The sequence below is a fragment of the Candidatus Accumulibacter cognatus genome (genome assembly GCF_000584975.1).
Classification (GTDB): Bacteria; Pseudomonadota; Gammaproteobacteria; order Burkholderiales; family Rhodocyclaceae; genus Accumulibacter; species Accumulibacter cognatus.
This window is the reverse complement of sequence record NZ_JDST02000016.1, coordinates 1-45,397: the sequence shown is the minus strand read 5'-3', so window position 1 is coordinate 45,397 and position 45,397 is coordinate 1. Positions and strand designations below refer to the sequence as shown.

General features: G+C 63.0%; 30 protein-coding genes and 1 riboswitch. Of the genes, 16 read left to right on the top strand and 14 right to left on the bottom strand.

What is annotated here, in order from left to right; all coding sequences use genetic code 11:
• Window positions 1-133: 133 nt before the first annotated feature.
• Entirely contained in the window at window positions 134-3,031 is a 2,898-nt protein-coding gene (locus AW06_RS19860) for an SUMF1/EgtB/PvdO family nonheme iron enzyme (RefSeq protein WP_273704361.1), read from the top strand.
• A gap of 648 nt (window positions 3,032-3,679) precedes the next feature.
• On the opposite strand, the gene AW06_RS04025 is transcribed toward AW06_RS19860, so the two are convergent.
• From AW06_RS04025 to AW06_RS04005, 5 genes are read right to left on the bottom strand one after another with little or no spacing between them, the layout of a single operon-like run.
• Entirely contained in the window at window positions 3,680-4,942 is a 1,263-nt protein-coding gene (locus AW06_RS04025) for a serine hydrolase (protein ID WP_034945949.1), read from the bottom strand.
• Window positions 4,939-6,093: a YbdK family carboxylate-amine ligase gene (locus AW06_RS04020; RefSeq protein ID WP_034945946.1), complete on the bottom strand. Its 1,155-nt coding sequence runs from the start codon at window positions 6,091-6,093 to the stop codon at window positions 4,939-4,941. Before AW06_RS04020 ends, AW06_RS04025 begins: the two co-directional genes overlap by 4 nt.
• Window positions 6,090-7,364, bottom strand: coding sequence for a cation:proton antiporter (locus tag AW06_RS04015; RefSeq protein WP_034945943.1), 1,275 nt, complete (start codon window positions 7,362-7,364; stop codon window positions 6,090-6,092). The genes AW06_RS04020 and AW06_RS04015 overlap by 4 nt, the downstream gene beginning before the upstream one ends.
• A 13-nt stretch (window positions 7,365-7,377) precedes the next feature.
• Window positions 7,378-8,160 carry a type 1 glutamine amidotransferase gene (locus AW06_RS04010; RefSeq protein ID WP_034945940.1) on the bottom strand — a complete coding sequence of 261 codons (783 nt, stop codon included), beginning with the start codon at window positions 8,158-8,160 and terminating at the stop codon, window positions 7,378-7,380.
• Window positions 8,157-9,386 (bottom strand): cation:proton antiporter, encoded by a 1,230-nt coding sequence (locus AW06_RS04005; protein ID WP_034945937.1) that lies wholly within the window; start codon window positions 9,384-9,386, stop codon window positions 8,157-8,159. The genes AW06_RS04010 and AW06_RS04005 overlap by 4 nt, the downstream gene beginning before the upstream one ends.
• 165 nt (window positions 9,387-9,551) lie before the next feature.
• On the opposite strand from AW06_RS04005, the gene AW06_RS04000 reads away from it, so the two are divergent.
• Entirely contained in the window at window positions 9,552-10,055 is a 504-nt protein-coding gene (locus tag AW06_RS04000; RefSeq protein WP_046536081.1) for a MarR family winged helix-turn-helix transcriptional regulator, read from the top strand.
• 77 nt (window positions 10,056-10,132) lie between these two features.
• On the top strand, window positions 10,133-10,588 hold the full coding sequence (locus AW06_RS19855; protein WP_171047424.1) for an OmpA family protein: 456 nt from the start codon (window positions 10,133-10,135) through the stop codon (window positions 10,586-10,588).
• A 268-nt stretch (window positions 10,589-10,856) separates the two neighbouring features.
• Here the strand turns inward: AW06_RS19855 and AW06_RS19850 are convergent, their stop codons facing one another.
• The gene (locus AW06_RS19850) at window positions 10,857-11,000 is read right to left on the bottom strand and encodes a hypothetical protein (protein ID WP_171047423.1); all 144 of its coding nucleotides are present in this window, start codon (window positions 10,998-11,000) and stop codon (window positions 10,857-10,859) included.
• 302 nt (window positions 11,001-11,302) lie between these two features.
• Here AW06_RS19850 and AW06_RS03990 point away from each other — a divergent pair, with 302 nt between their 5' ends.
• Together AW06_RS03990 and AW06_RS03985 are read left to right on the top strand one after the other, a co-directional pair.
• Complete coding sequence (locus tag AW06_RS03990; RefSeq protein ID WP_034945933.1) at window positions 11,303-11,530, top strand: AbrB/MazE/SpoVT family DNA-binding domain-containing protein; 228 nt, start codon at window positions 11,303-11,305, stop codon at window positions 11,528-11,530.
• Window positions 11,530-11,946, top strand: a complete 417-nt coding sequence (locus AW06_RS03985; protein ID WP_034945931.1) for a type II toxin-antitoxin system VapC family toxin — start codon at window positions 11,530-11,532, stop codon at window positions 11,944-11,946. Before AW06_RS03990 ends, AW06_RS03985 begins: the two co-directional genes overlap by 1 nt.
• 360 nt (window positions 11,947-12,306) lie before the next feature.
• Here the strand turns inward: AW06_RS03985 and AW06_RS03980 are convergent, their stop codons facing one another.
• The 5 genes from AW06_RS03980 to AW06_RS03960 form a co-directional block, all read right to left on the bottom strand.
• Entirely contained in the window at window positions 12,307-13,161 is an 855-nt protein-coding gene (locus tag AW06_RS03980; protein ID WP_034945928.1) for a transposase, read from the bottom strand.
• Window positions 13,162-13,557: 396 nt separating this feature from the next.
• A complete protein-coding gene (locus AW06_RS03975) occupies window positions 13,558-14,136 on the bottom strand; it encodes a Uma2 family endonuclease (protein WP_273704360.1) in 579 nt (192 codons plus the stop codon).
• A gap of 217 nt (window positions 14,137-14,353) precedes the next feature.
• Complete coding sequence (locus AW06_RS03970; protein ID WP_034945925.1) at window positions 14,354-17,485, bottom strand: CusA/CzcA family heavy metal efflux RND transporter; 3,132 nt, start codon at window positions 17,483-17,485, stop codon at window positions 14,354-14,356.
• A gap of 24 nt (window positions 17,486-17,509) precedes the next feature.
• Complete coding sequence (locus AW06_RS03965) at window positions 17,510-19,165, bottom strand: efflux RND transporter periplasmic adaptor subunit (RefSeq protein WP_034945922.1); 1,656 nt, start codon at window positions 19,163-19,165, stop codon at window positions 17,510-17,512.
• The gene (locus AW06_RS03960; RefSeq protein ID WP_273704359.1) at window positions 19,162-20,415 is read right to left on the bottom strand and encodes a TolC family protein; all 1,254 of its coding nucleotides are present in this window, start codon (window positions 20,413-20,415) and stop codon (window positions 19,162-19,164) included. The genes AW06_RS03965 and AW06_RS03960 overlap by 4 nt, the downstream gene beginning before the upstream one ends.
• Window positions 20,416-20,692: 277 nt before the next feature.
• Here AW06_RS03960 and AW06_RS03955 point away from each other — a divergent pair, with 277 nt between their 5' ends.
• The 11 genes from AW06_RS03955 (at window position 20,693) to AW06_RS03900 (ending at window position 42,077) form a co-directional block, all read left to right on the top strand.
• Window positions 20,693-21,370 carry a heavy metal response regulator transcription factor gene (locus AW06_RS03955; RefSeq protein WP_034945917.1) on the top strand — a complete coding sequence of 226 codons (678 nt, stop codon included), beginning with the start codon at window positions 20,693-20,695 and terminating at the stop codon, window positions 21,368-21,370.
• The gene (locus tag AW06_RS03950) at window positions 21,367-22,761 is read left to right on the top strand and encodes a heavy metal sensor histidine kinase (RefSeq protein WP_034945914.1); all 1,395 of its coding nucleotides are present in this window, start codon (window positions 21,367-21,369) and stop codon (window positions 22,759-22,761) included. The genes AW06_RS03955 and AW06_RS03950 overlap by 4 nt, the downstream gene beginning before the upstream one ends.
• A gap of 103 nt (window positions 22,762-22,864) precedes the next feature.
• On the top strand, window positions 22,865-26,446 hold the full coding sequence (locus AW06_RS03945; protein ID WP_034945911.1) for a helicase-related protein: 3,582 nt from the start codon (window positions 22,865-22,867) through the stop codon (window positions 26,444-26,446).
• Window positions 26,447-26,651: 205 nt separating this feature from the next.
• The gene (locus tag AW06_RS03935) at window positions 26,652-27,269 is read left to right on the top strand and encodes an NYN domain-containing protein (RefSeq protein WP_034945906.1); all 618 of its coding nucleotides are present in this window, start codon (window positions 26,652-26,654) and stop codon (window positions 27,267-27,269) included.
• Window positions 27,270-27,289: 20 nt separating this feature from the next.
• A complete protein-coding gene (locus AW06_RS03930) occupies window positions 27,290-30,562 on the top strand; it encodes a DUF1156 domain-containing protein (protein WP_273704358.1) in 3,273 nt (1,090 codons plus the stop codon).
• A 127-nt stretch (window positions 30,563-30,689) separates the two neighbouring features.
• Window positions 30,690-31,958 carry an ATP-binding protein gene (locus AW06_RS03925; RefSeq protein ID WP_034945900.1) on the top strand — a complete coding sequence of 423 codons (1,269 nt, stop codon included), beginning with the start codon at window positions 30,690-30,692 and terminating at the stop codon, window positions 31,956-31,958.
• A 5-nt stretch (window positions 31,959-31,963) separates the two neighbouring features.
• On the top strand, window positions 31,964-35,245 hold the full coding sequence (locus tag AW06_RS03920) for a DUF499 domain-containing protein (RefSeq protein ID WP_034945897.1): 3,282 nt from the start codon (window positions 31,964-31,966) through the stop codon (window positions 35,243-35,245).
• Between the two features lie 95 nt (window positions 35,246-35,340).
• Window positions 35,341-36,789: a DUF3375 domain-containing protein gene (locus AW06_RS03915; RefSeq protein WP_034945952.1), complete on the top strand. Its 1,449-nt coding sequence runs from the start codon at window positions 35,341-35,343 to the stop codon at window positions 36,787-36,789.
• 23 nt (window positions 36,790-36,812) lie between these two features.
• Entirely contained in the window at window positions 36,813-37,490 is a 678-nt protein-coding gene (locus tag AW06_RS03910; protein WP_138677628.1) for a DUF4194 domain-containing protein, read from the top strand.
• Window positions 37,483-40,875, top strand: coding sequence for an SbcC/MukB-like Walker B domain-containing protein (locus AW06_RS03905; protein WP_034945891.1), 3,393 nt, complete (start codon window positions 37,483-37,485; stop codon window positions 40,873-40,875). Before AW06_RS03910 ends, AW06_RS03905 begins: the two co-directional genes overlap by 8 nt.
• Window positions 40,872-42,077: a DUF3322 domain-containing protein gene (locus AW06_RS03900; protein ID WP_034945888.1), complete on the top strand. Its 1,206-nt coding sequence runs from the start codon at window positions 40,872-40,874 to the stop codon at window positions 42,075-42,077. The genes AW06_RS03905 and AW06_RS03900 overlap by 4 nt, the downstream gene beginning before the upstream one ends.
• An 18-nt stretch (window positions 42,078-42,095) precedes the next feature.
• Here AW06_RS03900 and AW06_RS03895 read toward each other — a convergent pair whose 3' ends face one another.
• The 3 genes from AW06_RS03895 to bluB are packed head-to-tail and all read right to left on the bottom strand — an operon-like array spanning window position 42,096 to window position 44,779.
• Window positions 42,096-43,394 (bottom strand): cobyrinate a,c-diamide synthase, encoded by a 1,299-nt coding sequence (locus AW06_RS03895; RefSeq protein ID WP_034945886.1) that lies wholly within the window; start codon window positions 43,392-43,394, stop codon window positions 42,096-42,098.
• Complete coding sequence (cobO, locus tag AW06_RS03890) at window positions 43,388-43,975, bottom strand: cob(I)yrinic acid a,c-diamide adenosyltransferase (protein WP_034945865.1); 588 nt, start codon at window positions 43,973-43,975, stop codon at window positions 43,388-43,390. The genes AW06_RS03895 and cobO overlap by 7 nt, the downstream gene beginning before the upstream one ends.
• 42 nt (window positions 43,976-44,017) lie before the next feature.
• On the bottom strand, window positions 44,018-44,779 hold the full coding sequence (bluB, locus tag AW06_RS03885) for a 5,6-dimethylbenzimidazole synthase (RefSeq protein ID WP_034945863.1): 762 nt from the start codon (window positions 44,777-44,779) through the stop codon (window positions 44,018-44,020).
• Between the two features lie 40 nt (window positions 44,780-44,819).
• A riboswitch (cobalamin riboswitch) is annotated at window positions 44,820-45,015 on the bottom strand.
• Window positions 45,016-45,397 lie beyond the last annotated feature (382 nt).

Here is a 45,397-nt window from a genome sequence, read left to right as displayed (position 1 = left end):
AAATGAGGAAATCACCTTAAAACCGAAGCGCCCCGCCCAATACTTTCGTTCGCACCCGCTGCCTTACGCGTCGTCTCTTGCGGTCGCTCGATTGCGTTACACTGCGCGGACCATACCGACCGCCGTCTTTTCCATGCCCCCGCCTGCAACGCTTCCGACCGGAGAGATCTTTCTCAGCTATAGCCGCAGCGACCGGGTGGCGTGCATCGCGCTGCGATCGGCGCTGGAGCAGGCGGGTTTTCCGGTCTTTCGCGATGAGGACTCGATCCGCTGCGGCGATCGCTGGCTCACCAGCCTGCAAAAAGCGCTGCTCGGCTGCTCGGCTTTCGTGTTGCTGGTCGGCCGCGATGGCGTGCAGCGCTGGGTAGGCGCCGAAGTCGAGGTCGCCTTGTCGCGGCACCTGTCGCCGGCTGATGGCGCGCAACGGTTGCCGATTTTTCCGCTATTCCTCGAAGGCGCCGAGCACGGCGACCTGCCGCCTTTTCTCGCCCTGTTCCAGGCCGCTCGCTGGTCGGCGGACGAGCCCTTGCCGGAAGCCTTGCTGGCAGCGATCACGAGCGGTGCCACGCTGCCCGATTACCGCGAGACGTTCGATGGCTGCCCCTTCCTGGGACTCCGTGCCTTCGCGCGAGTCGATGCCCGCTTGTTCTTCGGGCGGCGGATGGAGACGCTGGAGGCACTTGCCTGCCTCGGCGACCAGCGCGAAGCTAATCCGGAACGACTGCAGGGCAGCGCCGGCGCCGGCTACCAGCGCTGGCTGCAGATTGAAGGCAACAGCGGCGCCGGCAAGTCGTCCTTGGTCAATGCCGGCATGCTGCCCATGATCGAGCGCGGTGCGCTGTGGGCTCGCACCGGCTTCGAACACTGGCGGCTCCTCGGCCCGATGATGCCTGGCCTCGACCCGCTGGCGAAGCTCGCCGAGGTGCTCGAACACGCGCTGATCGCCGAGCCGGCGCAACGAGATGTTCTTCGCCTGCAGCAGCGCTTCGAGCGGAACGAACGCGCGCTCGCCAGCCGGCTGCGCGATCTCAAGCAGGAACGGACGGCCTTTCTGTTGATCGTCGACCAGTTCGAGGAACTGTTCACTTTTGCCGGCGACGCGCCGCGCAAGCAGTTCGATGCCTTGCTGGCGCAGGCGCTGCACGACCCCGAGTGTCCGCTGTTTCTGATCAGTACCGTTCGCGCCGACTTTCTCGACCGCTTTGAACAGTTGCCGCGCCTGCGGGCGATCTACAACAGCCACTGCAGGCGCTACTTTCTGCCGACGATCTCGGAGAACGGCCTGCGCGAAGTCATCGAGCAGCCGGCCGCTCTCGCCGGCCTCGATGTGCGCGAAGTCGCCACCGCGATCCTCGACGACGCGCGCGACGAAATGGGCGCCTTGCCGCTGGTCGAGAACGCTTTATTCACGCTATGGCAGCGGCGCGACGGAAATCGCCTCAGCGGCCAAGGTTTCCGCGACCAAAACGGCATCGTCGGCATGTTGAGCACGCAGGCCGACGAGTTGCTGGCACGGATCGAGGCGGACGTTGCGCAGGGCCGGCAGGCAGCGCTCGAACTGCTGCTGCGCCTGACCCGGATCAACGACGAAGGCCGCCACACGCGCCAGCGAATCACGCGTGAAGAGGCCATCCTGGTTGCCGGCAATGGCCGTGACGAGATCGGCGAGCGCGTGCTGCAACTGCTCTCGGGCGAGCGGCAGCCCGGCGTCCCGAGCGCTGGCGGGCAAGGCGCCTTGCGGCTGATCACCACCAGCCTGGTCGGAAAGCAGCGCTATGTCGACCTGATTCACGAAACGCTGATCCGCGCCCGTGGCAAGGACGCGACGAGCGGCAAGCGCATCGGCTACTGGCCAACGCTCTACGACTACATCGAGGCCAACCGCGACCGCGACATTCACCGTCAGCAGCTCGGGTTCCAGACCGAGCAGTGGCTCAAGAGCGGCGGTATCTTCGCTCGCTGGCGCAATCTCGCCGGCTGGCGGGACCTCGGCCTGTATCGGCGCTTGCGCGTCGTCAGCGGTAGTGACGAAGGGCGCTTTCTCGCGGCGAGTCGCTGGAATGCGCGCGTGCAAGTCGCTTTGCTGGCTTTGCTGCTCAGCTTCGTCGGTGAATCGTACCTCTGGACGCGCCGCAACGACCTGCCGCTCGACTCGATGCTGATGCAGCAACGCTATCGCCTGGGATACGCCCCGCTTCCCGAGCTGGTGGACATCCCTGCGGGTAGCGTGGACATCGGAGAGCAGGACGAGGAATTTGTGAAGGGGATTCCGGAAACGACCATGATGTACCTCGGAGTTCCCGGAAGACGCGTCGAGATCGCCAGCGGTTTCAGCCTGGGCAAGTACGAAGTGACCTATGAGCAGTTCGACTACTACGTCTGGGAGCAGCCGCGGGCCGCAGATCGCCGGCTGGAGCTCTATCCGACTACTGCCAAGGGCGGGCGCGGCAAGCGGCCGGTGGTGAACGTGGACTGGAACGCGGCCTCGGACTACACCCGTTGGCTCGGCGAGCGGATCGGGCGCAAGTGCCGCCTGCCGACCGAGGCCGAATGGGAACATGCCGCCCGCGCGAAGACCCACACTGCCTATCCCTGGGGCGACGAGGTGCGCCGCATGAGCAGCGGCAGGGAAGAGGTGATGGCCAATTGCCACGGCTGTGGCAGCTCCTGGGACAATGACCAGTCGGCGCCGGTGGGCAGTTTTGCTGCCAATGCGTTTGGCGTCCACGACACCTCGGGCAACGTCTGGGAATGGACCTGCTCGGTCTGGCGCGAGCGCTTTGACGGCAGTAAACAGACGTGTGCTGCCGGCGCTCGAGAGAATACGAAGGCCCGGGCGGCGCGCGTGGTTCCTGGAACGATGTGGTTGCCTTTGCGCGCTCCGCCGCTCGTTTCCGCGTCCCTCCGGACCTCCGTTTCGACTTTCTCGGTTTTCGGGTGTGGTGTTCGTCCCAATCGTGATCTGCTTCGCAAGGCGCTGCTGGCGCTGCCGGAAATGCCGGTCGACCAAGGTTTGCCGGCCGAGGCCTGAGCTGGATCGATGGCGCAGGTGAATCCCGTCCGCACGTGGCTGCATCGCGTCGGGCGCATATCAAATACGGGCGCCGCCTGGGCTTCTGCCCCGTGGCGCCCGGCCTCCACCTGGCACGACCCGTCGTAGACAATGTGGCAAAGCAGAATTACTCAAGCTCGTGCCGCAGCCGCCCCTCCTGGAGCAGCGCATAGATCGCCGAATCACCGCCAGCGTGAGGACGGTCGACGAAATCATCCCCCGACCATCGGCGCCGCGATGCGGCTCATCACCTGTTGAGTCTGGCCCGTTTCACTCTCCCCAATCTGTCGTGGCGTCTAGCCAGCACGCGAGGAGGAATTCGTCAAGATCCAGCGCTGCCCGCTGCCCGCTGCCCGTGGCCCCTTACCATCGGTGAATGTCTGTTCCTTGGCTGAGGCGCCTGATGATCCAGAAGACCGTTCGCCGAGTGTCGCCTCACCTCCAGCTCTAACGGTCATGACTTTGCAAGATTCCCCTGATCATGAAAGTCATGACCGTTTCCCTCTCCCCCGACCCCTCCCACGGCCCGCGCTGCNNCGGCGGCGCGGAGCAGTGCTCCGCGAAACCCCGCCTTCGCCCCCGCAAGTGGGGAGGGGAGATTCGTGAGTCGCTAACGCGACTTTCACATTAACGTTTGCCGCTGGGCTGTGTTGCCGAACCCAGCATATCCCAGACCTGCTCAAGTGTCGCCCGCATGCCGGCGCTGTGTTTTCTCGGATAGGCGGCAAAAATGGCGATCACCAGTCGGCGATCGAAATCAACGTAAAGGCTGTTGCCGTAGGGACCCAGAATAGCGATGCGGTTCGGTGCTCCACCAAGATGCACAAAACCATAGCGGTACTCGCTTCCCTTTCTGAGGCCAGCAAGATCCGGAGAATTCGCTATGCGCAGCCCGGCGGAGGCTGTCAGCGTTTCGATGAACCAGTTCGGGACCTTGTGGCGTCGATTGCTGTTCCTCGCGTCGATCAGCAGTTGCCCCAGACGGGCAAAATCGCGTAGCGAGAGCGCCAATCCAGCGGACAGTTCCGTTCCCTGCGAGTCGGAGAGCCAGAGGGCTGCACTCTCGGGTCGGAGTTTTTCGAACAGTTCCTGGCAAAAGGTCCGCGTGAGCGGAACCCGGTAGGCTTCCGCGAGTGCCCAGACGAGCAGGTCGCTGTCAGGTCCGACTTCGCCGAGTTGCGGGTTTGGGGAAAAGTCCCTGTCCCAACGACCCGGTTGGTTGAGCCAAGCGCGAATCCCTCCGGCCGTGTTGCCGGTGTTCCATCCACCGGCCGCCAGCCAGTCACTGACGTCGTTCGACGACCAATCGAAGCTGCTCTCTCCTTCAAGCAGGCGCCGAATCGACAACTTTCGCAACCCCGTCTGCCCACTCAGGGCGGGTATGTAGCGAATGATCGACCGGTCCGGCGAGAGCTTGCCCTGGGCGACAGCCATGGCACCCATCAGGGAGAGGATTGGTCGGGTTCCGCCAAGCAGCAGTCGTTGGTCCTGCGCTACCAGCCCATTCCAGTAGCGCTCGCTCGCCACCTTGCCGTCGCGCAGCACCAACAGGCCATCGGCGTACAAGCGCGTGGCCAGCAGGAATCCGACATCGCGCGGTTGCTGATCGAGCGGGTCGCGGGCCTTGAGTTTGTCGAGTTCAAGCTGTCGGGAAGCCGGGCGGAGCATCTGGGCGGTTTCTGTCGCCCTGATCTTCAGCGAAGGCATGAAGCGGCCGAATGACTGCAAGCCGATGCGCAGATTTTCAGGTGCCAACCAGTTGTCCTGGTCGATCCATGCGCCCGGATCCCTGGTGCTCCTGGTGACCGGCTCGATGACACATTCCTCGGCCGCATGCAGTGTCCATGCCCAAGGCACCATCAATGCCAGCAAGGTCAGCCAGTGCCTCATCGTGGAGCCCCGGCAAAGTGCGTGCTCCCTTTATTGCGAAAGCGCATGGTGGCCTCACGGACGACATCGTTCAGGTTTCCATGGGCGGCCTGACGCCGGCGCAACCAGCTGGCATCGGAGATCTCTCCGGCCAGGGAGGCGTCGAGCAGTTGCAGCCATGCGGAACAGCCAAGTTCGCGGGCATCCTCGACCAACATGGCGAGCAGTTCACGGGTGATCTGCCGGAGAGGGACTTGCCGCGGGCCGGTCGGATCCGAGATCTGCCCATCGAAACCATAGCGGCACGCCTGAAACTTGTTGTAGCGGGCAACATACAGATGCCGCCGGGTGTCGAGTGCGGGCCGAGTTCGCAAGAGATGGTGTACCAGGCTTTGCGCCAAGGCCGTCAGGGCTGCGGCGCGCTCGACCGTCAGTGGCGTATCGCAAACGCGGATTTCCACGGTCCCGAATTCGGGTTTGGGACGAATGTCCCAGTAAAGGTCCTTGATGCTGCGGGCGATGCCACAGGCCTGCAGAAAGGAAAAGTGTTCAATGAACTCTGCCCAGTCGCGCAAGGCCGGGCATTGCCCACTCAGGGGGAAGGCCGAGACCGCGTTCAGACGGGCGGACTGGAACAGGGTGTCTTCGCCATCGACGAACGGGGACGATGCCGACAGCGCAATGAAGATCGGCACATAAGGTCCCAGGGCCTGCGTCATCCAGATCGCTTCGTCACCGGATGTACAGCCGACATGAATGTGCTGGCCAAAGACCGTGAACTGCTTGGCCAGGTAGCCATAACGGTGGTAGACCTCATCGAAGCGATCACCCGGACAAATCCGGCGCTCCGTCCAGCGATGGAAGGGGTGCGTGCCGCCGCCGCAGACGGCGATATGGTTACGCGCGCACTGACTGACGAGCGCTTGTCGGAGGCCGACCAGATCGGCGGCAATGCCATCGACGAGTGGACGCGGCAGGGTGCTGACCTCGATCATGCTTTCGGTAATTTCAAGCTTGATATCACCAAAGCGGCCATCGTAGTCCATGCTGCCGAGAAGATCCGTCGCTCCACGCGTCAAGTCAAAATCGCGCACGGAAACCAGCTGCAACTCAAGCTCGACCCCCAGGGTCAGTGGCTGGCTCTGTTTGAATTCGGCGATTGGCTGGCTCATGCCACTCCTTCCTTGCTGTTGTCGGTCGCCGCGGTCTCGCCAGAGCGCACCAAGGCAAAACGGCAGAGGGCAGGGCCGGCGAGATCCATGATGGCGGCCGCAAACAGCGGCAAAGACAGCGACGAACGGCCGATTTCCGGGTAGAGTCCGGCGATTTCATAGGCCATGAAGACGGCAGTGGCCGATAGCGGCTGAATGCCGATGCCAACCAGCACGCGCTTGGCAACGCCCAGGCCACCACCCGCCCACGCCAGGGCAGCCACCTTGGCCACGGCCCGAACGATCAACAGGCCAACCGCCTGCAGTCCGATCAGCCAGGTGAAGTCTTGCCAGGGCAGCGAGGCGCCGACGACGACGAAGAGGATGATCGCCAGAAACCAGTGTCCTTCCGGCAGGTTGGTATAGCTCAACGTTCTTTCCTGATCGCTGAACGACAGGATCACCCCCATCAGGAAGAGCGTCAGAAAAACCGGTACCGCCAGCATGCGGGCGGTGCCAACGGCGAGCAGGGCAGTGGCCACGAGGATGAAGACCTGCGCCAGGGAGCGCTTCCGCAATAGTGCCGCGACCAGACGAGCGAGAAGCGCCATCAGCCAGGCGATCATTACGGAACCGACCACAACCCATGGCGGATGGGCTACGGCATTCAGCCAGTCGTCGCTGTATTGCGCATGCACGATGCCGACGACGACGGCGAACACGACGAATGACGCGGCCGCGCTCAGTGCCGTGTGCAGGATGATCCGTTCGCTGACCTGCCCCTGCGCGTTCGATTCCTCGACGGTCAGCAGGACAACCGCCGGCGCCGAGGCCATGGTTACGGCTGCGGCAGCGGCCGCCCATGCCGCCATCAGACCAACCACCCCCCAGGCGAAGAGGAAAATGGCCGTGAAGGACAGGGTGATCTCGCCAAGCGTGGCTCTCAGCAAATCGCGGTTTTCACCTAGCCAACGCAGATCGAGGCGTCGCCCGATCTCGAGCATCAGGAGTCCGAGCGCTGCATCGGCCATTGGCCGTATCTGGGCCAGTGCCTCAATGCTGATCCAGCCGAGCACGGAGGGGCCGAACAACGTTCCTGCCAGGACGTAGCCGATGACTTTCGGCCAGCCCAGTTTGGCGCGCAACCATTCGCCGAACAGCAAACCGACGACCAGCAGCATGCTGAACAAGGCGAGTGAATCGAGTTCATCCGGGAAGGGTGGCAGGAAGAAGAGGCGCTCCTGCAGGCCTTCCCACGCAGTGCGTGCCGGCGACAGAATGCCGTTCAGCATGGGTTCGTCCCGCTCACCAGAGTCGGCCGCGCGCGGAGGCGAGAAACTCGTCGAGGATTGGCGTGCAGTCCAACAGATCCTCGCTGCCGGGGGGATGGAACTCCGGGTGCCACTGCAGGCCAAGAACATACGGCCTGCCTTGCAGGCGAATGGCTTCGATCAGGCCGTCTCCGGTGCTGCGCGCTTCGACCCGCAGGTCCCGACCCAATGCTCTGATCGCCTGATGATGTATCGACACCACCCGCCCGCCGGTCTTGCCCGGATAAAGCTTTGCCAGGCCGGACTTTGCAGCCCACTCGACCGCGTGGCTGTGCTGGTCGTAGTCGGAATGGACGTGCTCGCCTGCCGCTTCGATCTGTGTCGCGATGTCCTGATAGAGTGTCCCGCCAAGCGCCACATTGATCAGTTGGGCACCGCGACAGATGCCAAGAACCGCCTTGCCGGCTTCCATGAATTCGTGCAGAAGTTCCATTTCGTAGGCGTCGCGCACCCGGTCGCCAGCCCAGTCGGGGTGCGATGGCTCCTCGCCGTAGCTTTGTGGGCTGATGTCGGCACCGCCCTGGAGAATGAGGCCATCGAGATACTCCGGGTAGTCCGAGAGCCGGATGCTGCTGCGATGAACCATGGCGTCGCCACTGACCGCGGGAATCATGAACACCATCACGTCGCGGGACATCACCCAGTGCGCCACCGATTGCTCGAGGTACTGCAAGGACTTCGACTGCAAACCCGTGGCGCCGACCACTGGATGGTAGATGCGCGCGGAGAGACCGATACGTAAAGGGCGTCTGCTCATGATTTGTCTCCACAGGAACCTTGTTGGGAGGCAGGTTTCTCTGCTGCCGGGTCGTCCGATTGCAGATGGGTTGCCTCGCCGAAGCCCTTGATCGCCGTCTGCGTGGCCAAGGGGCCGAACAACTGCATGAGAATAATCGTCGCCAGCAAGGCGCCCGTCAGTCGTGGCTCAAGCCCGGAGTAGAGCGTCTGCATGTTGGCAAGAAGAACCAGAGCAATGCTTGACATTGGCTGTAAGCCAATCGACAGGTAGATTGAAGATGCGGTTCCCAAGCGGAGGCGATTGCGATTCAAGAGAACGCCTGCGAGTTGCCCGGCGAAGCGCGCGATGATCACCAGGACAGCGTCCGGCCAGCTCTCCACGACAACCCCAATGTCGAGCGCGGCACCGGCCAGAACAAACGTGGCGACGAGAAAAATCCGGGCATCACTGGCAATCCGAATGGCAACGACCTGCTTGTTTCGATCCAGGGCGCGCGTCAGGTAGCCGAATAGCAACATGGGCAGAAACGCGGAAATGTCGAGGTGGATCGCGGTTCCAACGCCCAGGACGATGGTTCCCAGAATCAACAGGTGCTGGTGTTCGGAACGCCGTCCCAGGAGTTGAGCGCCGGTCAGGACGAGCGCAGTGCAGGCACCACCAAGCATCACGGCCCCACCGACTTCCTGCGTCGCCCTCCAGGCACCGGCAAGGCTGTAAATCGCCCCACCCTCGACCAGAAGCGGCATTGACCAGGTAGAGACAACCAAGGCAATGCATCCATCGATTGCCACCATGGTGAACAGCAAGCCGGTTTTTTCTCCTCTGGCGCCCACATCGCTGCAGGTCGCAATCGTGATCGCTGGCGAAGTGGCCAGACAAAGGGCTGTCGCAAACACTGCGGAGCTGGCGGAGAAGTCCATTGCCAGAAGCGCTAGTAGTACGGTGGCTCCGGTGGTCAGAGAGATCAATAACCCCGATTTCAGTCGGTTCCATCCTTCGCTGACAGCCACCAGCGGAACTTGATAGCCCAATTCGAACAGAATCAGGCCCAATGCCAGATCGATGAAAAGCTGGTTGGACTCGACGTGATAAGGCACTATCCAAGCCAGTCCGCTCTGGCCGACCAGCAATCCAAATACGACGTAGCCGGTGGTTCGTGGTAAGGCCAGCGCACGACGCGAAAACTCGCCCGCACCCAGGCCGCCAAGAAGCGCCATGCCGAAAATCTGGATCGAATTGAACATCGAGTCGCGGACCCTTATCGGTGCTCTGAGTGGCAACAAAAACGTGACCAGTGGCCTTGGCGCTATGCCGTCGCCAGAGGTGCAGGTACAAAAAATCCATCGAAATTACATTGATGGTGAATATAATAGTCTTTCTATCTCGACGAGAGCAATGCCTCAAGCCCGATGACACCTCTTTTGACGGTCGCCACACCGCCGGTCCACTTGGCGGTTCTACAACAATTCCGTGTAATCTACGGCACGATGCGCCAGTATTTCCGTGAGGTGGAAGATCGTTGTGGGCTTCCCGGTTCACAGATGTGGATTCTGCAGGAAGTGCATCGCTGCCCAGGGCTTGGCGTGACAGATCTCGCTGCGCGCTTGGGGATACACCAGTCTACCTGTAGTCAACTGGTTGAAAAACTGGTCGTCCGAAGATGCCTGATCAAGACGCGCAAGCAGGAAGATCAGCGCCGGGTCGGTCTCCAGCTCGCACCCGACGGTTTGAAGGCCATCGCGGCGCTACCAGGGTCCGCAGAAGGCGTCCTTCCCGAAGCGCTTGCCGCCATGCCGGAAGTCGCCCTGCAAACATTGTATATCAATCTATTTGAGTTGATACGGCATCTGCCCGGTCGAGACGATGCCTTCGCCAGCATACCGCTGGCAGACATGCTGACGGATCCGAAATGAGGCCTGCTCGGATCGTGTCCAGGCTCTCCAGCCTGATACGGCTGTTCTATGGCGTAATGCTCATCGGATGCAGTACCGTGGCCATCTCACCCTCAGAGCCGATGCCGCAACAGTCGCTTGATGCTTCTTCAGCCCCAGATACCCCATTGGATGCGCCCTCAACCAAGGAAACGGATTCTGCAGACCTGGAGGAAGCTAACAGCATTTACTTCGCCAAGGGCGCAACCCGTATCGATACGGCGGGGCAGGACAAACTGCGGCATCATGCAGTGCGCTTGAAGGCTAATCCGGCGCAGGTGGTGACCTTGGCCGGTTACACGGACGACCTGGGCAGTGCCTCCTATAATCTGGCGATAGCGGAGCGGCGTATCGAAGCGGTCGCCAAGCTCCTTCGCACCTACGGCGTTCCCAAGAATCAGATTCATCCTTTGCGTCGCTATAGCGCCGGTCGAGGGGAAGCAATGCCAGCCTGTAGAACAACGGAATGCCGCCAGATCATGCGCCGGGTGGAAGTGATCTATGGTATTCGGTAAAGCGGTTCGAGTCGTGTTCGGCAAGGAAGGGAAATTTAGGGATCTGGATTCCCGGAAACCGCCTTGGTTGTAGAAGAAACCGTACTCCAGCAAACGCAGCTCCCACCTGTTCAACACAATACGGCGGGTGCCTGGAGTCGGTCGGCATGGTTGCCGCGGCATTGCCGTGTCCGTAACCCGAACTACGCAAGCCTGTTCCGCAGCCGCCCCCCCTTGACCAGCGCATCATTCGCCGGAATCACCGCCAGGGTGAGGACGGTCGACGAAATCATCCCCCGACCATCGGCGCGGCGATACGGCTCATCCCCTGCTGACGAAGTTTGGAAGTCGCGCTGAACATGCGCGAAGGTTCAATTTCGAGCTCCGCGCCATCTGCGCCGACATTCAGAAGATCGAAGCGACTTGTGGCCATACGGTTGTCAGTCTCCCGCCGCGGATGTTGGACGTCGCCATTGACCCGTTGGAGCCATCCGATCGAGGGCTACGGCACCCTATTCGAGCCTGGCCCCTTTAACTCAATGAATACCTGCCCGTATCGCATGTCCTCGGAGTAAAGGATTTCGCAGCCTGCGGCCAGCGCCGCCGCGACGATGAGCGAATCCCAGTGGCCGGCGCGATCGGGCTGCGAATGCTCCGGCGGTAGACGTTCCACGACGCTGTCGCCAACGTAATGCCGTGCTATTCTTACTTCTTACAGCAAGAAGGGGGAAAACTATGCGCATCACCAGCAAAGGTCAGGTGACCATTCCTGTTGAAATTCGCAAACAGGCCGGCCTGATGCCGAATACGGAGGTGGAGTTCGAGTTCAAGGACGGTGTTGTCCGGCTCATGCCCAAGGGAGGAACACGCGGCCAGCAACTCGTTGAGCGCCTGCGTGGCGCTTTCAAGGGCTGCGGCATGACCACTGATGAAATCATGCGCGAAACCCGGGGTGAGGACTGATGCGAAGTTATCTCATCGACACCAACGTCATCATCGATGCGGCGGACCCGGACTCCCCATGGTACGCCTGGTCGGCTGCCCAGCTCATCTCCGCCTCGAACGATGGCGCGGTGTTCATCAACCCCATCATCTACGCGGAGTTGGCCGGCTATGCCGATTCGGAGTCGCAGATCGCCTCGATCCTCTCCGATATGCTGCTGGAGCGCGCCGACCTTCCCTGGGAGGCGGCATTCCGCGCTGGGCGAGCTTTTGTCGCCTACCGCCGTGCAGGCGGGACCAAAACCGCCCCGATGCCTGACTTTTACATTGGCGCCCACGCCCAGGTTGCCGGGCTGACCTTGCTCACCCGGGATGCCCGCCGTTATCGCAGCTACTTTCCCGAGCTACGCTTGATCGCCCCCGACTCGATACCGTAGTGGAAATCAAAGGGGCAGGCGTGTTTTGTCTGCTGATCCCCCTGGCGCCGAAAGACAACAAGAGGCCCACTTCTTTACCTGATTTTCGCTGGATAAAGCGAACGTGGCCCCTTATTTCTTGCTACGGCTCACTATTTGAGCCTGGCCCCTTGAACTTCGCGGATTGCTGATCCGGCGCCTTCTGCACGAGACGCCGCTGGCGAGTCCGCCGCAGCGGGATCGATTCGTCGACCTGGCGCTGCGCCTTGGCATATACCTGATCTAAAGCCGGCGTCGGCTGGCGATCGCCTGTGGGCGGTTCGGCGGGACGACGGTTTGACGTTGTCCGTGCGAACACCAACGGAGAAGCTCGGTCGAGCCCTACCCGGTCACTCTTTGTTGCAGTTCGTACTTGCGCACGGCGCGGCTGACGGTCATGTAGTGCACCGCGTAATGTCGGCCGATTTCCGCCATCGTATAGGCACCGGACTGGTAGGCCCGAGCCATGGCGAGATCTCGCTCGGGGTAGCGCATCGCGTACTCATCGAGCGGTAAAGCCACTGCGCGCCTATGAGCCTTCGAGACCTCGCGCAATTGCTCCGGAATGCCTTTCTGGCAATGCCGTTCCACGAAAGCGCGATCGCCCAGCACCCACTGCTGGCGGGCTTCTAGAACGGGACTCGGCAAACCTCTGCCAGCCAGCAGAAACTCCACATAAGCGCGGCGAGCTCCGTCGCGCTCCGGGGCAAACTGCCGTAGCAGCCAGTCCACATCCAGCCATGGTGGCGGAGCTTCCCGGCCGACAACGAACGGAAAGCTGCTCCAGGGCCAATCATCGAGCGAATCGACCATCCGGGCGCGCAGCGGATTCAGGACCACATAACGAGTCAGCTCCAGCAGGTAGACTTCCTTCTGCACCAGGATCGCCTGGTAGCGCCCCTGAAAGAGGTGCCCGACCAGGCCGTGGCGGCGGTTGAAGCGCTGCGTGTAGAGGCCGTTCAAATGCCGCATCCCGAGCGACAAATTGCCATCCGGCGTCTCCAGCAGCAGGTGATAGTGATTGGTCATCTGACAGAAGGCGTGCACGACCCAGTTGAATCGAGCGCAAACAACGCCCAGCACATCCAGCCAGTCGATGCGGTCCGCATCGTTCAGGAAAATCGCTTCCCTTCGATCCCCGCGCGACGTGACATGATAAACGGCCCCAGAGAATTCGAGCCTGAGCGGTCTAGCCATACGCCAAGCGTAGCATCTATTCGTCTTGTGTTGTAATGTTAGACCTGACCCCGGCCTCTGTGGTAGACCTGACCCCGGCCTCTGTGGTAATGTGACCCCGGCCTCTGTGACCCCGGCCTCTGGGCGTTTGACGAGGGCAATGTCCGGCTGCGGCTCGCTCCGTTCGTTATGGACGATGGGGTTCTGCACCCGCACCATAACCGGCGGAGAAAGCTGCGGGGTCATGTCTTGAAATCATGCATCCATGCTCAACCATTCGTTTCAGGCGAGCGGCCGCCAGAAGCCGCGGCCGTCGCCTGAGCGTTGACGTTGAACTAGAGCGCTGCGCGCTGGGGTAGGCACTCCACCGCCCTTGTCTTTTTCGCTGTCGCTCCCCCCAACGCCTCGTCATTTCCTTCACGCCAGAACGTCCGCCACTGCAACTCGGACCACAGGCACCCACAGCGGTGCTACTGTTTCGGAGGTCGTCGGCTTGTGCATCAGGCGGTATTGCCCCTCGATGGGTTCGCGAAAGACCGCCAGTTCGCCGGCCTTGACATCACACAGCCAGACCTCGGGAATGCCGTGGCGCGCATAGAGCGCGAGCTTGACATCGCGGTCGTAATCGAGGGTGGTGTCGGAAACCTCGACGATCAACAGGACGTCAGCGGGTGTCGGGTGTCGGTCGGCATAGTTGGCGCGTTTGACGAGGGCAATGTCCGGCTGAGGTTCGCTCCGTTCGTCAAGGACGATGGGGTTCTGCACCCGCACCATATAACTGGCGGAAGGGCCGCTGCCGAGACACTCGGCAAATCGGTCGACGAGAAATGCATGCCTGCTGCCTATCGGCGCCATATCCACTAATTCTCCATCGATCAACTCAACGCGGTCGGTCTCATCCAGCAAACCGGACTGGGCCATGCGATGGAACTCCTCCACCGACCAGCGGTGATAAGGCACGGCAGCACGTTCGCGGATTTCCAGCAGGATGGGCATGGCAGGTTCCCAGGCTCGATGACAAACGAGATGATAGTCCGGCATTCGCCTGGCGGCAATCGCGTTTCGATCCAGGCGTGTCGGTCGTGGACAGTGGAGAACCAAGGAATAAAATTCGACGCCATGGCAAAGATCGGCGCCAGCCACCGCAGCCCCCGGCATGGCCAGTCTGGCGAACGCCGAGGGTGGCGCGGCATGGCCGTGCCAGAAACCCGAACTACCCGATCCCGCGCCGCAGCCGCCCCTCCTGGACCAGCGCATAGATCGCCGGAATCACCGCCAGGGTGAGGACGGTCGACGAAATCATCCCCCCGACCATCGGCGCGGCGATGCGGCTCATCACCTCGGAACCGGTGCCGGTGCCCCATAGAATCGGCAGCAAGCCGGCCATGATCGCGACGACGGTCATCATTTTCGGCCGCACCCGTTCGACGGCGCCTTCCATCACCGCCGCGTAGAGGTCGGCGACCCCCGGTTCCCGCCCGGCGGCGCGGCAGCTCTCCCTGACCGCTTGCCAGGCATGGTCGAGATAGATCAGCATCACCACGCCCGTCTCCGCCGCGACGCCGGCCAGCGCGATGAAGCCGACGGCAACCGCGACCGACAGGTGGTAATCGAGCCCCCACATCAGCCAGACGCCGCCGACCAGCGCGAACGGCACCGATAGCAGGACGATCAGCGTTTCGGTCAGGCGCCTGAAGTTGAGGTAGAGCAGCAGGAAGATCAGCAGCAGCGTCAGCGGGATGACGATCTTCATCTTCTCGAGGGCGCGCTCCATGTACTCGAACTGGCCGCTCCAGGTGATGTAGGTGCCGGGCGGGAACCTGACCTGTTCCGCCACCGCTTTCTTGGCGTCGGCGACGTAACCGCCGATGTCGCGGTCGCGGATGTCGACGAAGATATACGCCGAGAGGAGGGCGTTCTCGGTGCGGATGGCCGGTGCGCCTTTCGTCACCTCGACGCGGGCCACCTGGCCGAGCGGCACCATGGCGCCGTCCATCGTTGGCACCAGTACGGCACGCGCGATCTGCTGCGGATCGGAACGCAGTTCGCGCGGGTAGCGAACGCTGACGCCGAAGCGTTCGCGCCCCTCGACGGTGGTGGTCACCATCTCGCCGCCGAGCGCCGTGCCGATGACCTCCTGCAGGTCGCCGACCGCCAGACCATAGCGCGCCAGTTGTTCGCGATCGGGTTCGATGTTGAGGTAGAAGCCGCCGGTGATGCGTTCGGCAAAGGCGCTGGTCGTTCCGGGCACGGCTTTGACGACCGTCTCGATGGCCTTGGCGAGCTTTTCCATCTCGTCGAGATCCTTGCCGAAGACCTTGATGCCGATCGGCGTGCGAATGCCGGTGGACAGCATGTCGATGCGCGCCTTGATCGGCATCGTCCAGGCGTTGGCGACGCCGGGGAACTGCAGGGCCCGGTCGAGTTCGGCGATCAGCTGGTCGGTGGTCATGCCGGGGCGCCATTCGGATTCCGGCTTGAGGTTGATCACCGTCTCGAACATCTCGGTCGGCGCCGGATCGGTTGCCGTGTTGGCGCGCCCGGCCTTGCCGAAGACCGACTCGACCTCGGGGAAGCTCTTGATGATCTTGTTCTGGGTCTGCAGCAGCTCGGCCGCCTTGGTGATCGACATGCCCGGCAGCGAAGTCGGCATGTAGAACAGCGTGCCTTCGTTGAGCGTCGGCATGAACTCGGAACCGAGCCTGGAAGCCGGGTAGATCGAAATGCCGAGGACCAGCAGCGCGGCCAGGATGGTCAGCTTCTTCCAGCGCATGACGCCGGCGATGATCGGCCGGTAGCCCCAGATCAGCGCGCGGTTCACCGGATTTCTCGCTTCCGGAAGGATCCGGCCGCGGATCAGCCCGAGCATCAGCACCGGCACCAGCGTCACCGACAGGATCGCCGCGCCGGCCATGGCAAAGGTCTTGGTGAAGGCGAGTGGCGAGAACAGCCGCCCCTCCTGGCCTTCCAGGCTGAAGACCGGCAGGAAGGAGACGGTGATGATCAGCAGCGAGAAGAACAGCGCCGGTCCCACTTCCTGGCACGCCAGCAGCATGGCGGCGGCGCGATCCTGCCGGGAATGCTGCGGGGGCAGCCGCTCCAGGTGCTTATGGGCGTTCTCGATCATGACGATGGCGGCGTCGATCATCGCCCCGATGGCGATGGCGATGCCGCCGAGGCTCATCAGATTGGAGTTCATGCCGAGCAGGCGCATGGCGATGAAGGCGATCAGCACGCCGACCGGCAGCATCAGGATCGCCACCAGCGCGCTGCGCACATGCAGCAGGAAAACGATGCAGACCAGCGCAACGATCAGCGATTCCTCGATCAGCGTTCTCTGGAGGGTGGCGATGGCGCGGTGGATCAGTTCGGAGCGGTCGTAGACGGTTTGTACCGTCACCCCTTCGGGCAGGCCGGAGCCGAGTTCGGCGATCCTGGTTTTCAGGTTGTGGATCACTTCGAGGGCATTCTGGCCGTAGCGCGCCATGGCGATGCCGGAGACCACCTCGCCTTCGCCATCGAGTTCGGTCAGGCCACGCCGCTCGTCGGGCGCCAGTTCGACACGCGCGATGTCGCGGATCAGCACCGGCGTTCCCTGGTCGCTCTTGACCACCAGCGCTTCGAGGTCGCCGATGCCGCGCAGGTAGCCCCTGCCGCGCACCATGTACTCGGTTTCGGCCATTTCGACGACGCGGCCGCCGACGTCGCGGTTGGAATCGCGGATGACCTGCACGACCTTCCGCAGCGGCACGCCGTAAGCGCGCAGCTTGACCGGATCGACCGTCACCTGGTAGGTCTGAACGAAACCGCCGATCGATGCGACTTCGGCGACGCCATGCGCCTTGCTGAGCTGGTAGCGCAGATACCAGTCCTGGATGCTGCGCAACTCGGCGAGGCTCCTGTCTTTGCCGAGCAGCGCGTACTGATAGACCCAGCCGACGCCGGTCGCGTCCGGGCCGATCTGCGGCGTCACCCCCCTGGGCATGCGGCTGGACGCGAAGTTGAGATATTCGAGCACGCGTGAGCGCGCCCAGTAGATGTCGGTACCGTCCTCGAAGATGAGGTACACGAAGGACGCACCGAAGAACGAGAAGCCGCGCACGACCTTCGCTTTCGGCACCGACAGCATCGCCGTGGTCAGCGGATAGGTGACCTGGTCTTCGACCACCTGCGGCGCCTGGCCGGGGTATTCGGTGTATACGATGACCTGCACGTCCGAGAGGTCGGGCAGTGCGTCGAGCGGCGTCCTGAGGATGGCGACGATGCCGCCGACGATGACGAACAGGGTGGCCAGCAGGACCAGGAAACGGTTCCTGCTCGACCAGTCGATGAGTTTGGCCAGCATGGCGAAGGGCTCCGTGGGTTGCCGTCAGTGGCCGGCGTGCGCCGCGTGCGGATTGGCCTGCGCAGCGGTTCCGGTTCTGGCCGCGGGCTTGATTGCCGACTCGACCGCCGGCTTGACCGCCGGCTTGACCGAAGTGATCACCCATTCTCCCGGTCCGCGCTCGACGAACTCGAAGGAGATCATCGCTCCGGGCTTCAGATCCTTGCGCAGCGATTCGTTGGCAAGCTGGAACTGCATGGTCATCGGTGGCCATTTGAGGCTTTCGACCGGGCCATGACGGATGCGCAGCGCGGAGCTACCCGCGTCGATGGACTCGACCTGGCCTTCCGCCCGGTGTCCCGTGTTTGCCGGAGCCATCCTGGCGGTGGATTCGCCGGCCGGGGGCTGCGCCTGGGCAAAACCGCCGACAGCCGCCTTGAGGTTGCTTTCGGCGTCGATCAGGAAGTTGGCGGCGACCACCACCTGCTCGCCGGCGCGCACCCCGTCGCGCACCTCGACCTGGTCATCGCTGCGCGCACCGAGCTTCACCTCGCGCGGCGCGAAGCGACCCTCAGCAAGCTGCACCAGAACGATCTGGCGCGTGCCGCTGTCGATCACCGCCGAGACCGGCACGGTCAGCACCTGGCCCCTGGCGGCCACCGCCAGCTCGACCTGGGCGAACATGCCGGGTTTGAGCAGCATGCCCGGATTGCTCAGCTCGACGCGGACCGGAATGCTGCGGGTTTCCGCCTTGAGCGTCGGATAGATATAGCGGATGGTCCCCTCGAAAACCTGCTCCGGGTAGGCGTTGACCTTGATCCTGGCCGGCGCACCGGTTTGCACCAGCCCGATGTCCTGCTCGAAGACCTCGGCGATTACCCAGACCGTAGACAGATCGGCCACCTGATAGAGCGTTTCGCCGGGCATGAAACGCATGCCCTGCACGGCTTTCTTCTCGGTCACGACGCCGGCAACCGGCGAGCGGAAGCTGAGCGTGCGCCGGGCGTCTCCGGAGCTGGCCAGGGCCTTGAGCTGCTCGTCGGAGATGTCCCAGTTTTTCAGGCGCGTGAGGCTTGCCGCAGCCAGTTGCTGCATGTCGCTGCCGCCGCGGGTTTCGCTGCCGGCCGGGCGCAGCGATTCCGCCGCCTGCGTGGCGAGCACGTATTCGCGTTGGGCAGAGACCAGTTCCGGGCTGTAGGCTTCAAACAGCACCTGGCCCTTGCCGACCCTCTGACCGGTCACATTGACCTGCAGGCGCTCGACGTAGCCCTCGAACTTGGGGGCGATCGCATACTGGCGGCCTTCGTCGGGCTCGATGCGACCGACCGCACGAACGATCCGGTCGAGCGAGCGCAGGCGGACGGTCTCGGTTCTGACGCCGAGCTTCTGAACCTTTTCGGTGCTGATCCTGAGCTGCTTCGCTGCGCCCGCCTCCTCGTCGGCTTCGTCCGCATAGACCGGAACGTAGTCCATTCCCATGGAGTCTTTCTTCGGGGTCGGCGAGGTGTCGGGCAGACCCATGGGGTTGCGGTAATAGAGGATCTTGCGTTCCTTTGCCGCCGGGTCGCCGGCAGGGGCGGCCGTCTGGCGAGTGGCTTCCGGATGGCCGGGGGGATTCCGCGTGCCGGCCCAATAGCCCGCAGCGGCTGCCAGCGCGGCGACCGCCAAAGCGCCGGCGGCAATGCGCGCGCCCTGCTTCATAGATCTTCTCCCAGGAGACGTTCAATTTCCGCAAGGCGCGCCTGTCCTTCGGCCTGCGCCCTGATCTGGTCCTGTCTGGCCTGCCGAATCTGCCGCTGCGCATCGAGCAGCATCGCGAAATCGAGCTTGCCGTTCTCGTAGCCGGCGAGCGCAGCCCGGAAGGTCAGCTCGGCCTCGGGCAGCAGGTCATTGGTGGCCAGGGCTTCGCTCCGGCGCGCGCCGTCGATGGCGGCCAGATTCTCTGCCAGGTCGGCAAGCACCTGGTAAGTGCTCGCTTCCCGGCGCGCGCGCGCCGCCGACAGCATCGCCTCCGATTCGCGTTCCTGTGCGCGTCGCGAGGATTGCTGCAGCGGAATGTTCATTTCGATCATCACATCCCATTCCCGGATCGCACTCTGATACTGGATCGGTCCGGCGCTGAGGGTGAAATCCGGGTAGCGGTTCTTGTAGGTGAGTTCCCGGTTCTTTTCCGCTGCCTGGAGTTTGCCGTCTTCGGCCGCCAGTAGCGGATTACGGACGCGGACACGTTCTTCGAGCGTGGCGTAATCGAGCCGCGCCGGTGGCGGCAGCGGGCGCAGCTTCTCCGGTGCGGCCAGCGGTGCTGCCGCGGGCCGGGCGAGCAAGACGTTCAGGCGCGTGCGCAGGTGGTGGTGCTCGGTTTCCAGGGCCACCAGTTCGCTGCGCAGCCTGGTCTGTTCGACCTGTGCACGAATGAGGTCCTGCAGGGTCGCCAGACCGTTTGCGTAGCGCGTCTGGACGATTTTTTCGAGGCGTCGCATCAGGTCGAGGATTTCCTGCGTCAGGCGCTCATTGCGCTGAACGGAGTACCACTGGGCGTAGGTCGTCTTGATCCTGGCCGTGATTTCCGACCAGGTGCCCAAGGCGCGTCCCCTGGCACTCGCCGCTTCGAATTCCGCCACCTCGCGTTTCAGGTCGCGTTTGCCGAACCAGGGAAGATCCTGCGACAGCAGGTACTTCGTGCTGCCGACGCGGCTCGGGGAGAGCGTCGGGTTCTGCTCGCCGGCGTGGGTGATGTCCCGCAATTCCATCCTGAACTTCGGGTCGGGCAGGGCGCCTGCCGGCGTGACCCGTTCCGCCGCCGCGTCCGCTTCCGCCTGCATGGCCGCGTATTCGGGATTGCGAACTTTGGCGAATTCGAGCAGGCTCTCGACCGTGCGGCCGATGGCGACCTCCTGCGACAGGACCGGCGTCGCCAGACCCAGCAGCAGGCAGCAGGCGAATGTCCTCATGGATTTGCCTCCACGCATGCCGTCTCCCAATGCTTGAATGGTTCCTGTCGATGATGCCGTGTCCATCGGATGATCACGCTTGTCCTGGCCCCCGGTCGCAGCCGGTTTCTCCGGTGGGCTCCCGGCAAAGCCCCCGCTTGCCAGGCGCGTGGCGCAGTATAAGGAAGCCTTCCCAACCGGACGCTGACGCGCAGATTACATTTCGGTAATCTTTGCCGAAAGGCTGATCATACGGCACAAAATGCGCCATGGGCAAAGAGGGTAATGGAGAACGACGATGAAGATCCTGGTCATCGAAGACGAACCGAAAACGGGGACTTACCTCAAACAGGGATTGCTCGAGGCGGGTTTCGTGGCTGATCTGGTGAGCAACGGGCTGGACGGCCTGCACTTCGCGTTGACCGAAGCCTATGACCTGGTGATTCTCGATGTCATGCTGCCGGGAATCGACGGCTGGCAAATCCTGCAGGGCATCCGCAGAGCGGGCAAGGACATGCCGGTCCTTTTCCTGAGCGCCCGCGACGCGGTGGATGATCGGGTCAAGGGATTGGAACTCGGCGCAGACGACTATCTGGTCAAGCCGTTTGCCTTTGCCGAGTTGCTTGCCCGCGTCCGCACGCTGTTGCGCCGAGGCGGCAAGGTCAGGGAATCGGGGTTCTTGCGCGCGGCGGATCTGGAACTCGATCTGCGGCGCCGACGCGTCACCCGATCGGGCCGGCGAATCGATCTGACGGCCAAGGAGTTTGCCTTGCTGGAGTTGCTGCTGAGGCGGCAGGGTGAAGTCCTGCCCCGTTCGCTGATCGCCTCGCAAGTCTGGGACATGAATTTCGGCAGCGACACCAATGTGATCGAGGTGGCGATCAAGCGCCTGCGGCTCAAGGTGGACGAGGGTTTCGACGACAAACTGATCCGCACGGTGCGCGGCATGGGCTACGTACTGGAAAGCGGCGAGTGAGGCCAGTCCGGCGGCAATCGATCAGCTTCCGGCTGACCCTGCTGTTCGCCTCGGCGTCCACCCTGGTCTTGCTGCTCCTCGGCGTGCTCATTGCCAACCTGGTCGAACGACATTTCGAAGAACTGGACATGGAGATTCTGAACGGGAAGTTGCAACTGGCCCGGCATGCCCTCGAGAAAGTTCGCTCCACGGCCGACCTCGAAGCCATGCCGCGGCAGCTCGAGGATTCCCTGGTCGGCCACCCTGGGCTCGCCGTGGTCGTCGTCGCGCCAGACGGCCAAACGCTGTTCGCCACGACTGGCGCCGAGTTTCCGGGCACTCTTCTGGACCGGGGCGTCGAGCCTGCTTCCCGGCATCCGGTTCATTGGAAGAATCGCGACCAGCAGCCTCTGCGCGGCATCTCCGGTCTTGCCCGGACGAGCATCGAGGGCGCACCGCCGGCAGTCGTGGCCGTGGCGACCGGAATCTCGCACCATGAGCACTTCATGAGCGACTTCAGGACCACCCTGTGGTCGTTCATGGTGCTGGCCGCCTTGTCGATCGGGCTCCTCGGCTGGATCGCGGTGCGCCGGGGGCTGGCGCCCTTGCAGACGATCAAGCGCGAGGCGGAGGCGATCACCGCGCAGCGGCTGAATGCCCGCTTGCCGGTCGATTCCGTTCCGGTCGAACTGATTGCCCTGGCCCGGACGTTGAACGACATGCTGGCACGCCTGGAGGAGTCCTTCCGGCGCCTCTCGGATTTTTCTTCCTACCTGGCGCACGAACTGCGGACACCGGTCAGCAATCTGCTGACCCAGACCCAGGTGATGCTTTCCAGAACCCGGACAGCCGAACAATACCAGGAGGTTCTGGCCTCGAACGCCGAGGAACTCGAACGCCTGTCGCGAATGATTTCGGACATGCTCTTTCTGGCCAAGGCCGAAAACCAGCTGATCATTCCGCACCGGGAAGCCGTCGATCTGCGCGCGGAAGTGAACGGGCTGTTTGAATTCTACGAGGCCTTTGCCGAGGAGAAGAACGTTTCCCTATCCTGCTCGGGCAGCGCCGTCGTTTCGGGCGACCGGCTGATGTTGCGCCGGGCCATCAACAATCTTCTCTCGAACGCGATGCGGCATACGCCCACCGGAGGAGGGATGGCCGTGCGTCTGGAGCAAACCGGCGAAAACTGGGTACGGCTGTCGGTCGAGAACACCGGCGAGACGATTGCTGCCGAGCACTTGCCGCGACTGTTCGAACCTTTCTACCGTGCGGATTCCTCCCGGCAACGCTTCAGCGACGGCGCCGGGCTGGGCCTGGCGATTACCCGTTCGATCCTGCGTGCCCACGGGGGCAGTGTCGAAGCCCGCTCCAGCCACGGCGTGACGGTGTTTCGGCTGAACATTCCGGCTTGAGCCAGAGTACAGCTATCCAGGCTCCCGACGTTTCATCCGAAAGAATATTTGCGTCAATTTATATCACGTGATATAAATTGACGATCGCCGCATGCGAACAAATATGAAGCCGAATCAAATCCGCGATCTTCGCAAGAGAATGGATCTCACCCAGCAGCAGTTCGCCGGACTGCTGGGGGTTTCGTTCGTCACGCTCAACCGCTGGGAAAACGCGCAATCAAAGCCTTCGGCGATGGGGCTTGGCAAACTGCAGCAGCTTCTGGCCAAGGAGTCCGGGCTGGCCGGTGAACGGCGTGCGGCTAGCGGTGAAGTGCCCATCGATCAGGGAGAGCTTGGGCGGCTCGACTTCCTGGGCGATGCCAATGCCCTGCGCGTGCTGGTCGAGGGTGAGCGGCTGTCTTACGGGCATCTGTTCAATCCCGCGTTCGCCACAGAAATCAGCGAAATCGATCCCCTTCCGCACCAGCGCATTACCGTCTACCAGAGGATGCTGCCCCAGCCACGACTACGCTTCTTGCTCGCCGATGATGCCGGCGCTGGCAAGACGATCATGACGGGGCTTTACATCCGGGAGAGCTTGTCTCGCCGCACGATCCGGCGCGTCCTGGTCGTTGCGCCAGCAGGCCTTGTCGGCAACTGGTACCGGGAGTTGCGCAAACTCTTCCAGCTTCAGTTCAACATCGTTGTTGGTGCGGACACCAAGGACGGCAACCCATTCGCCGGCAAGGACAGCGATCTGGTTGTCGTGAGCGTTGACAGCCTGCGCGCTCCGCGACTGTTCAACGCCCTGCGCGACCCCAGGGTTTTGCCGTACGACCTCGTCGTCTTTGACGAGGCGCACAAGCTTTCGGCCAATCGTGATCCCGATGGCAGCTTCCGGCCGACTGACCGCTACCGGCTGGCCGAAGCCATCGCTGGCGTGCGTGAATTACCGGACGACTGGCGACTGCCTTGGGTCGCACATCATCTTCTGTTGCTCACGGCAACGCCGCACATGGGCAAGGAGTACCCATACTATTGCCTATGGCGCCTCCTGGAGCCCGACCTCTTCAGCACCGAAACCGCGTTCACCAGGTTTCCGCGTGCATCGCGCGACCGCTACTTCATCCGGCGAGTGAAGGAGGAGATGGTCGATCTTCGCGGCAAGCCGCTGTATGCCGAACGCGTGTGCGACACGGTCAGCTACGACCTCTCGACGGGAACCGCGAGCGAGCAGGCCCTCTACGACCGCACAACCGCCTACATACGCCATTACTACAACCAAGCCCGCCTGCTCAACCGCCAGGCTGCCCGGTTTGCGATGACGGTCTTCCAGCGGCGGATGGCCAGCAGTACCTGGACCCTGCTGTGTTCGCTCCGCAATCGCCACGCCAAGCTCGACGCGCTGATCGATGACATCCAGTCCGGTCGCATTCCGGAAGAGGAGCTGCGCGCTCAGCAGGAGCGTCTGAACCGCAAGGTCCGTGAAGGGAGCCTCGTCGACGTCCTGGCTGTCAAGACAGGCGACGAAGAGACCTCTGCGGCGGGCCAGGAAGAACACGAAGAGTCCGAAGCCGAGGCACTCGGGGCATTCGTCGCCACCAGCCTGGCCGAACTGATCGATGAACACAGCCAGGTTCAAGATCTGATCGCGTTGGCCGAAGCGGTGCTCAACGGCGGTCAGGAGTCGAAATTCGAGCGCATGGCAGAACTGCTGCGCGCGCCGCAGTACCGGGACCAGAAGGTCATCATTTACACCGAGCACCGGGACACGCTCGAATTCCTCAGGCGCCGTCTGGAAGGCATGGGTTACGCCGACCAGGTGGCGTACATCCATGGTGGTCTGGGCTTTGAAGAGCGCGATGCGCAGGTCGAGCGCTTCCGCAAGGCTCACGACGCGGAAAGCCAGGGCGCACGCTTCTTCGTCGGCACCGACGCGGCAGCCGAGGGAATCAACCTGCAATTCTGCTGGATTCTGATCAACTACGACGTGCCCTGGAACCCGGCGCGCCTCGAACAGCGGATGGGCCGAATTCACCGCTATGGACAGAAGCGCGACCGTGTCGCGATCATCAATCTGGTTGCCGGCAAGACCCGCGAAGGGCGCGTCATCAAGACGCTGCTCGACAAGCTGGAGGAGATCCGCAAGCAGCTCGGATCCGACAAGGTGTTCGACGTGGTCGGCCGTATCTTCGAGGGGATGTCGATCACCGACTACATCCAGCGCGCCGTGGAATCGGATGATGAGGCCGACAGGAAGGCGCTCGAACTGGCTGGCCAACTGACGCCGGAACAGATCAGGGCGATCGAAGTGCGGGAACAGACGATCTACGGCAAAGGCAGGGAGGTGTTGACCGACCTGCCGCAGCTTCGTGAGGCGATGGCCATCGAGGAGATGCGGCGCTTGCTGCCCGGCTATGTACGCCGCTACCTGGAGCACGCGGCGCCGGTGATCGGGGTCGACTTCATTGGCGACCTGGACAGCCAGTTCTTCATGCGGCCGCGCAGGCGGGGGGTGCTGGAAAGCCTGCTGCCCCTGCTCGAAAACTACCCGGAGTCGGCACGCAAGCGCTTCACCGTCCATCGCCCGGACGACGGGCGCGACGCCATTTTCATTCACCCTGGCGAACCGGTGTTCGAGCGGCTGTCCGCCATCGCCATCGAGCACGCCCGTTCGGCAGGCCAGCGGGGTGCGATATTCACCGACGTCAGTGCCACCGCCCCGTACCTCTTTCATGTTGCCCGGGTGACCATCGTGCGCGGCATCGATCCAGGCATCCCACGCTTCAATGCCATCGACGTCATAGAACAGCGGCTGGTTGCGATCAAGCAATACGCCGATGGTCGCTTGATCGAGGCGCCGGTTGAGCATCTTCTGCTGCTGCGGCCAGCTTCGAAGTCCAACCCCGGCAGCGTCGTCTTCCTGGCCAGGAGCAACACTTGGCGCCTTGCCGCCGAGGAGCACATTCAACGTGAGCTCGCCACCCGACTGGCCGATTTGCAGCGCATGAGTGCGACCAACCAGTTGAAGGACACCGAGGAGTACCTGCAACGCGCCTTCGACTACCAGGAGTCCGAGCTTGCTGCCGCCCGCAAGCGCTTCACCGACAAGGCGCGCGATGGTCAACGCGCTGCGCATACCGAACTGGAGCGGATCAAGGCGCAACAGCGAAGCCTCGCCAGTCGGCGCGAACTGGCGCTGCTTCAGGCGCGGCGCGAGCTTGAGCTGATCCAGGCTGGCCGCGTCGAGATGCTGGCTACCGCGCTCATTCAGCCATCCACCGATCCCGACGACATCAAGGCGCGGGACGCCGAAGTCGAACGCATTGCCATTGATGTGGCCATTGCCTTTGAAGCCGCCCAAGGCGCCGATGTACGCGATGTCTCCACACCCCCGAAGGCGCGCCTGGCCGGCCTCAACGACTACCCGGGCTTCGACCTGATGTCCAGGCGAGCCAGCGAGGAGCGCGGCATCGAGGTGAAGGGGCGGGTGGGTGTCGGCGAGATCGAGCTGACCGAGAACGAATGGGCCCGCGCCTGCATCCTGCGCGAGCGCTACTGGCTCTATGCGGTGTTCGACTGCGGCGGCATGCAGCCACGGCTGCTCAGGGTGCAGGACCCCTTCGCCAAGCTGATCGCCAAGGCACGCGGCAGCGTGGTCATCGCGTACAGCGACATCGCCAACGCAGCGGAGGTCGTCGAATGAACACCGAAGGCCAAAAAGAGAAATGCTTCCACGAGAGAGGCGTCGGGCCGGCGATGCGATCTCCGGCGGGGTTGGTGTTGCCACAAAGAGAGACGCCCCTTGCGGGGCGTCGGGCCGGCGATGCTATCGCTGGCGGGGTTAGGACTGATATTCTCCATGCGGATTGGGCCTTCGTCAAGCGCTCGTACAGTCCTGGGAGGCGTGAATGGAGCGCGTAGTTGCCTACGTGGACGGGTTCAACCTGTACTTCGGACTGAAGCATTCCGGGTTCAAGCGGTACTATTGGCTAGATGCCGCCGCGCTCGCAGCAAGCCTGCTCAAGCCCGGCCAGCAGCTTGTGGCCACCCATTACTTCACGGCGCGCATCCGCGACAACGGCCACAACGTGGCAGACCGCAAACGGCAGAACGACTACCTCGAAGCCGTGGCCCTGCAAGGTGTTCAATGCCAGTTCGGCCATTACCTCGAGAAGACCCGCGAGTGCCGGAAGTGCCACGCCTCGTGGCCTGATTACGAAGAGAAGATGACCGACGTCAACATCGCCATCCAGTTGCTCCTCGACGCACTCGACGATGCCTTCGATGTCGCGCTGGTCATCTCGGGTGACAGCGACCTGACCACCTCGATCCATCGCGTGCGTCAGCGCTTCCCCGCCAAGCGAGTCATCGTCGCGTTCCCGCCGCGGCGCTATTCGAGCGAACTCAAGCGTTGCGCGAGCGGCTACCTCAGCATCGGCGAAGACAAGCTGCGCGCCAACCAGCTTCCCGATTCCATCGTCAAGCCGGACGGCTTCATGCTGCAGCGCCCGGCCACATGGCGCTGAACCCAACAGAAAGTATCCGCATGCCTCAGAACGACAAGCGTCTCATCGAGGTGGCCTTTCCGCTCAGGCAGACCTCCATTGACTCGGTGCACGAGAAGAACGTGCGCCACGGGCACATCTCCACGCTGCACATCTGGCCGGCGCGTCGACCCCTGGCGGCTTGCCGTGCGGCCTTGATAGCGACCCTGCTGCCCGATCCGGGCGACAAGGAGAAGCGTGACGAACTCCTCAAGCGGCTGGGCGGCACACTCAACAAGACGCTCAAGAACAAGAAGATGCCGAACGGTCGGGTCGAGGAGATCGAGTCGCTGGAGACCAACGGCGGCGTCCTGCATTGGGGGCGCGAAACCAGCCCCGACATGGCCTGGTTTCGTGAGGAGATTCGCAAGACTTACGGTGGGCGTGCACCACGCGTGCTCGACCCCTTCGCCGGTGGCGGCGCGATTCCGCTGGAGGCCATGCGTCTTGGCTGTGAGGTGACGGCGGTCGATATCAACCCGGTCGCGTGGTTCATTTTGAAGTGCACCTTGGAGTATCCGCATCAGCTCGCAGGGCAAACCCGCTCGTTGCCACCGTTTGCCCTGCACGATGCGGCATTCATGGCTGACTATTTCAAGGCCAGGGGACTGACGCCGGCCGAGATCAGGCGGCACTTGCGCACGTTGGCCAACGAACAGGCCGTGCTGCCGGTAGCAAGAGGGGAGGAGGTCGCGCGCGGTGAGAATTTCAGCCTGCTGGAACACGATGGACTGGCACCCGAGTTGCTCGAAGCCGATCTGGCCTGGCACGTTCGCGCCTGGGGGCGCTGGGTATTGGGCGAGGCTCGCAAGGAACTGGCGCGCTTCTATCCGACCTACGCCGAGTATTGCACCCTCAAGCCTTACCGTCGGGTTGAACTCGATACGGATGAGCCGCTGAAGCCGGTGCCCGTCAACGAAGCCGGCGAACCGCAGATCGATCTGCTCAATGCCGGTTTCGATACCGATTACCTCGCCAACCCGGCCAACCCCCGCTGGGTGGCCAAGCCCACGGTCGCTTACCTGTGGGCGCGTACGGTGCGCTGCAAGGCCTGCCGGGCGACGATGCCCTTGTTGAAAACGCGCTGGCTGACCAAAAAGGAAGCCAAGCGGGTGGTGCTGACCATGCGCCCTCTGGAGGATAAATCCGGCGTTGCGTTCGGTATCGACCATAACGCCAAACCACAAGGCGGCAATCCGGCGCAGCGGCGGGAATACGACAAGAAGCTGGGCGCAGGAACGATGAGCCGGGCCGGGGCAAGCTGCCCGTGCTGCGGCACGATCATGACGCCTGAAGATCTGCGCCTTCAGGGTCAGGCGGGGCGACTGGGCGAAACGCTCACGGCCATCGTGGTCGACACTCCTGGCGGCAAGGAGTATCGCCTCCCGAAGCGGGTGGAACTCGAAGTCCCACGGGCAGCCCGTGAGGCACTCGATGCAGCGTTTGCCATGATTCCACATGGGTTGCCGAATGAGCCGATCCCACTCGGGGGAAGCCGTCAGGGAGGCGGATCGCCATTCACCACGCCACTTTACGGCTTTGACCAATGGCAGAAGCTCTTTACCGCGCGCCAACTGATTTGCATTGCCTCGTTTGTCCGCGCGACGCGCATGCTGCGTGCGCAGCCCGAGTTCACTTCCTATAGCCAGCCACAGCAGCAGGCCATCTTTGCACTGCTTACCACAGCCATCGACAAGGTCGCTGATCGAGGGAGTACCCTCTGTTCGTGGACTGTTGGTTGGGACAAGATCCGCAACACGTTCGCACGGTTTGCCCTTCCGATAACATGGGACTTCGCTGAATCTGTACCTACAGCAGATTCATCGGGCGGCTATCCCGGTGGCGTTGAATGGGCTGTCCAGTATCTGGAACATGCGGCCAAATTTGCCGCCGCTGCACCGATGCCCACCATTCTCAAAGGCTCCGCCATCCGTGAGAAAGATGTTGGCTTCGATGTTGTCCTGACCGATCCGCCGTACTACGACGCAATTCCGTATTCGGACTTGATGGACTTCTTCTACGTCTGGTTGCGCCGCACCCTATCCGGCCTGTCACCAGAGATCGATGCCGCTTTTTCCGAGCCTCTAGCCCCGAAGTGGAGCCATGAGCACAACGACGGCGAACTGATCGATGATGCTTCGCGTTTCGATGGCGACAAGCAAGCCTCCAAGCGTAACTACGAAGACGGAATGGCCCGTGCGTTCAAGGCCTGCCACAGCGCCTTGAACCCAGACGGGCGGCTGGTGATCGTTTTTGCTCACAAGCACCCGGATGCCTGGGAGACGCTCGTCGGGGCCATCATCAAGGCAGGCTTCGTCGTGGACGGCAGTTGGCCCATCCAGACCGAAATGGGCAACCGCACACGCGCACTGTCCTCTGCTGCCCTCTCGTCCTCCGTCTGGCTGGTCTGTAAGAAGCGCGACCCGCTCGCCCGCGCCGGCTGGGACACGCAGGTGCTCAAGGAAATGGAGGCCAGCATCACGACCAGGCTGCGCGACTTCTGGGACGCCGGCATCCGCGGGCCGGACTTCATCTGGGCCGCCACTGGTCCGGCCCTGGAGTCGTACAGCCGCTATCCGGCCGTAAAGAAGGTCTCCGAGGCGGGTGCTCTGATGTCGGTCACCGACTTCCTCGGCCACGTGCGGCGCATCGTGGTCGATTTTGTCGTCGGCCGCGTGCTGTCGCATGGCCAGGGCGAGCCCACGCCCGGCGACCATCCGCTGGACGATGTGACGACCTATTACCTGCTGCACCGCAACGACTTCGGCCTGAAGGAGGCGCCGGCCGGTCCGTGCATCCTCTACGCCGTGTCCTGTGGCCTGTCCGAGCGTGAGCTAGCCGACCAGTACGAATTGCTGGCCCGCAGCGGCAGTGCGGCAGCAGCGCAAGACGAGGAGGACGCCGAGAACGAAGAGGACGGCGATGCCGACGAATCGCCGTCTTCGGGCGGTGGCGGCAAGTACAAGCTCCGGGACTGGCGCGCCCGCAAGCACCGCTCGCTCGGGATGGAAACGGCCAGCGGTCGCGCGGTTCCGCTGATCGACCAGGTGCACAGGCTGATGCAGCTCTGGGTAGCCGGCGAGGTCGTCAAGGTCAACGAGTTTCTCGACAACCGCGCGTTGCGTCGCAGCCAGGTGTTCATCCAGTTGATTCAGGCATTGATCGAAAAGAGCCGCGCCGAGGGCTGCACGGAAGAATGCTCGATCCTGGAGCGCTTGCAGAACTACCTGCGCTCGCTGGGCAGTGCGGCGCAAATCGAGATCGCTTACTCGTGAAAGTCGCGTCAGCGACTCACGAACCTCCCCTCGCCCCTTGTGGGAGAGGGGCGGGGGTGAGGGAAACGGTCATGACTTTCATTATTGGGGGCGTCTTGCAAAGTCATGACCGTTTGAGAGGGTAGCCATGCCGATCGATCCACAACAACTGCTGCGTCGCATCCTTTTGGGCGAAGACTCCGTGCTCGAATTGAAGGAAGTGCGCATCGAGGGCGGGCGCGTCGTGGCGCCGCACCGCGATGGCCTGGCCGACGAGTTGGCGGCCTTCGCGAACGCGCGCGGGGGCACTTGCGTGCTCGGCGTGGAAGACGGGACGCGACGCGTCGTCGGGTTTGAACCCGGTGATCTGGATCGGGTCGAGCAGTACGCGCAGGCTGCGTGCCACGATCTGGTCGATCCCCCCTTGCTGCCGCACATCGAGCGCCTGTGGCTGCCCGACGAGACTGGCGCCGAGCGCGCTGTACTGGCGGTGGAAATACCGCGCAGTCTGTTCGTGCACCGCAGTCCCGCAGGTTATCTGGCGCGCTCGGGCAGCACGCGCCGACCATTGCGTTCCGAGCAACTCGCGCGTCTGTTTCAACTGCGCAGCCAAACGGGGATCGTTCGCTTCGACGAGGAACTCGTCGCCGCCGCGCGCATCCAGTCTCTCGACACGACACTGTGGCGTCGCTTTGCGCCGGCGCAGTCACGCGAGCGGCAGACCGTGCTCCTGCACAAGCTCGGCCTTGCTCGCCGCGACGAAGGTGGCGTCTGGCATCCGACGGTCAGCGGTCTGCTCATGGCCTGCCCGCGGCCGCAGCAGTTCTTGCCTAATGCCTGGATTCAGGCGGTGGCCTATCGCGGTATGACAGCGGTGCCGGCAGATGATGGCGGGCTGTACCAGCTCGACGCCCAGGACATGGGCGGACCGTTGGACCAACAAGTCGCCGATGCTTGCCGATTTGTTGCGCGCAACATGAAGGTGCGCGCGCGCAAGCGCATCGGCCGCGAAGACCTGCCGCAGTACGACATGACGGCCGTGTTCGAGGCGATGGTCAACGCAGTGGCGCACCGTGACTATTCGATTCACGGCGCAAAGATTCGCTTGCGCCTGTTTGCCGACCGGCTCGAGTTGTGCTCGCCTGGCGGATTGCCGAACACGCTGGAACCGGAGAGCCTGCCGTATCGTCAGTGCGCGCGCAACGAAACGCTGGCGAGCCTGCTGGCGCGTTGCACGGTTCCTGAAAGCATTCCAGGGCTGAAGACCGATCGGGCTACCTTCATGGACCGGCGCGGTGAGGGCGTACCGATCATCCTTGCTCGTAGCCGAAAGCTGTCCGGCAGAGAGCCTGAATATCGCGTTATCGACGACAGCGAGCTGTGGCTGACCCTCTACGCGGCGGCCATCGAGGAGTGAAAAACATGGCCAAGACCACCACCAAACCCTGGCACCAGGTCGTGCAGTTGCGCGACGAGATCACCCGTCAGGAACTGTCGCAAAAGCAGTTTGCCGCCGACCTGTACGACGTGGTGATGGGCCGCAACCCCGGCGTGTACCACGATGCGAAAGAGTTCTTCGCGCTCACCTACCCGACGGTCAAGCTGCGCGACCTGGCGCGGGACGTCACGCATCGCCTGTCCGGCAAATCCGAAAAGGCCGTCCGCCAACTGCACATGACCTTCGGCGGCGGCAAGACGCACTCGCTGATCACGCTGGTACATCTGGTGCGTGATCCTGCAACCTTGCCTGATATCCCGGCGGTGCAGCAGTTCAAGGCGCACTGTGCGCTTGAAGGGGGCTTGCCCAAGGCACACGTGGCTTCGGTGGTGTTCGACCGGCTGGATGCGGAAAAAGGTATGGAAGTCACCGCGCCCGACGGCAGTGTGGCGACCATCAAGATGCCCTGGAGCGCGATCGCCTGGCAGCTCGCCGGCCAGGCTGGTTTGCAGCTGCTCAAGGACGACGGCACCGAGCGCACGAGCCCACCTGCCACCGGCGTAATGGAGGACCTGCTGCAACTGGCCCGCAAGGATGGCTCGGGCGTGCTGATCCTTTTCGACGAGGTCTTGTGGTTCGTTCGCGTGATGGCTGACATCGATCGCGCATGGCTCGGGCGCATGCGCGAGTTCCTGCACAGCCTCACCCAGGCTGTCGCCAAGGTGCCCCGGTGCTGCTTGGTGGCCTCACTGCTGGCATCCGACACCAACAAGATGGACGAGCTCGGCAAACAGATCAGCAAGGAGCTCTACGACGAGTTCAAGCGGCTGGCCGACGAGGGCATCCAGCCGGTCGAAAGCCAGGATGTGCCGGAGATCCTGCGCCGCCGCCTGCTCAAGCTCGAAAGCTACACCGACCGCTCGCAGTGGCCGAGCCAGGTGTTCAGCGCGTTGAACGGCGTGCAAGCCATCGATGACTACACGGCCAAGAATCGCGCCGCCGAAGAGAAGCGCTACACCGAATCGTACCCCTTCCACCCGGCGCTGATCGAAACGCTGTACCAGAAGTGGACGCAATTGGAAGGGTTCCAGCAGACGCGCGGAATTCTGAAAACGCTGGCCTCAGCCTTGCGCGACGCGGTGAAGTGGGACCAGATGCCGATCATCGGCGCGCAAGTGTTCCTGGTCGACCCGAAGGTCGAAGGCATGGGTGTGGCAGCACGCGAGATGGCGAGCATTGCCCAACTGGAACAGTACGAGGGACGGCGCCAGAACTGGACCGCCATTCTCGAGGCCGAACTTGTGCACGCTCGCAAGGCTCAGGAGGCTCTGCTGGGCGTCCAGCACCGCGAGATCGAACAGGCGGTGATGGCGACCTTCCTGCACTCGCAGCCGATCGGACAGCGGGCAACGAGTCGTGACCTGAAGATGCTGGTGGGAGTCGGCTCTCCGGATCGCATCGAGCTGGACAAGGGTCTCGCACGCTGGTCCGATGCGTCCTGGTATCTGGACGACACCTTCACGTTGGACCGTGAAGGCGGCTTGCCCAAGGTCTGGCGACTGGGTTCGAAGCCGAACCTCAAGCAGATGCACCACGATGCCCGCCAGAACGTGAGTGCAACGCTGGTCGACGAGGTGATGGAGAAAGAGATTCGCGGCGCGGGCAAGCTGACCGAGGGCGCGCGCGGCGCGGGTGCGAAGGTGCATGTTCTTCCGGCAAGGCCGGCGGACATCGAGGACGATGGTGAGTTCCACTACGCCGTTCTGGGCCCGAAGGCGGCTTCCAGCGGTAGGCCGAGCGCTGAAGCGAAGCGCTTCGTCGACGAGACTACCTCACCAGAGAAGCCACGCGCTCAGAACCGCAACGCCGTGGTGCTGGCCGTGCCGTCGAAGGAGGGCATGGACGTTGCCCGCGAGAAGGTACGCGACCTGCTCGGATGGGAGAAGGTTCGGGAGATGCTGAAGGAGCGCAGTGACATCGACACCGCCGCAACGACGCGCCTGGAGGGCAATCTGCGCGCCGCACGGGGCGAGATGGTGTCGCAGATCGTCATGGCCTACAGCATGGCCGTGACGGTCAATGACGCCAACGAGGTGGCTGCTTACCGCATCAACGTGGATAACGAACCCCTGTTCCCGAAGATGGTGGCCGACAAGCGCCTGCGGATCGAAAGCTCCGCCGTCAATGCGGAGGCGCTGCTGCCCGGCGGTCCGTTCGATTTGTGGAGTGCGGGCGACAGGGCACGCTTCGTGAAGGACCTGGTGGGTGCCTTTGCCGCCACAGCCAGGCTGCCGAAGATGCTGAACCGATCGGCGATTCTGGAAACCCTGCTTCAGGGCTGTGAGGCCGGTGAATTCGTGCTGCGCGTGACGCGTGCGGACAAGTCCACACGCACGTTCTGGAAGATCCGCCCTGACGACACGGCGGTACAGGATAGCAGCCTGGAAGTCGTTCTCTCGGATGCCGCCACGCTCACCGAGATCGACCCGCAACTGATGGCGCCCGGCAAGCTGCCGACGCTGTGGGAGAAGGAGCCGATCAGGCTATCCGATCTTGGCGTGTATTTTTCGGGGAAGCACTTCGTTGCGATCGACAAGGGGGGCTACACAGAGAATCTGCTGATCCCGGCCGCGACACCGCAGGCGATTGCAGACGCCACAGCCAGCGCGGTGAAGAGCGGTCGCGTGTGGCTGGTCAACGGAATGATCAGTGTGCTGTCCGAAGACGTACCGCCAGGATTTGTCAACGAGTCCGCGCAGCTGTTCTCTCCGCCGCCTCTGGTTTCCAGCGGCGACGTTCTGCCAGCCCAGCTCGCCGCTGCATGGCCGGGAGATGAGAGCAACGCGCACCTGATCCACGCTGCGTTGTCGTCAACAGCCGGGAAGCCATTGCCCTGGTCACGGGTCGCGCATGCCCTGGACGAGGCTTTCCGGCTCGGTCTCATCGAGCGTACCCTGGACTCCGGAGCATGGCCTTGCGATCTGGGAGGAGCTTCGGCTGTCAAGGTTCGCGTACGCAAGAGCGAAGCCAAACAGCCGCCGCCAGGCAAACACTATGGCTCGAAGATCGCCAGTGCCGAGCTGCAGACCCATGAGGTGCAGGACCTTGCTGACAATATCGACGCGCTGCGTGAGGCGACTGCTGGTCAGCCTTTGCGCATACGCGTGACATTGGAAATCGGTGAACAAGGCCAGGTCGACCAAGCCGTCGTGGACCAGGTGAACGTAATCCTTGGGCAGATCAAGGCGGGCTGGAAGGCAGAGTAGTAATTCTGCGCAGATGGACGGGTAAGAGAAATGGAAAAATTGATTGAGCAGGGCAGGCAGCGCGGCACCCGGCCGAAGAAACAAGAGTGAATGCTTTGGACTTTGCTACCCTCGACGCCCTGCGCACGCACCACCCGGCGTGGCGGCTGCTGCGTTCGGATCATGCGCCGCTGGTGGCGAGCTTCCTGCAACGCGTGTTCGTGGCCCCCAATGTGCGCGTGATGGCGGCGGCGGATCTGGCCGAGGCGCTGGAAGATGAGCTGTATGCGCTGCGCCTGCACTTGGGTGAAACCGCCTTTCCAAAGCCGGCACCGGACTATCTGAACGACTGGGCCGCACCCGACAAGGGCTGGCTGCGCAAGTTCTACAAGCCTGGCACGGACGAGGCGCAATTTGACCTGACGCCCGCGACCGAAAAGGCCATTGCCTGGCTGGCACAACTCTCCGAGCGGCAGTTCATTGGCACCGAGTCGCGCTTGCTGACGCTGTTTGATCTGCTCAAGCAGATGAGCGAGGGCAGCGAGGCCGACCCGGCCAGACGCGTCGCCGAGTTGCACAGGAAGCGCGATGACATCGACGCCGAGATGGCGCGGGTGCTGTCGGGCGATGTGCCGCTGCTGGACGACACGGCGCTGAAGGATCGCTTTCAGCAATTCATGCAGGGCGCGCGCGAATTGCTGACGGATTTTCGCGAGGTGGAGCACAACTTCCGCCAGCTCGACCGGCGCGTGCGGGAACGCATTGCCCTGTGGGAAGGCAGCAAGGGTGCGCTGCTCGAAGAGATCATGGGCGAGCGCGAGGCGATTGCCGATTCCGATCAGGGCAAGAGTTTCCGGGCGTTCTGGGACTTTCTGCTGTCCAGCCGCCGGCAGGAGGAATTGACCGAACTGCTGGATCGCGTGCTTCAGCTTCCCGCCGTGACGGATCTGAAACCCGACAGCAGAATGCGCCGCGTCCATTATGACTGGATGGAAGCGGGCGAGCATACCCAGCGCACGGTGGCCGCCTTGTCGCAGCAGTTGCGGCGCTTTCTCGATGATCGGGCCTGGCTGGAGAACCGCCGGATCATGGACATCCTGCACGGTATCGAGAGCAAGGCGCTGGCCCTGCGCGGGTCACCACCGGCCGGCACGGTGATGGAGATGGCCGAGGCGCGAGCCGACATCGAGCTGGCGATGGAGCGCCCCCTGTTCACGCCGGCAACGAAGCCGGTCATTGCCGACCTGGCCTTGCAGGCGGGCGATCAGGACATCGATCCCTCGGTACTGTTCGATCAGGTGGTCGTGGACAAAGCGCGCCTGACACGCCACATCCGCCACGCCTTGCAGGACCGGGCGCAGATCACGCTGAGCGAGCTGGTGCTTACCCAACCCTTGCAACAGGGGCTGGCCGAATTGGTGGCCTACCTGCAACTGGGCAGCGGGACATTCAGTACGGTGGTCGATGAGGACACGCCAGAACCCATCCGCTGGCAGTCGTGGGCAACCGATGGTCAGGAAATCACCCGCATCGCGCGCCTGCCACGCGTGCTTTTCATGCGCTGAAGCACAACAGGATGGGGCGAGGGATGGAAGAACAACATTCAGGAAGCGACGAAGCACGCGCCGCGGCGCCCGCGCCCGTTGCGGATTTGTCGGTGTTGCTGATCAGCCTGCTCAAAAGCGTGCTGTATCGTGATGGCGATGAGCGTCAATGGGCGGCACTATTGAATCTGCAGGTCCAGGTGCGTGACTATGCGGCGGTACTGAACCTTGATCTGGTGCTGGACGAGGCAGAAGGCCATGCCTTTCTCAGAAGCCGGCCGGAGCCTGCCGATGACGACTCCGCACCCCGCTTGCCGCGTCTGGTGGCGCGCCGGCCCCTGTCCTTTCCGGTGAGTCTGTTACTTGCGTTGTTGCGCAAGAAACTGGCCGAATTCGACGCAGGGGGCGGTGATACACGCCTGGTACTCAGTCGTGACGACATCGTGGAACTGGTGCGGGTGTTCCTGCCCGATGGTCCGAATGAAGCCAGGCTGATCGACCAGATCGAGACCACGATCAACAAGGTGGTCGAGCTTGGGTTCCTGCACAAGCTCAAGGCTGCCAGTGGTGCTTCGGCTGGCGCGACGAGCTACGAGGTGCGGCGCATCCTGAAGGCCTTCGTCGATGCTCAATGGCTGGCCGAATTCGATGCGCGTCTGGCCAGTTACCAGTCACAACTGGCGGGCGTGACCCCGGCCAGGGAGGAGACCGGCCATGAATGAGCCGCCATCGCTGGGCCTGGACTTCGTGGCAGATGACACGCTGTCGGGCTTTCGTCTGACCCGTCTGGAGGTGTTCAACTGGGGCACCTTCGACAGACGGGTGTGGACGCTGCAACTGGATGGCAAGAATGGCCTGCTCACCGGGGATATCGGCTCGGGCAAATCGACGCTGGTGGATGCCATCACCACCTTGCTGGTGCCAGCAAACCGGATCACCTACAACAAGGCGGCGGGCGCGGACAGCAAGGAACGAACCTTGCGCTCCTATGTGCTCGGTCACTACAAATCCGAGCGCAACGAAGTCACAGGCGCGGCCAGGCCGGTATCGCTGCGCGACCAGAATAGTTACTCGGTCATCCTGGGCGTGTTCCACAACGCCGGCTATGACCAGACGGTGACGCTGGCGCAGGTGTTCTGGATGAAGGACGCGCAGGGGCAACCGGCGCGCTTCTTTCTGGGTGCCGAACGCGGGCTGTCGATTGCCGCCGATTTTTCTCATTTCGGCTCGGACCTTGCCCAGTTGCGCAAAAGACTGCGTAGGCTGGGTGCCGAGCTGAGCGACAGCTTTCCACCCTATGCGGCCTGGTTTCGCCGCCGTTTCGGTATCGACAACGAGCAGGCGCTGGAGCTGTTTCACCAGACGGTCTCGATGAAGTCGGTGGGCAACCTGACCGATTTCGTTCGCAACCATATGTTGGAACCCTTCGAGGTGGCCCCGCGCATTCAGGCCTTGATCGGGCACTTCGACGATCTCAACCGCGCCCATCAGGCGGTGCTGAAAACCCGGCAGCAGGTCGAACGGCTCACCCCCCTGGTTGCCGACTGTGGCCGCCACAGTACGCTGGTGGCCGAAGTCGAAGCCCTGCGCGGGTGCCGGGAAAGCCTTCGCTCCCATTTTGCCGGCCTGAAGCTGGGCCTGATCGACAAGCGGCTGGGTCTGCTGGCCGAAGAATGGGATCGTGTGGATGGTCAGCGACGACGGCTCGAGCTCATCCATGAGGAGCAAGGCCGCCAGGTCGATGAGCTGAAGCAGGCGATCAACGACAACGGCGGTGACCGACTGGAACGTCTTGCCGCCGAGATTCGCAAGAGAGAACTGCTGCGGGATGGGCGCAAGGCCAAGGCCGAGCGCTACCAGGAGTTGGCCAGCGTGTTGGGCGAGCCCGTGGCGGTGGATATCTCCACCTTCGCCGCGCAGCGGGGCAAGTATCAAAGCTGGCGGGAGGAAGCGCGCAATCGTGAGGCCGATCTACAGAACGCCCTCACCGAACACGGCGTGACCTTGCGTCAGGGCAAGCAGGAACACGATCGGCAAAGCACCGAAATCGAAAGCCTCAAGCGCCGCCGCAGCAACATTGATGATCCGCAGATCCAGATCCGCGCCGCGCTCTGTGCGGCGTTGGACATCGATGTCGATGAGATGCCCTTTGCCGGCGAGCTGATCCAGGTGCGCGTCGAAGAGCGCGATTGGGAGGGCGCGGCCGAACGTCTGCTGCGGGGATTTGGCCTGGCGCTATTGGTGCCCGATGCCCATTACAAGGTCGTGGCCGAATGGGTGGATGCTGCCCATCTGCGCGGCCGCCTGGTGTATTTCCATGTGCGGCCGCGCAAGGCTGGCGAATTGCCCGATCTGCACCGGGATTCGCTGCTCCGCAAGCTGGCCATCAAGCCTGATTCCCCGCATTACGACTGGCTGGAACGTGAGCTTGCCCATCGTTTCGATGTGGTCTGCTGCGCCACGCAAGAACAGTTCCGTCGGGAGGCGCGGGCCATCACCCGCGCGGGCCAGATCAAGGACCCGAGCGGCCGACACGAAAAGGACGACCGCCACCGCATCGATGACCGGAGCCGTTATGTCCTGGGCTGGAGCAACAGCGCCAAGATCGCCGCACTGGAAAGCAGGCGCCGTCAGCTTGAAACGCAGCTGGGCGACGTCGGCAGCCGGATCGGTGAAATTCAGAAGGAACGCAACGGACTGACCAGCCGCCTCGACGCGTTGATTCGCCTTGAAGAATTCACTGCATTCGAGGAACTGGACTGGGCCAGCGTGGCCAGCGAGATTGCTCAACTGACGGACGAACGGAGCCGGCTGGAGTCGGCATCAGATGTCCTCAAGCAGCTCAACGAAAACCTGCGCGAGTTGCAGAGGGCGCAAAAGGACACTGGCACGGAGCTGCAAGGTTCGCGCGAGAAGCGGGCCAAGCTGGAACAGCGCCGCTCGGATGCCCAGGAACTTCGACAACAGACCGAGCGGCTGCTTGCCGGCGCGGTCGTGGATGAAGCGCTGGCAGCGACCCTCGAAGTCATGCGCGCAGAGGCCCTGGGCGAGCATCAACTGACCGTGGAATCCTGCGACAACCGCGAGCAGGACGTGCGCGGCTGGTTGCAAACCCGGATCGACAACGAAACCAGGAGCATGAATCGGCTGGCCGAGAGAATCATCAAGGCCATGGCGTCCTTCAAGGAGGCGTTCAAGCTTGAAACCGCCGAGATCGATGCCAGCCTGGAAGCGGCCTTTGAGTACGAGAATCTGCTGACGCAACTGAACCGGGACGACCTGCCGCGCTTTGTGGCGCGTTTCAAGGAACTGCTCAACGTCAACACGATCAACGAGATCGCCAACTTCAACGCCCAACTGGCGCGCGAGCGTGAAACCATCAAGGAACGCATCGCGCACATCAACAGGTCGTTGGGCGAGATCGACTATAATCCGGGGCGCTACATCGTGCTCGAGTCGCAGCCCAGTCCGGACGCGGAGATCCGTGACTTTCAGCAGGAGTTGCGCGCATGCACCGAGGGGGCCGTGACGGGGTCGGAGGATGCCCAGTACTCCGAGGCCAAGTTTCTGCAGGTGAAAGCGATCATTGACCGCTTCCGCGGGCGCGAGGGCCTGTCAGAACAGGATCGCCGCTGGACCGCCAAAGTGAGCGACGTGCGCAACTGGTTTCTGTTTGCCGCCAGCGAGCGTTGGCGCGAGGACGGCAGCGAGCACGAGCACTACTCGGATTCTGGCGGCAAGTCGGGAGGGCAGAAAGAGAAGCTGGCGTACACCATCCTGGCTGCCAGTCTGGCGTACCAGTTCGGACTGGAATGGGGCGCGGTGCGCTCGCGGTCTTTCCGTTTCGTGGTGATCGACGAGGCTTTTGGTCGTGGTTCGGATGAATCCACGCAATACGGCCTGAAACTGTTCCGGCAGCTCAATCTGCAACTGCTCATCGTGACGCCGCTGCAGAAGATTCACATCATCGAACCGTACGTATCCAGCGTCGGGTTTGTGCACAACGAGGGCGGGCGAGCCTCCAGGCTCCGTAATCTGTCGATTGAAGAATATCGGGTGCAGAAGGCGATGATGGCTTTGCAAACCACCCAGGTGTTGGCGCAGTGACGTGGACTGGCGCGAAGGAATTGAAGGCACAACTGGCGCGACTGTGGGAGCGCGGTGAACTCCTGCGCGACGCGGTGACGGGCAATGCTCGCTTTCCTTTGCGCCTGACGCTCAAGTCCCCGAGTTCGGCCGACATCACGGATCGCTTTGAGGCCGTTCGCGCCTGGGCTGCTGAATTGGCGGCCACGGATTCCGTGTCTCTCGAATGGCAGGAGGTTCGTCACCGCGTTCAGGGGGTGCAAAAACTGCCTGCGACCGCCTGCATCCAAACCCTGGAGGAGGTGTTGACCTGGCTGGGCAAGCGCCGCGAGTGGGCTCGCTTTTCGGCACAGGTCTCGGCAACCCGGCAAACACACCCCGCCTTGCTGCCCTGGCTGGAAAAGCGCCCCCTGCAGGCACTGGCACTGTCCGCCGAATGGCCCCGATTGCTGGCAGTCGTGGCCTGGCTCGTCGAGCATCCTCGCCCCGGCATTTATTTGCGGCAGGTGGACCTGCCGGGCGTGCACAGCAAATTCATCGAAGCACATCGCGGCGTGCTCGCCGAGTTGCTCGATTTGGCGCTGCCCGTGGACGCTGTAGACCTCGGCAAGACGGGCGTCGGCCAGTTTGCCGCCCGTTACGGGTTTCTGGAAAAGCCGGCGCGCATTCGCTTTCGCGTGCTTGATCCGGCGAATCATGCAGTCCCTGGCTCGGTATGCCCCGACGTGACCCTGGATGCCGAAAACTTCAGCCGTATGGAATTCGCTGCGCGGCGCATGTTCATCACCGAGAATGAAACCAACTTCCTGGCATTCCCGCAGGTGCGTGATGCCATGGTTATTTTTGGCGCGGGTTACGGTTGGGATGCGCTGGCCCGCAGTCATTGGTTGCAGAACTGCTCGATCCATTACTGGGGCGACATCGATACCCATGGTTTTGGCATCCTGGATCAGCTGCGTGGCTACTTTGGTCACGTCGAGTCGTTCCTGATGGACCGGGAGACCCTGGATGCGCATGCCCCAGTCTGGGGCTGCGAGGACAAGCCGCTGTTGGTGGACCTGCACAGACTGACGCCCGAAGAGAGTGCGCTCTACGACGAACTGCGTGACAACCGCATCCGTGCGAGGCTGCGGCTGGAGCAGGAACACATTGGCTTCCATTGGCTGGGCGATCGCCTTGAACAGCTTCTGCAGGGGCGCCGCGGCGCCAGTCCATGCCCCTGACGATAAGACCAGTTCAGTTCACGGACTGAATAGCGCCGCCACTGCCATCGGATTGGAAGGGAAATAGAGATGGACGTAGGAGGCGGTCAGGCGACCCTGACGGTAGATTGCCTCGCCGGCCCGGCCATCGGGCGTTTGCGCGTGACAGAGCGGCGGCAGGGGCGTTTCACTCTTTGAATAATGAAAGGTATGGCCCTGGAGACGGCCTTCGGGCAGGACGACGGACTGCATGCCGAGCGCCGTCAGGCGCTGCTGCATGATGGCACGACCTGGCAGCAACCCGGCGAAGGCATGACTGACGCCCGCCTTGTCGGTCACCGATTCGAACAGGCTCATCATGCCGCCACACTCGGCGAGCACCGGTTGACCGGCTTTGACGTGGCTACGCAAGGCAGTCCATAGCGCGGTGTTCTGTGCCAGAGTCGGCGCGTGCAGTTCGGGGTAACCTCCCGGCAGCCAGACCGCGTCGCAGGCCGGCAGCGGCTCGCCAGCCAGCGGCGAGAAGAAGCGCAGCGTGACGCCGAGTTGCTGCAAGGTTTCGAGGTTGGCCGGGTAAATGAAACCGTAGGCGGTATCGCGGGCCACGGCAATACACTGGCCAGCCAGACGTGGCGGCACGACCGGGGCCGGCGCGGTGGCGAAATTGACCGTCGGCGGCAGGTCGACCGCGGTCGTGGCTGCCAAGGCATCAGCGAGGAGATCCAGGCGTGCTGCCAGATCGCCCACTTCTGCCGCCTGCCACAGCCCCAGGTGGCGCTCCGGCAAGGAATCGTCGGTGCGCGGCAGGGCCCCGAACCAGGCGATACCGGCGGGCAGGCTGTCGCGCAGCAGGTCGGCGTGACGGCTGCTGCCGACCCGGTTGGCCAGGACGCCGGCGAACGGCAGGCCCGGCCGGTAGTGGGCCAGCCCGTGGGCGATAGCTCCGAAAGTCTGGGCCATCGCCCGCGCATCGATCAGGGTCAGCACCGGAATGCCGAAGAGGACGGCCAGGTCGGCTGCCGATGGCTGGCCGTCGAACAAGCCCATCACGCCTTCGATCAGGATCAGGTCGGAATCTGCGGCGGCGCGTGCCAGCCGCCAGCGGGCATCGCTTTCACCGCACATGCCGAGGTCGAGGTTCTGGCAGGGCCGCCCGCTGGCTACCGCATGGATTTGTGGATCGAGGAAATCCGGCCCGCACTTGAAGACCGTCACCCGCCGTCCCTGGCGGGCATGCAGGCGAGCAAGGGCGGCGACCATGGTCGTCTTGCCCTGTCCGGAGGCCGGCGCGGCGACGAGCAGGGCAGGGCAGTCAACCACCCGGCTGGTGATCACCATTCGAGTCCCGGCATGGCTTTGACCCCGCTCTGGAAGGCATGCTTTTCCATGCCCATGTCGCTGACCGTATCGGCTGCGTCGCGCAGTGCCTGCGGTGCCGCCCGGCCGGTGACGATGACGTGTTGTCGGGCTGGGCGGCTGCGCAGCACGGCCAGGACGGCTTCGAGGTCCAGCCAGCCGTATTTGAAGGCGTAAGTCATTTCGTCGAGCACGACAAGTCCGACGCCGGGGTCGCCGAGGTGCCCGCAAGCGACCTCCCAGGCCAGCCGGGCAGCCGCGGCATCGCGCTCCCTGTCCTGGGTTTCCCAGGTAAAGCCTTCGCCGCCGACATGCCAGGCAACTCCCGGCTGCGCCCGGAAAAAGGTTTCTTCACCGCAATCCGAACGACCCTTGACAAACTGCACGACCGCCACCCGCATGTGGTGCCCCAGGGCGCGCGCGACTACGCCGAAAGCGGCGGTCGACTTGCCCTTGCCATTGCCGGTATTGACCACCAGCACGCCACGTTCGACCTCTGCCGCGGCAATCTTCCGGTCAACAAGCTCTTTTTTCTTCTGCATCCGTTGTTCATGGGTGATCATCAGGGGGTCTTTCCGGTTGGCAACGAAGCTTCAAGCAGGGCGTCAGGATTGATGCGGATAGACGCCCTGCTGCTGGATGTCGGCCTGCATGGCGACCAGCGTCGCGGTCAGGGGATCGTCGCCGGCGGCATCGGTCGCTCCCCACTGCTCGTAATGGATGAGGTCGGCGATCGGCAGGCGTGGCAACCAGCCGGCCTGTTCGAGTTCAGGCTTGTCCTTGAAATGGGAAACATAGCCGATGCACAGGTAGGCCACCGGAACGATATGGGCGGGGATGCCGAGGGCTGCCTGCAAAGCCTGTTCGTGGAAGATGCTGACCCAGCCGACGCCGACGCCTTCGGCCCGGGCAGCCAGCCACAGATTCTGCACCGCACAGACGCTGCTGAACAAATCCATCGTCGGCATGTGCGTCCGGCCAAGGACGACCGGTCCACTGCGTGTGCGGTCACAGCTGACACAGAGATTGATCGGCGCGTCGACGATGCCCTGCAGTTTCAACCGACTGTAGATTTCCCTCCGGGCGTCGGGAAACATCTGCGCGGCTTCGGCGTTGGCCTGTTCAAAGAGACCATGGACCCGCCGTTTGACCGCTTCGGAACGGATCAACTGGAAGTTCCAGGGTTGCATGAAGCCGACCGAGGGCGCATGGTGCGCGGCCATCAGGATGCGGCCCAACACGGCGTCAGGCACCGGTTCGGGAAGAAACTGCCCGCGTACATCGCGGCGACTGAAGATCGCCTGGTACACCGCTGCTCGTTCGGCATCGGCAAAAGCATGCGTCAGCGGCACCTTCAAGTTTTCCATGGATTCCCCTTCTGGAAAGACACGGACTGCCTGGCCGTGCAGCCGTATTGCGTCTCCTGGCCGGTCTTCTGACTCGGACTCAACCGTTGCCGCGCCTTCCCGGCCGGGGTTTCCCCTACCAGTGGCCTTCTGCGGCGAACGTCCTCCTTACAGCGCTGGGCACGTGGCGGATTGGCACCGCCTTCCCGATTCTCTGGTCAGCAAGGCTGACCAGCACCCGGAGACTCCTCTGCCTGAAATCATTCAGACATCGCTGATGGTGCCATAAGCGCGCAGATTTTTCATCCCCATTCGGTTTCGACTTGCTTCAGGCGCATCCGCCCGCTTCGATAAATGAGGCGATTGAGGCGATCAGAGAGCTGACGGGCTTGAGTCGCTCGCCGACCCAGGTACGGCTTTTCTTGAAGAGAAGGGCGGGATGAAACGCTTAACGACCGGCACCCTGTCGGCCAAGGCGGATCCAGAGGTCCAGGAAGCGTTTAACAAAAGACCTCGAACTGCGTTTGGCTCATGCGGAACAGGGTCAGTGAGCCGTGTTCTTCGTAGACGCGGCCCACTTTGTATTGGGCGCCTTCCTGTCGGTGGGGTGGTGCCTTGCTCGGGTCTGGATCAAGGCGC

Coding starts and splice junctions, on each gene's coding strand:
- AW06_RS03905 (WP_034945891.1), top strand. CDS start 37,483: ATGAATGAGCCGCCATCGCTGGGCCTGGACTTCGTGGCAGATGACACG.
- AW06_RS04020 (WP_034945946.1), bottom strand. CDS start 6,093: ATGAGCCAGCCAATCGCCGAATTCAAACAGAGCCAGCCACTGACCCTG.
- AW06_RS03960 (WP_273704359.1), bottom strand. CDS start 20,415: ATGAGGACATTCGCCTGCTGCCTGCTGCTGGGTCTGGCGACGCCGGTC.
- AW06_RS03930 (WP_273704358.1), top strand. CDS start 27,290: ATGCCTCAGAACGACAAGCGTCTCATCGAGGTGGCCTTTCCGCTCAGG.
- AW06_RS03945 (WP_034945911.1), top strand. CDS start 22,865: ATGAAGCCGAATCAAATCCGCGATCTTCGCAAGAGAATGGATCTCACC.
- AW06_RS03965 (WP_034945922.1), bottom strand. CDS start 19,165: ATGAAGCAGGGCGCGCGCATTGCCGCCGGCGCTTTGGCGGTCGCCGCG.
- AW06_RS03925 (WP_034945900.1), top strand. CDS start 30,690: ATGCCGATCGATCCACAACAACTGCTGCGTCGCATCCTTTTGGGCGAA.
- AW06_RS19860 (WP_273704361.1), top strand. CDS start 134: ATGCCCCCGCCTGCAACGCTTCCGACCGGAGAGATCTTTCTCAGCTAT.
- AW06_RS03910 (WP_138677628.1), top strand. CDS start 36,813: ATGGAAGAACAACATTCAGGAAGCGACGAAGCACGCGCCGCGGCGCCC.
- AW06_RS03920 (WP_034945897.1), top strand. CDS start 31,964: ATGGCCAAGACCACCACCAAACCCTGGCACCAGGTCGTGCAGTTGCGC.
- cobO (WP_034945865.1), bottom strand. CDS start 43,975: ATGATCACCCATGAACAACGGATGCAGAAGAAAAAAGAGCTTGTTGAC.
- AW06_RS04005 (WP_034945937.1), bottom strand. CDS start 9,386: ATGTTCAATTCGATCCAGATTTTCGGCATGGCGCTTCTTGGCGGCCTG.
- AW06_RS03980 (WP_034945928.1), bottom strand. CDS start 13,161: ATGGCTAGACCGCTCAGGCTCGAATTCTCTGGGGCCGTTTATCATGTC.
- AW06_RS19850 (WP_171047423.1), bottom strand. CDS start 11,000: ATGGCCACAAGTCGCTTCGATCTTCTGAATGTCGGCGCAGATGGCGCG.
- AW06_RS04000 (WP_046536081.1), top strand. CDS start 9,552: ATGACACCTCTTTTGACGGTCGCCACACCGCCGGTCCACTTGGCGGTT.
- bluB (WP_034945863.1), bottom strand. CDS start 44,779: ATGGAAAACTTGAAGGTGCCGCTGACGCATGCTTTTGCCGATGCCGAA.
- AW06_RS03985 (WP_034945931.1), top strand. CDS start 11,530: ATGCGAAGTTATCTCATCGACACCAACGTCATCATCGATGCGGCGGAC.
- AW06_RS03955 (WP_034945917.1), top strand. CDS start 20,693: ATGAAGATCCTGGTCATCGAAGACGAACCGAAAACGGGGACTTACCTC.
- AW06_RS03970 (WP_034945925.1), bottom strand. CDS start 17,485: ATGCTGGCCAAACTCATCGACTGGTCGAGCAGGAACCGTTTCCTGGTC.
- AW06_RS03975 (WP_273704360.1), bottom strand. CDS start 14,136: ATGCCCATCCTGCTGGAAATCCGCGAACGTGCTGCCGTGCCTTATCAC.
- AW06_RS03895 (WP_034945886.1), bottom strand. CDS start 43,394: ATGGTGATCACCAGCCGGGTGGTTGACTGCCCTGCCCTGCTCGTCGCC.
- AW06_RS04015 (WP_034945943.1), bottom strand. CDS start 7,364: ATGCTGAACGGCATTCTGTCGCCGGCACGCACTGCGTGGGAAGGCCTG.
- AW06_RS03935 (WP_034945906.1), top strand. CDS start 26,652: ATGGAGCGCGTAGTTGCCTACGTGGACGGGTTCAACCTGTACTTCGGA.
- AW06_RS04025 (WP_034945949.1), bottom strand. CDS start 4,942: ATGAGGCACTGGCTGACCTTGCTGGCATTGATGGTGCCTTGGGCATGG.
- AW06_RS04010 (WP_034945940.1), bottom strand. CDS start 8,160: ATGAGCAGACGCCCTTTACGTATCGGTCTCTCCGCGCGCATCTACCAT.
- AW06_RS03990 (WP_034945933.1), top strand. CDS start 11,303: ATGCGCATCACCAGCAAAGGTCAGGTGACCATTCCTGTTGAAATTCGC.